General features: G+C 36.0%; 40 protein-coding genes, 1 pseudogene and 1 riboswitch (1 of these 42 running past the window's edge). Of the genes and pseudogenes, 19 read left to right on the forward strand and 22 right to left on the reverse strand.

Going from position 1 to position 57,671, the window contains the following annotated elements; genetic code table 11:
* Nucleotides 1-53: 53 nt before the first annotated feature.
* Nucleotides 54-1,352, forward strand: a complete 1,299-nt coding sequence (gene brnQ / locus ACF3OB_RS05765; RefSeq protein ID WP_095912174.1) for a branched-chain amino acid transport system II carrier protein — start codon at nt 54-56, stop codon at nt 1,350-1,352.
* Nucleotides 1,353-1,427: 75 nt separating this feature from the next.
* Here the strand turns inward: brnQ and ACF3OB_RS05770 are convergent, their stop codons facing one another.
* Nucleotides 1,428-2,927, reverse strand: a complete 1,500-nt coding sequence (locus ACF3OB_RS05770; protein WP_392447010.1) for a GH3 auxin-responsive promoter family protein — start codon at nt 2,925-2,927, stop codon at nt 1,428-1,430.
* 164 nt (nt 2,928-3,091) lie between these two features.
* Nucleotides 3,092-4,483 carry an aspartate ammonia-lyase gene (gene aspA / locus ACF3OB_RS05775; protein WP_095893769.1) on the reverse strand — a complete coding sequence of 464 codons (1,392 nt, stop codon included), beginning with the start codon at nt 4,481-4,483 and terminating at the stop codon, nt 3,092-3,094.
* Between the two features lie 346 nt (nt 4,484-4,829).
* Here aspA and ACF3OB_RS05780 point away from each other — a divergent pair, with 346 nt between their 5' ends.
* Nucleotides 4,830-5,981: a dicarboxylate/amino acid:cation symporter gene (locus tag ACF3OB_RS05780; protein ID WP_392447012.1), complete on the forward strand. Its 1,152-nt coding sequence runs from the start codon at nt 4,830-4,832 to the stop codon at nt 5,979-5,981.
* Between the two features lie 55 nt (nt 5,982-6,036).
* Here the strand turns inward: ACF3OB_RS05780 and ACF3OB_RS05785 are convergent, their stop codons facing one another.
* Nucleotides 6,037-7,491, reverse strand: a complete 1,455-nt coding sequence (locus tag ACF3OB_RS05785) for a sodium:alanine symporter family protein (protein WP_172917526.1) — start codon at nt 7,489-7,491, stop codon at nt 6,037-6,039.
* A gap of 88 nt (nt 7,492-7,579) precedes the next feature.
* Nucleotides 7,580-8,143: a hypothetical protein gene (locus tag ACF3OB_RS05790; RefSeq protein WP_095893767.1), complete on the reverse strand. Its 564-nt coding sequence runs from the start codon at nt 8,141-8,143 to the stop codon at nt 7,580-7,582.
* Nucleotides 8,144-8,324: 181 nt separating this feature from the next.
* Between ACF3OB_RS05790 and ACF3OB_RS05795 the strand changes: the two genes are divergently transcribed.
* The 6 genes from ACF3OB_RS05795 (at nt 8,325) to ACF3OB_RS05820 (ending at nt 18,003) form a co-directional block, all read left to right on the forward strand.
* Nucleotides 8,325-8,792 (forward strand): GbsR/MarR family transcriptional regulator, encoded by a 468-nt coding sequence (locus ACF3OB_RS05795; RefSeq protein ID WP_052458098.1) that lies wholly within the window; start codon nt 8,325-8,327, stop codon nt 8,790-8,792.
* Nucleotides 8,789-9,886: an efflux RND transporter periplasmic adaptor subunit gene (locus ACF3OB_RS05800; RefSeq protein WP_052461578.1), complete on the forward strand. Its 1,098-nt coding sequence runs from the start codon at nt 8,789-8,791 to the stop codon at nt 9,884-9,886. Before ACF3OB_RS05795 ends, ACF3OB_RS05800 begins: the two co-directional genes overlap by 4 nt.
* A 505-nt stretch (nt 9,887-10,391) precedes the next feature.
* Nucleotides 10,392-13,541 (forward strand): efflux RND transporter permease subunit, encoded by a 3,150-nt coding sequence (locus ACF3OB_RS05805; RefSeq protein ID WP_392447014.1) that lies wholly within the window; start codon nt 10,392-10,394, stop codon nt 13,539-13,541.
* Between the two features lie 331 nt (nt 13,542-13,872).
* On the forward strand, nt 13,873-14,619 hold the full coding sequence (locus ACF3OB_RS05810) for a DUF6261 family protein (RefSeq protein WP_013997040.1): 747 nt from the start codon (nt 13,873-13,875) through the stop codon (nt 14,617-14,619).
* A gap of 486 nt (nt 14,620-15,105) precedes the next feature.
* Nucleotides 15,106-16,509, forward strand: coding sequence for an efflux transporter outer membrane subunit (locus ACF3OB_RS05815; protein WP_392447016.1), 1,404 nt, complete (start codon nt 15,106-15,108; stop codon nt 16,507-16,509).
* A 120-nt stretch (nt 16,510-16,629) separates the two neighbouring features.
* Nucleotides 16,630-18,003, forward strand: a complete 1,374-nt coding sequence (locus ACF3OB_RS05820) for a TlpA disulfide reductase family protein (RefSeq protein WP_042005852.1) — start codon at nt 16,630-16,632, stop codon at nt 18,001-18,003.
* Nucleotides 18,004-18,184: 181 nt separating this feature from the next.
* On the opposite strand, the gene ACF3OB_RS05825 is transcribed toward ACF3OB_RS05820, so the two are convergent.
* Together ACF3OB_RS05825 and ACF3OB_RS05830 are read right to left on the reverse strand one after the other, a co-directional pair.
* The gene (locus ACF3OB_RS05825; RefSeq protein ID WP_392447019.1) at nt 18,185-21,043 is read right to left on the reverse strand and encodes an Ig-like domain-containing protein; all 2,859 of its coding nucleotides are present in this window, start codon (nt 21,041-21,043) and stop codon (nt 18,185-18,187) included.
* 438 nt (nt 21,044-21,481) lie between these two features.
* Nucleotides 21,482-21,937, reverse strand: a complete 456-nt coding sequence (locus ACF3OB_RS05830; RefSeq protein ID WP_042005854.1) for a GAF domain-containing protein — start codon at nt 21,935-21,937, stop codon at nt 21,482-21,484.
* A gap of 228 nt (nt 21,938-22,165) precedes the next feature.
* Here ACF3OB_RS05830 and ACF3OB_RS05835 point away from each other — a divergent pair, with 228 nt between their 5' ends.
* From ACF3OB_RS05835 to ACF3OB_RS05845, 3 genes are all read left to right on the forward strand, one after another.
* Nucleotides 22,166-22,846 carry a TIGR02117 family protein gene (locus ACF3OB_RS05835; RefSeq protein ID WP_392447020.1) on the forward strand — a complete coding sequence of 227 codons (681 nt, stop codon included), beginning with the start codon at nt 22,166-22,168 and terminating at the stop codon, nt 22,844-22,846.
* Between the two features lie 109 nt (nt 22,847-22,955).
* Nucleotides 22,956-25,550 carry a DNA gyrase/topoisomerase IV subunit A gene (locus ACF3OB_RS05840; protein WP_042344656.1) on the forward strand — a complete coding sequence of 865 codons (2,595 nt, stop codon included), beginning with the start codon at nt 22,956-22,958 and terminating at the stop codon, nt 25,548-25,550.
* A gap of 234 nt (nt 25,551-25,784) precedes the next feature.
* Complete coding sequence (locus ACF3OB_RS05845) at nt 25,785-27,215, forward strand: arylsulfatase (protein WP_392419794.1); 1,431 nt, start codon at nt 25,785-25,787, stop codon at nt 27,213-27,215.
* 24 nt (nt 27,216-27,239) lie between these two features.
* Here ACF3OB_RS05845 and ACF3OB_RS05850 read toward each other — a convergent pair whose 3' ends face one another.
* Both ACF3OB_RS05850 and ACF3OB_RS05855 read right to left on the reverse strand, forming a co-directional pair.
* Entirely contained in the window at nt 27,240-28,034 is a 795-nt protein-coding gene (locus ACF3OB_RS05850; RefSeq protein ID WP_042344655.1) for a hypothetical protein, read from the reverse strand.
* Between the two features lie 24 nt (nt 28,035-28,058).
* A complete protein-coding gene (locus ACF3OB_RS05855; RefSeq protein ID WP_172913958.1) occupies nt 28,059-28,553 on the reverse strand; it encodes an RNA polymerase sigma factor in 495 nt (164 codons plus the stop codon).
* A gap of 179 nt (nt 28,554-28,732) precedes the next feature.
* A riboswitch (TPP riboswitch) is annotated at nt 28,733-28,825 on the forward strand.
* Between the two features lie 97 nt (nt 28,826-28,922).
* Here ACF3OB_RS05855 and ACF3OB_RS05860 point away from each other — a divergent pair.
* Nucleotides 28,923-31,094 (forward strand): TonB-dependent receptor, encoded by a 2,172-nt coding sequence (locus ACF3OB_RS05860; protein ID WP_172913957.1) that lies wholly within the window; start codon nt 28,923-28,925, stop codon nt 31,092-31,094.
* Between the two features lie 161 nt (nt 31,095-31,255).
* The gene (locus ACF3OB_RS05865; protein WP_172919282.1) at nt 31,256-32,569 is read left to right on the forward strand and encodes a serine hydrolase; all 1,314 of its coding nucleotides are present in this window, start codon (nt 31,256-31,258) and stop codon (nt 32,567-32,569) included.
* Nucleotides 32,570-32,637: 68 nt separating this feature from the next.
* Here the strand turns inward: ACF3OB_RS05865 and ACF3OB_RS05870 are convergent, their stop codons facing one another.
* Nucleotides 32,638-33,069, reverse strand: coding sequence for a hypothetical protein (locus tag ACF3OB_RS05870; RefSeq protein ID WP_042005449.1), 432 nt, complete (start codon nt 33,067-33,069; stop codon nt 32,638-32,640).
* Between the two features lie 361 nt (nt 33,070-33,430).
* Between ACF3OB_RS05870 and ACF3OB_RS05875 the strand changes: the two genes are divergently transcribed.
* Nucleotides 33,431-34,690 carry a restriction endonuclease subunit S gene (locus ACF3OB_RS05875; protein WP_392448759.1) on the forward strand — a complete coding sequence of 420 codons (1,260 nt, stop codon included), beginning with the start codon at nt 33,431-33,433 and terminating at the stop codon, nt 34,688-34,690.
* Between the two features lie 72 nt (nt 34,691-34,762).
* A complete protein-coding gene (locus tag ACF3OB_RS05880) occupies nt 34,763-35,566 on the forward strand; it encodes a tyrosine-type recombinase/integrase (protein ID WP_042348350.1) in 804 nt (267 codons plus the stop codon).
* Nucleotides 35,567-35,615: 49 nt separating this feature from the next.
* On the opposite strand, the gene ACF3OB_RS05885 is transcribed toward ACF3OB_RS05880, so the two are convergent.
* The 12 genes and pseudogenes from ACF3OB_RS05885 to ACF3OB_RS05940 all read right to left on the reverse strand — a co-directional run bounded on the left by ACF3OB_RS05885 (nt 35,616) and on the right by ACF3OB_RS05940 (nt 53,474).
* Entirely contained in the window at nt 35,616-37,136 is a 1,521-nt protein-coding gene (locus ACF3OB_RS05885; protein WP_392447022.1) for a restriction endonuclease subunit S, read from the reverse strand.
* Nucleotides 37,137-37,281: 145 nt separating this feature from the next.
* Nucleotides 37,282-37,965, reverse strand: a pseudogene (rhuM, locus tag ACF3OB_RS05890) (RhuM family protein); the annotation flags it as partial.
* Nucleotides 37,966-37,992: 27 nt separating this feature from the next.
* Nucleotides 37,993-39,003, reverse strand: a complete 1,011-nt coding sequence (locus ACF3OB_RS05895) for a YhcG family protein (RefSeq protein WP_392447023.1) — start codon at nt 39,001-39,003, stop codon at nt 37,993-37,995.
* A gap of 32 nt (nt 39,004-39,035) precedes the next feature.
* The gene (locus ACF3OB_RS05900; protein WP_172919284.1) at nt 39,036-40,034 is read right to left on the reverse strand and encodes a virulence RhuM family protein; all 999 of its coding nucleotides are present in this window, start codon (nt 40,032-40,034) and stop codon (nt 39,036-39,038) included.
* 36 nt (nt 40,035-40,070) lie between these two features.
* A complete protein-coding gene (locus tag ACF3OB_RS05905; protein WP_392447026.1) occupies nt 40,071-41,486 on the reverse strand; it encodes an N-6 DNA methylase in 1,416 nt (471 codons plus the stop codon).
* 90 nt (nt 41,487-41,576) lie between these two features.
* On the reverse strand, nt 41,577-42,065 hold the full coding sequence (locus ACF3OB_RS05910; protein ID WP_392447028.1) for a Mov34/MPN/PAD-1 family protein: 489 nt from the start codon (nt 42,063-42,065) through the stop codon (nt 41,577-41,579).
* A complete protein-coding gene (locus ACF3OB_RS05915) occupies nt 42,055-43,746 on the reverse strand; it encodes a ThiF family adenylyltransferase (RefSeq protein ID WP_392447030.1) in 1,692 nt (563 codons plus the stop codon). The genes ACF3OB_RS05910 and ACF3OB_RS05915 overlap by 11 nt, the downstream gene beginning before the upstream one ends.
* A gap of 3 nt (nt 43,747-43,749) precedes the next feature.
* A complete protein-coding gene (locus ACF3OB_RS05920; protein ID WP_392447032.1) occupies nt 43,750-44,763 on the reverse strand; it encodes a CBASS cGAMP synthase in 1,014 nt (337 codons plus the stop codon).
* Nucleotides 44,756-45,784 carry a CBASS cGAMP-activated phospholipase gene (locus tag ACF3OB_RS05925; RefSeq protein WP_392447034.1) on the reverse strand — a complete coding sequence of 343 codons (1,029 nt, stop codon included), beginning with the start codon at nt 45,782-45,784 and terminating at the stop codon, nt 44,756-44,758. The genes ACF3OB_RS05920 and ACF3OB_RS05925 overlap by 8 nt, the downstream gene beginning before the upstream one ends.
* A 104-nt stretch (nt 45,785-45,888) precedes the next feature.
* Complete coding sequence (hsdR, locus tag ACF3OB_RS05930; RefSeq protein ID WP_392447035.1) at nt 45,889-49,146, reverse strand: type I restriction-modification system endonuclease; 3,258 nt, start codon at nt 49,144-49,146, stop codon at nt 45,889-45,891.
* A 360-nt stretch (nt 49,147-49,506) separates the two neighbouring features.
* The gene (locus ACF3OB_RS05935; protein WP_095893746.1) at nt 49,507-50,682 is read right to left on the reverse strand and encodes a hypothetical protein; all 1,176 of its coding nucleotides are present in this window, start codon (nt 50,680-50,682) and stop codon (nt 49,507-49,509) included.
* Nucleotides 50,683-50,789: 107 nt separating this feature from the next.
* Nucleotides 50,790-53,474, reverse strand: a complete 2,685-nt coding sequence (locus ACF3OB_RS05940) for a TonB-dependent receptor domain-containing protein (RefSeq protein ID WP_392447037.1) — start codon at nt 53,472-53,474, stop codon at nt 50,790-50,792.
* A gap of 380 nt (nt 53,475-53,854) precedes the next feature.
* Between ACF3OB_RS05940 and ACF3OB_RS05945 the strand changes: the two genes are divergently transcribed.
* Both ACF3OB_RS05945 and ACF3OB_RS05950 read left to right on the forward strand, forming a co-directional pair.
* Entirely contained in the window at nt 53,855-54,226 is a 372-nt protein-coding gene (locus ACF3OB_RS05945) for a hypothetical protein (RefSeq protein WP_392447038.1), read from the forward strand.
* 156 nt (nt 54,227-54,382) lie between these two features.
* On the forward strand, nt 54,383-55,069 hold the full coding sequence (locus tag ACF3OB_RS05950) for a transporter (RefSeq protein WP_392447039.1): 687 nt from the start codon (nt 54,383-54,385) through the stop codon (nt 55,067-55,069).
* Between the two features lie 105 nt (nt 55,070-55,174).
* Here the strand turns inward: ACF3OB_RS05950 and ACF3OB_RS05955 are convergent, their stop codons facing one another.
* Nucleotides 55,175-56,659 (reverse strand): cellulose synthase family protein, encoded by a 1,485-nt coding sequence (locus ACF3OB_RS05955; protein ID WP_392447041.1) that lies wholly within the window; start codon nt 56,657-56,659, stop codon nt 55,175-55,177.
* 188 nt (nt 56,660-56,847) lie between these two features.
* Here ACF3OB_RS05955 and ACF3OB_RS05960 point away from each other — a divergent pair, with 188 nt between their 5' ends.
* The gene (locus ACF3OB_RS05960) at nt 56,848-57,321 is read left to right on the forward strand and encodes a lipocalin family protein (RefSeq protein WP_042005743.1); all 474 of its coding nucleotides are present in this window, start codon (nt 56,848-56,850) and stop codon (nt 57,319-57,321) included.
* A 29-nt stretch (nt 57,322-57,350) separates the two neighbouring features.
* Nucleotides 57,351-57,671 carry the start of an OmpA family protein gene (locus ACF3OB_RS05965; protein ID WP_212895746.1) on the forward strand. The gene runs 360 nt beyond the window's last position, so only the first 321 of its 681 coding nucleotides appear in the window; the start codon lies at nt 57,351-57,353; its stop codon lies off the right edge, out of view.

Raw genomic sequence — 57,671 nt, forward strand, 5'->3', positions numbered from 1 at the left:
CCCTTTTTATTTTTACTTTTGCAGAAACATAAGTACCTTTTATACCTTAAAGAATGAAAACACACAAAAATAAAACTCTTACTATAACCACTGTTGGATTTGCCTTATTTGCTATGTTTTTTGGAGCTGGAAACTTGATTTTACCTCCTTTCATAGGACTTCAATCAGGTGATGAATGGCTAATGGCATTGGTAGGATTTTTCCTAACAGCCATTTTAGCTCCTTTTCTTGGTGTACTTGTTATTTCAAAATCAGGACTTTCGTTTACGGATTTGGGATATAGAACTCATCCAAAGTTAATCAATGTGTTGGCAATACTAATCATCTTGTGTATCGGGCCGTTAGTAGCAATCCCACGCACAGGAGCCACTGTATTTGAAATTGGAGTGCAACCGTCTTTTCCTTCATTTAGCAATGTTGTTTTCGCTATTCTATTTTTTGGAACAGTATTTCTATTATCAATTTCAAAAACCAAAACAGTGGATATTATCGGTAAGTTTCTGACCCCTTTTTTATTACTATCGTTGGTAGTGTTAGTAGTTCTGGGAGTCATAAACCCTCCTGATGTCATTACTGAAAGCACAATGACCGCAACCGAGGTTTTTTCTTTCGGATTTGTTGAAGGTTACCAAACATTAGATGTACTAGCATCGGTAATTTTTGCAGGAGTCATAATTGAAGCTGTTATTGACAAAGGGTTCTCTTCTGAGAATGAACGAAGTAGGATAACACTTGCCGCAGGACTGGTGTCTACTATTTCATTGCTTCTCATCTATGGAGGATTAATTTACTTGGGAGCTACAACCGATTTTCCAATGCAAGATAACAGTACCCGTACGCAATTGCTATTGCACATTTCCTCCTCCATCTTGGGAGAAAAAGGAACTTTCGTAGTAGCTATTGCTATTGCTTTCGCGTGTTTAACCACGGCAATTGCATTGACTACGGCCACTGGAAGCATTTTTGAAAAAATATCACACGGGAAAATACCTTATCGTTTGAGCGTTATTCTTTGCACACTGATTTCGGTAGTCTTATCCATTAACGGAGTAGATGCTATTATAAAATATGCTGTGAACATATTATTGTTCATCTACCCGATTGTCTTTGCATTAATACTATATTTATTACTTTTTGGTCGATACGTAAAAATACGACAACCCTACGTAGCAAGTATCATTACTACCGCTATCGTTTCTTTAATTTCCGTAGGAATCAATTTGGATATGCAAAAAGAGTTGTTAAGCACTCTAAAATCCTATTTACCATTACAGGAATATAGCTTAGAATGGTTATTACCATCCTTAATAGCTTTTGTCTTTGGAACTGCTTTGGATCGAAATCAAAATTAAAAAAGTAGATAGAAAAATGCTTTTTCGTGCTTTATAGAAATTTTATGACAAACCGTAGGACTCCTGTCAAAGTTTTTATTTTAAATTTTCAAGCTCTAGTTGCTCAACAATCTTTCGGTCATTAGCCAAACGTTGTACTTTGTTTTGTCCTCCAAATTTACCACTTTGTTTCATATAACGTACGAATCCATCTTTGGCAACTTTAGTTATTTTCAAAGGTTGTAGTACCTTTCCTTGAATCAAATCGAAGTAATATGAATTCTTTTGCTGTAGGAAATTGTCTAATTTCGAGGCGAAATCTGCCATATTATCAGGTTCTTTTTCAAATTCGACAAACCATTCGTGATAAGGCAACTGATTTTCGGAAGGATTTACCTGTGGAGCTACCGTAAATTCGGACACCCGCACCTCCGTACCTTGAATAGATTGAATCATAGCTTCTTCAATTTCACTAGCGATGACATGTTCTCCAAAAGCCGAAATAAAATGTTTTATACGTCCCGAAACAATTATTCGATACGGATTTAAACTTGTAAACTGCACAGTATCACCAATATTATATGCCCAAAGCCCAGCATTGGTGGAAATAATCATCACATAATTTACATTCAGTTCTACCTCAGCTAAGGTCAGACGTTTTGGGTTTTCTGAAAAAAAATCGTCAGACTTGATAAATTCATAAAATATACCTGAATTGAGCAACAAAAGCATTCCTCTCTCAGTTTGCGTATCTTGAAAAGCAAAAAAGCCTTCGCTGGCAGGAAAAAGCTCAATACTATCGACCTTTCTTCCGATAAGATGTTCAAACTTTTTGCGATACGGCTCGTAATTAACCCCTCCATATACAAAAAGTGAAAAATTCTTAAACAAATCACCTATATTTTTACCTGATTTTGCTTTAAGTCGCTCGAAATACATCTGTACCCAAGGAGGAATACCGCTAATGAGGGTCATATTTTCGCTAATAGTTTCCTCAACAATAGCATCTACTTTGGTTTCCCAATCTTCGATACAGTTGGTCTCCCATGATGGAACACGGTTCTTTTGTAGATATTGAGGCACATAATGTGCCGAAATCCCTGATAGCCTACCTATTTTGATACCATTTTTTTCCTCTAAAACAGGACTTCCTTGTAAGAAAATCATTTTACCGTTAACGAAATTAGCTTTTTTGGTTTCGTGAATATAACACAAAAAAGCATCTCGTGCAGCTTGTACTTGATAGGGCATAGATTCTTTTGTGATTGGAATATACTTAGTTCCGCTGGTTGTACCCGAAGTTTTAGCAAAATAAAGTGGTTTTCCTCTCCAAAGCACATCTCTCTCGCCCGATATCAAACGCTGAATATAAGGTTTTAAGTCTTCATAATCTCGAACAGGCACCTTTTTAACGAAATCGGCATGGTTTTTTATATTTTCAAAATCATGATCTTTGCCAAAAGCAGTATGTTTTGCCCTACGAATAAGTTCCTCAAAGACGTTTTGCTGCGTTTCAATAGGCCTTTTTGCCCATTTGTCTATTTTTCTCTTAACAATAGACGCAAATAGTTTGGCTCCAAACGATTTTAGTGACATCCTACGTATTTATTTTATATTGGCAAAGATACGTATTTTTTTTTACCTATTAACACCTCACAGAAACAATTGATAGACAAGCAAATAGAAAAAATCTACCGTAAAAGTTAAAATATTCATTTTAACTTTTACGGTAGATCCAAAATATCATTGCTTAGAAAAGTTTATATTCCCAACATATTTTTAGGATCTAAGATTGTATCCAACTGCTCTTGCGAAAGCAATCCTTTTTCTAAAACCAAATCATAGACTGATTTACCTGTTTCTAAGGCTTCTTTGGCAATTTTCGTGCTGTTTTTGTAACCTATATGTGGATTCAACGCAGTAACGATACCGATACTATTTTTTACCATATTTAAACATACTTCACGATTGGCTGTAATGCCATCAATGCACTTGGTTCTGAGGGTCTCTATAGCTCGTTGCACAAAAACAATAGATTCTATAATCGATTGACATATAACAGGTTCCATTACATTCAATTGCAATTGACCAGCTTCAGCGGCAAAAGTAACCGTAAGGTCATTTCCGATAATCTTGTAACACACTTGGTTAACGACCTCGGGGATAACAGGATTTACTTTCCCTGGCATAATAGATGAACCAGGTTGCATCGGGGGTAAGTTAATTTCGTTTAATCCAGCACGTGGACCAGAAGAAAGTAAACGCAAATCGTTACATATTTTAGATAATTTAACTGCCATACGCTTCAATGCAGATGAGTAGATTACGTACGATCCAGTATCGGGAGTGGCTTCAACTAAATTCGACGCAGCTACGAATGCTTCTCCTGTCAAATCTGCTAATTTTTTAGCACATACAGCAGGAAATTCTTTGGGTGCATTGATACCCGTACCGATGGCAGTTCCTCCCATATTAATTTCTAAAAACAAATTAGCATTGTATTGCAAACGAGTGATTTCCTCCTCCAACGTTGCGGCAAAAGCTTCAAACTCTTGTCCTAAAGTCATCGGCACAGCATCTTGCAACTGGGTTCGTCCCATTTTGATCACATCGGCAAATTCTACTCCCTTTTTACGGAATGAAGCTATCAATAATCTCAAATGCTCAATCAAGGTTTGATTCATTCGGATAATTGCCAATTTTATGGTAGTTGGGTAGGCATCGTTGGTTGATTGTGATAAATTTATATGGTCATTAGGAGAGCAATGCTGATAGTCTCCCAACCCATGTCCCATAATCTGTAAAGCTCGGTTTGCTATTACTTCATTCGCATTCATATTCACAGATGTACCAGCCCCTCCTTGAATCATATCCACAGGGAACTGATCGTGCATCTTGCCTTCGATTAATTCATTACACGCTTGAGAAATGACGTTCAACAACGAGTCACTTAACAATCCTAACTCGTGATTGGTTTGTGCAGCTGCCAGTTTCACATAAGCAATGGCACGGACAAACTCCGGAAAATCACTCATTTTACTTCCTGAAATATGGAAATTGTCAATAGCTCGTTGAGTTTGTACCCCATAATAGGCATCAAAAGGCACTTGTAAATCACCTAACAAATCAGATTCAGTTCTAAATTTTGACATATTTTCTTATTTTTTTATTAATCTATTTTTTTGAAATTTCATGTATCTATAACTTCGAGTGCTTCACTTTTATTTTATGCAATCATCTATTCTACCAATGGTTGCAAATAATCTTAAATATTTTGTTGTTAAAAAATCTTTTCCTAAAAAGATTGATTATCAAAAAGAAATAAGCGTACCGATTTGCTTTTGTACCTAAGAAAAACGATTAACATTAGAAATGATTAAACCTTATTTCGTGTAAAGATACTAAATATATTTGAATTAAATTGAAAATTATTTTGTCTTTTTTGAAAGGATCTACTATTTTTGTAGCAGATGTATTTCTCACATAAACCGAAATCAAATGAAACTATTTAATAATCTTCTATTTAGAGTGTTTATTGCCATTATCATTGGTATTCTTGTAGGCTCATATGCCCCTGAATGGTATAATCGTTTGTTTGTGACATTCAACAAGCTATTCGGAAGTTTCTTAGGATTTTCTATTCCTCTTATTATCATGGGATTGGTAATGCCTGCTATTGCTGAATTGGGTAAAAATGCAGGACGACTGCTCTTTATGACAGTAATCATAGCCTACTCATTTACTTTATTTTCAGGATTTTCTACTTTTTTTGTAGGGAAAATAGTCTTTCCAAAACTATCAGGAGAAAGTCCAACCGTAAATACAGAAGTTGTTGAGCGTACATTAACTCCTTTTTTCACGCTCGACATTCCGCCAATTCTGGATGTGATGAGTGCTTTGGTACTGGCTTTTATGATCGGAATTGGGTTATCACTAAAAAGTAACTCAACGTTAGGGGGTGTACTTAAAGATTTTAAAGACATCATTGTACTGGTAATTGAAAAAGTGATTATTCCATTATTACCGATCTATATCATGAGTATATTTTCTGAAATAGCCTACAGCGAGAAGGTTGCTTCTGTAATGGGGCTATTTTTTAAAATCATCGGAATCATTTTTGTGATGCACATTGCTTTGTTGCTACTTCAATTTTTACTAGCGGGAATTATCTCTAAAAAAAATCCATTGAAGGCTTTATTGACCATGATGCCTGCATATGCCACAGCATTAGGAACACAATCATCAGCAGCAACCATTCCTGTAACTTTACAACAAGTAATCAAATTGGGGGTTTCGGAACGAATAGCTGGTTTTGTTGTGCCTTTGTGTGCCGCTATTCACCTTTCGGGAAGCACCATGAAAATCACAGCCTGTGCCATGGCATTAATGTTGATGAATGGACAAACGGTTAGTATTGATCTATTCGCGGGATTCATTATGATGTTGGGAGTTATTATGGTTGCCGCCCCTGGCGTTCCAGGCGGTGCTATTATGGCTGCTTTAGCTATACTACAATCAATACTTGGTTTCGATGCTCAGCAACAAGCACTGATGATCGCCCTGTACATTGCTATGGATAGTTTCGGGACTGCTTGTAACGTTACTGGTGACGGGGCAGTATCCTTAATAGTCAATAAATTAAGTAGCTGACAAGTCGGTGAATAACCGACATTTACCAACTCACACCATTCTAAATATTTCTAATCTACGGATTCCAGAAATCACTGTTCTTTATATTAGATTTTTTAGGATCAAAAATTGGATTTTTTATGCCTTTTTTCCTTTGAGAAACATAATCTTTCCAAACGCGGATAACCACACCGCTGAGTAGCAAAATAGCAACTACATTGACCCATGCCATGAGCCCTACACCAATATCCCCAACAGTCCATGCCAATTTAGCTTCTTTAATTGCTCCCATATACACTCCATAGAGGAAACCGATACGCAAAATCCAAATATAAAGTTGAGCATTTCGTTTCCCTTTGAAAATGTAAGCGATATTAGTTTCAGCATAGTAATAGTATGCCAAAATAGTAGTAAAAGCAAAAAAGAAGAGTGCAAGTGCCACAAAATGACTTCCGATAACTGGAAAATGAATATTCAACGCCTCTTGCGTAAAAAAACTATATTCCACAGAAGGAATCTTTTCGACGATGGCTATTTCTGTTTTTTCATTAATTACGTTGTACTTTCCTGTGAAAAGTATCATAAAAGCAGTTGCAGTACAAATGAAAAGCGTATCAACGTAAACGGAAAATGCCTGTACCAATCCTTGTTCCACAGGGTGTTTTACTTCGGATGCAGCTGCGGCGTGTGGTGCTGTTCCCTGTCCTGCTTCATTAGAATAAATACCACGCTTTACACCCCATGCTATTGCCGAACCTGTTATACCTGCGTAAATAGACTCGCTACTGAATGCAGCATCAATTATTAACATAAAAACATCGGGAATTTGTGAGAAATGCATACCTATAATGATCAAAACCATCACAATGTAACTAACCGCCATAAAAGGGACTATGATTTGCGTTACTTTACCCAAACGTTTCACACCTCCAAAGATAATAATCGAAACCAGAATAATGATTGCCACGCCTACTGTATGAACTTCATATCCAGCTATGTTTACATTTGGAATCTGTACAGATTGATTCAGCGAGGTTACAATACTATTACTTTGAATACCTGGTAACAAAAAACCACAACTGAGAATTGCCACCAAAGCAAAAAACACAGCATACCACTTGATTCCCAATCCTTTTTCGATATAGTAAGCAGGGCCTCCACGGTATTGTCCTTTGATTTCTTGTTTGTAAACCTGACCAAGCGTAGCCTCTGCAAATGCTGAAGTAGCACCCAAAAGAGCAATCACCCACATCCAAAAAACTGCCCCTGGCCCACCAAAAGAGATTGCCGATGCAACTCCGATAATATTCCCCGTACCTACACGTCCTGAAATGGCCAACGAAAACGCTTGAAATGGCGATATACCTTGTGCCGAATTACCTCCGCTAAAAAGCAAACGAACCATACTTTTTAGATAACGAAACTGCAAAAAACCTGTGCGAATGGTGAAATACACTCCCGAAAAGATACATAAACCAATTAAGGCATACGACCAAACATATCCATTGATAATTTCAAAATATTTTTCCATAGACTTTTCTTTAAGTTCGGAGCCTTTAAACTCGACATTTGTTGTTAAGGAAATTCAACTCTATCGGATACGCATTTTACAACGAAAACTAACGTTTAAAGAAATCGTAACCAATTTTAAAACTAATCCAAAAAGTACCTCCTTTGCTATTAGGTGTTCTTCCAAGTGTGGTCGAATAACCGTAACCAACATTAAATTCGTAATTAAAATTTCGGCTAAAGCTACGGCGAATCCCAAAAACAGGTATAACACTAATCGCATTATAGTCGTTGCTTACATTACTATCATTAGAGATTACAAACCAATTAGGAGAAAATTCTGTCCTAAGTGAAAAATAATTTCCTGAATTATTGCTAATATTTTTTCCTTTTTTTACACGGCGGTTCAATCCATAGTACCACTTTGGCTCTATGGAAATAGCAGGAGCAAGTAAAAAGCCCGTTTTGTCATAAATAGCTCCTGTCCAAAAACCTCCATGTAAACTTGCATCAGAACGCAAAGTTATAGCATCGGAAAGCCGGTGTTCATTGTAAATATTTACCCCCAATAATCCTGCTTGAAAGCCTACAAGATCTTTCTCTACACTTACATGTTGTGCATAAACTGCATTCAGTCCTAATACCATAAACATGGTAGCAATGATTTTTTTCATGAAAATAAGTTTTAATTAAAGCGAAGCAAACATATAAAAAAAAATTAAAATACAAACCCATGAACATCTTTAATCGTCTTTTTCACACCTCTAACAGTTAAAAACATCTAAAAAGTTCAATACACATTGAACTAATTAAACTTTTTTTCTACTTTTGCCCCGAAATGATTTTTTCACAAAAATGATAAAAAACACAGACCATACTTTACTACAAGATTTGATTACCTTGTACACCAACCATTTTGGGCTAAGCCCTATTATGGCAAAAATTTGTGCTTATCTGAAATTGGACTTCGAAGGAAATGGTGCTACCTTCGACCAACTTCAACAAGCCTTGGGGGTAAGTAAGGGTTCCATCTCGATGAACCTACGTAAACTCATCGATAAAGGGATTATTTTAGAAATTAACAAGTTCAACGAGAGAAAAACCTACTTCGTTTACAATCAAGACTATATTATACTATGGTTAAAACAATCCATCGAGCGGATGGAATACACCCTTAGCGTAGTACAACGTGTTAATAACCTATCGAAAAAGCACCCCAATACTCCTAAGACCTTACTAAAACGCAAACAAATCCATCAAGAATTTTTACAACAAGGTATAGAAGCATTTAAAGAAACCCTTTTTAAAATAGAAAACGTATGAGAATATTCTTCATTTTGGCAGGTTTGAGCCTAATGACAGCCTGTAACAACACCCCAAAACAAGTTCAACAAGGTGTAAAAACGCTTCCGGTAATCACGGTGGGGGAACAAAGCAGTACGTATCACCTTTCTTATCCGGTGAACATTGAAGGAAAAGTGAATAGCCCTGTACAAGCGCGAATATCGGGATATATTACACAAGTGTTGGTTGATGAAGGTCAGCAAGTAACCAAAGGTCAACCTCTTTTTAGATTGGAAACTCAAGCGCTTAACCAAAGCTCTCAAGCCGCCAAATCGGCAGTAGATGCAGCGCAGGTGGAAGTCAACCGCCTTGAACCTCTTGTCGCCAAAAATATTATCAGTTCCGTACAGTTAGAAACTGCCAAAGCCAACTTAGCTCGGATAAAGGCAAGTTACGCCGAAGTGAATGCCAACATCGATTATGCCATAGTCAGAGCCCCTGTAACGGGTGTAGTGGGTAGCATTCCCTTACGTGAAGGTGCTTTGGTTAGTGCCAATAACACGGTTTTGACTACCGTTTCAGATGTGAAAGAGGTATATGCTTACTTTTCTATGAATGAGAAAGACTATATTACCTTCTTAGAGGTTGCCAAAGGCAAGTCCTTGAATGAAAAAATCAGTAATTTACCTAAGATTACATTAGTTTTAGCCAATGGCGAACGCTATCCGCACCAAGGAACCATCAGTACCGTAACGGGTCAAGTTGATAAAAACACCGGAAGCATTCGGTTTCGAGCTACATTCCCCAATGCGGAAGGACTGCTTACTAATGGTAACAGCGGTACCATACTTATTCCGGAGGTACACGCAAATAGTTTAGTAATTCCGGAGGTAGCCACCTTTGAGCAACAAGGCTTGGTTTTCGCCTATAAAGTAGAGCAAGACACTGTAAAACAAGTCATCATTACCCTTAAAAACCGAAATAATAACTTAGCCGTAGTATCTGACGGACTGCAAAAAGGCGATATTTTGGTCGTGCAAGGACTTAATGGTATCCGAACAGGTATGAAAATCCAAACGAAACCCGTTTCTATGGATAGTTTAGTACAAGCCATCAAACCTGCTTTCAGATAATTTTTATATAAAAAGGATAAAAGCAATCTATTTTTTAAGTTTATCAATAATTAAAAATGCTATATCCGAAAATTATATCGGTTTTTTACAAGTGAAAAACGCCATATCTGAAAAATATAGTCGTTTTCAAAAGTGAAAAAGCGATTTCTTCGAAAATTATAGTAGTTCTTTACAATTGAGAAACGTCATATCTGAAAAATATAATCATTTTCAGAAGTGAAAAAGCTATTTCTTGGAAAATTATAGAAGTTTTTTACAAGTGAAAAACGACATATCTGAAAAATATAGTCGTTTTCAGAAGTGAAAAAGCTATTTCTTGGAAAATTATATCAGTTTTTAAAAGTATAAAACTAGGTAAGTCCGTTATAAAGATAGGTTACAACGAATAACAAACAATAATCATTTATAGAAAAATAAGTTTTATAAATCAGATAAACTCATTCAATTCATCGTATTTATATGTTTATCCGTATATAAAACCATAAAAAATCAAAATAAAACAAATATGGTAAAACTATTTATCGACAGACCTGTAATGTCAACAGTGATTTCCATACTCATTGTAATACTCGGTATATTGGGTATTGTAGGCTTACCCATTTCGCAATACCCTGATATTGCTCCGGTGACGGTTCAAGTATCGGCAAATTATACCGGCGCTAATGCGGAAACCGTTTTGAAATCGGTAGTAATTCCGTTAGAGGAGCAAATCAATGGGGTAGAAAATATGGATTATATCACCTCTACTGCTACGAACAATGGTTCGGCATCGATAAACGTTTATTTTAAGCAAGGAACTAATCCTGATATTGCTGTAGTTAACGTACAGAATCGTGTGGCTCGTGCCAACTCCATTTTACCTGCCGAAGTTACTCGCGCAGGGGTGGTTACTCAAAAGCAAAACACAGGGGCTTTGATGTTTATGACGTTTTACTCCACCAATGATAAGATTAACGACATCTTTATACAGAATTACTTAAACATCAATATCATTCCTGCCATAAAGCGTATCAATGGTGTGGGTGATGCTAATGTATTCGGTGGGAAGGATTACGCTATGCGAATTTGGTTACGTCCTGAAAAGTTAGCCGCTTATGGTTTAAACCCTGCTGAAGTTACCGCCGCCATTACCGACCAAAGTCGTGAGGCTGCAGCAGGTACACTCGGTCAGAACAGCGGTAGCTCTTACGAATACGTAATCAAGTATAAAGGAAAATATAATGAGGTTCAAGAATATGAGAACATTGTGATAAAGGCAATGAACAACGGTCAGATACTCCGATTGAAAGACGTAGCTGATATTGAATTGGGGGCTTTGTCTTACACAGGATTTGCACGTAATAACGGAAACCCTGCCGTTTCAATGGGAGTCTATCAAACGCCGGGCTCTAACGCACGTGATATTATCAACGATGTAAAAAAATACCTCAAAGAAGCCGAGTTAGCCCTTCCTGAAGGTATCGGATACACCATAAATATGGACTCTAATGAGTTCTTAGACGCTTCCATTTCCAAAGTTTTAACCACTTTACTCGAAGCCTTTCTACTTGTTTTCTTAGTAGTTTACTTATTCCTACAAGATTTCCGCTCCACACTAATTCCTGCCATAGCAGTTCCGGTATCAATAGTAGGTACATTCTTCTTCTTGAACCTATTCGGATACTCTATAAATATGCTTACGCTATTCGCTTTGGTACTTGCCATTGGTATTGTAGTGGACGATGCTATTATTGTAGTGGAAGCTGTACACGCCAAAATGGAGCAAACTCGCGACAAAGCCAAGGCTTCTACCCTATCGGCTATGCACGAGATAACAGGTGCAATTATTTCGGTAACCTTAGTAATGGCTGCGGTATTCATTCCGGTAACGTTCATTGGCGGAACTACAGGCGTATTTTACAAACAATTCGGGATTACACTTATCATTGCTATTGCTATTTCGGCAGTAAATGCCCTTACGCTTAGCCCCGTACTATGTGCTTTACTACTGAAACCTCATCCGGATAAAGCCTATCAAGATAAATCATTTATGGGCAAGTTTTTCCACAAGTTTAACCTTGCTTTCGAGGCAGCCACCAAGCGGTACGGAAAAACCTTTACCTTCTTTTTACGCCACAAATGGGTAACGCTTATCCTCTTTGTAGTGGCAGGAGGTGTGCTTTATTACAGTAACGAGAAAATGAAAACAGGATTCGTTCCTACGGAAGATAACGGTATGCTGATGATGAACGTAGAGCTTATCCCCGGTGCTTCGATGGAGCGTACGGCAAACGTACTGCAAGAGGTACAGGAGCGAGTTCGTAAAATACCCGGAGTGCATTCGGTAACAGGAATTTCAGGTAGAAGTTTTATCTCAGGTGCCGGAAGCAACTACGGAATGGGTTTTTTACGATTGAAACCCTTCGCCGAGCGACAAGCTGACCCAAGGCAAAGCATACAAGCTATCGTAGGTCAGGCTTTTGGGGCAGTTTCAGGTATTGCCGATGCCAAAGTCATTTTCTTTCAGCCACCTGCCGTACCCGGTTTCGGTATGAGTTCAGGGTTTTCAATGGTTTTGTTGGACAAAACAGGGGGCGAAATCAGCGAACTTAACAACACCACACAGCAATTCCTTCAAGCCCTTAACCAACGCCCTGAAATTCAGTATGTGCAAACCTCTTTCAACGTAAATTATCCGCAGTATCAGTTGGAAATAAACGTAGAACGTGCTGCACAATCGGGCATTAGCGTTACGCATATCCTTTCGGTGCTACAAAATTACATCGGTGGACTCTATGCAACAGACTTTACCAAGTACGGAAAACAATTCCGAGTGATGGTACAAGCACTTCCTGATGACCGAAAAAGCATTCAAAGCCTTGACGGACTTACCGTACGTACCTCCAACGGGCAGATGGCACCTATTTCGCAATTCGTTACGCTCAAACGTACCTTTGGTCCGCAGAGTGTGAACCGCTATAATCTGTTTACTTCGGTAGCCTTAACCGGAGCTAATGCTGAAGGATACAGTACCGGCGATGCCTTAAATGCAGTAAAGGAGGTGGCATCGGAAACTTTAAATAGTAATTATGGTATTGACTATACGGGGCTTACTCGCGAAGAGCAACGTGCAGGTACGCAAACCCTTGTCATTTTTGCACTTTCGCTGATTTTCACCTATTTCATTCTATCGGCTCAGTATGAAAGTTATCTGTTACCCTTGGCGGTAATCTGCTCACTTCCGTTCGGAATTATGGGGGCTTATTTGGGGCAATGGGCAATGGGCTTGGAAAACAATATTTACTTTCAGATATCGCTCATTATGTTGGTCGGTTTGTTGGCTAAGAATGCCATCTTAATCGTAGAATTTGCCGTACAACGTAGGCATCACGGCGAGAGCCTATCCAAATCGGCAATCAATGCCGCTATGGCAAGGCTCAGACCCATTTTGATGACCTCATTTGCCTTTATCGTGGGCTTACTACCTTTAGTATTTGCCGGTGGCGTGGGGGCAGCAGGTAACCGCTCGGTAGCCACAGGTGCGGTAACAGGGCTTTTGTTAGGTACATTCATCGGGCTGATTGTCATTCCGGTACTTTTCGTGGTTTTCCAACACCTACAAGAAAAAATAGTAGGGATTAAATCCGTAGAAAAACAACACGAAAGCCAAGCATAAAACAGATTTATATCGGTACGAACTACCATACAGACACAAAACAACACCTCATACGTTCTTTAAAATACTGTTTATTGGGCTTATTGGGCAGATTTTAAAAACATAAAAACAGCCTTAGTTAGCACTTATAAAAGAATAGTTCAAGCAAAAACCATAGTTACTTAAACAGAAGCTAAATCATTTTATAACAAAACGTTAAAAATGAGTAGCTACTCAAAATTTAACTTTTCGTTAATGCTAAGCAATCGTTTTTTTAGCTAAATTTGTAACACCTTCCAACTCAAATACACGGAAGGCAAAGTATATTTAACTATTTTAAAAACACATAACTATGGAAATGATTTTAAAAATTAAGGAGGTAAACCTTGGAAAATTCAACAACGCAGAGTACACTCAGTTTTTAAGTTTTACTAAGGAATTGATTGAAAAGGCAGGTTTGGAACAGCTTGGCATAGCCGACACCGCTTTTGAGCAATTTAAAAGCAACATCGAACTGCTTACCGATGCCGCTCATCAGAGTCGCATCAGTAGTGAAACCAAAGAGCTTTCAGAGATTGATAAGCAACGTAATGAAATCCTCGCATTTTTGCTAATGAATTTCCGTTCGGAACTGAAAAACCCCATTGAAAAACGGCGTAAAGCAGGTACCGAACTCTACAATGCTACCAAACCTTACAGCAAAATTAAGAGTTTGCCTATCCGACAGAAGACACAAAACATTGAGGGCTTAATTACAGACCTTACCAAAGAGGCAAACTTACCTCACTTGAATACTTTAGGGATTAAAGAAGCCGTTGAAAAACTAAACGCTCTGAATGTCAAGTACAAAAAACTACTTGCCAATCGGGCTGATAGTCAAATTTCAGTTCCTCAAATCCGTATTGGGCAATTGCGTAAGGAAACCAATCAGATTTATGATTACCTCATCACCAAGGCTTTTGTCAGTTCGGTAGCTTCGCCATCGGAAGAAAACAAAACGTTTGTGCATTCCATAAACAAACTCATTACCGATACCACCATCGCCTACAAGCTACGGCAAGGACAAAAGGTGCGTAAAGACGGAATGAATACCAATTAAAAGCCACTGAAAATTCAGAAAAATGACAAAGTGATGCTTTTTTCAATACGTTTGCTTTTACTTATGTAGCGAATTTTTATGCTTCATCTTCCAATATGCTGTAATGGACTTACAGCATATTTTGTTTTTGTGATTTTAAACCCTAAATGGAGTTAAAAATAATTTCTATTATTTACCCCACTATCCTACCCTAAGCCCTAAAAAACAATATTTTAGAAATGTTAGAAACCATTTGCTTTTATAAAAGTTTCGATGTCACTCAGCTTGAGAACGCCTTTATCGCGCTGAGCGAAGTCAAAGCCTTATAAAACCTATTGAATAATTTTGAATTACAAGGGTTAAAAACATCCTCCGTCCTACGGACACCTCCTTCAAAGGAGGATTTAAGAAAGTGAGAAATCACAAAATTCCCACTTTTAAGAGAGTTAGAAAGATGTAAAACCCATAAATATTAAAAAAACATCGTATTTAATACTATTTAGCCTTATGAAACAACAGATAAAAAAGGGGATAATTGCCTTAGGAGGGCTTCTCATTTTGGCATCGTGTGCCGGTAGAAAACCCTACATACGTACCGAATTGCCTACAGAAAACCTTTATCGTACCGACCAACTACCCACCGATAGCATCAGTACCGGTAGCGTATCGTGGCGAACTATCTTCACCGATGACAAACTGCAAGGCTACATTGAACAAGCCCTTGAACATAATTTGGACATACGCATAGCGTGGCAAAATATGGAGAAATCAAAAGCACAATTGCTACAAAGTAAATATGTTTTTCTGCCTACTTTAAGTCTGAACCCAAGTTACACCTATACAAGTCCTTCTTTAAACACCCCCTCAGGAAACTTTTCAGGGGAAAGAACCCACCTGCGTCAATGGGATTTGACAGCTACCACAGCGTGGGAAGCCGATGTTTGGGGAAAAATCAATGCCCAAAAAAAAGTCAATTACGCAGGAGCATTATCAAGTATTGCTTCGCACCAAGCCATACAATCGGAAGTGGTAGCTACATTGGCTACAGCTTACTATCAGCTGCTGATGTTGGACAAACAACAACAGATTTTGGAAGCCACCATCAGCCTTCGCCTTAAAAGTTTGGAAACTACACAAGCCCTAAAACAAGCCGGAAGCACCACCGAAGTGGCTGTACAACAAACCCAAGCCCTTTACTACAATGCACAAGCACAGCTTGTTGGTATTGAAAACAACATTCACGCTTTAGAAAATAGCATTTGTATCCTTTTAGGTATTCCCTCGCAACCCATAGCACGTAATTCATTAGAAGGACAATCCTTCCCCACGGATTTTAATCAAGGATATGCAGTGAGTTTATTAGAAAATCGCCCTGATGTACGCAAAGCGGAACTCGATTTAATCCAAGCCTTTGAACTGACTAACGTAGCTCGGGCAGCTTTCTACCCTACATTTACCATTACAGCACGTGGAGGATTCAGCAGTCAAACCTTTGAAAATTGGTTGGATACCAAATCCATATTTGCTAATTTCATGGGCGGATTGGTACAACCTCTGCTCAACAAACGGCAAATTCGTTCGCAGTACGAAATTAGCCAAGCTAACCGCGAAACAGCACTGCTCAAATTCAAAAAAACAATGCTTACCGCAGGTAAAGAAGTATCAGACGCTTTGCAAAATTATCATTCGCAACACGAGTATATCCTGCTAAAAACCAAAGAAATGGAGGCTTACCAAAAAGCTACCGAATATTCGCAAGAACTTTTCAATAGTGGTATGGCAAGTTATTTGGAGGTGATTTCAGCAGAGGTAAATCGACTTAATGCCGAACTAAGCGTAGCCAATGCCGAGTTTAATAAGATGCAGTACGGAATTATGCTCTACAAAGCCCTCGGAGGAGGTTGGCAATAACTCAACTTTTCAATGGGCTGAAAGAAGAGAACTTTCCCCTTTATTGAATTTTATGCTCTAAAAATTAGGACATTTCAATTTTTATTTTACTTTTGTAACACTAACAAATTTTATTATTTTATGAAAAGATTTATTATCCCCGTTTTAGGATGTGCAGTATTGGCGTCCTGTACAGACAAAGCCCCCGAGTACACCGTGCTATCGGGTAAGGTAAGTAACTATGATTTTGAGAAAATCATATTAGTTGGAGATGGTTTTGAAAAGGAAATTATGCTCAACGCCGACAAATCATTTATCGATACGTTGATGTTAGCCCACGACGGAGGCTATACCCTTGCTCGTACTGATATCTACTTGCAAAAAGGCAAAGATTTGAACGTTGATATGGATTTTAAAAATCCGCAGGAAAACAAATTTTCGGGCAGTTTAGCTCCTGAAAACAACTATCTTTTGAGTAAAGTAAAACTCTCACAAGAGGTATTAGGTAAAGATAAAACAGACTTTTATAAATTAGAAGAGGCTGATTTTATTGCAAAAGTAAATGAATATAGTACAAAACAAAAAGAATTACTCAATAAAACCAATTTCAACGTGAAAGGATTTAAAGCTTTGGAAGAAAAAACCATCGCTTATGAAGCTGATTTCCTATTAAATCGATATGAAAATTATCATTCTTACTTTGCACAAAAGGAAGGGTTTAAAGTTTCTGAAAATTTCCCTAAACTAAATACTACTGACCTTGATAACGCTGAAGATTTTCGCTTTTCAAGAACCTACCGAAGTTTGGTAAATGAATTATTCCAAAAAAATAACGATAATGCATACAATGAACAATTCGGACAGGAATATGATAAAGAAAAATACTTAGGTGTTATTTTGACTAATTTCAAAAAGATAAAAAGTGACAACGTTCGTAATGCCATCGCAAAAAGATTCTTAGAACACTACATTTCACCGGAAAGTCCTCTAACAGAAAAGGTTTATCAAGAGCTTATGGCTAACGTAACTGATGAAACTCTGAAAGGGAAATTCACCGAAAGCTATAACAAAGTTAAGGCTTTGGCAAAAGGAAACCCCTCACCTACCTTCAATTTTGAGAATCATAAAGGTGGAAAAACTGCTTTGGCTGACCTAAAAGGCAAATTGGTATATATTGATGTTTGGGCAACTTGGTGCGGACCTTGTTTGCAAGAAATTCCACATCTAAAAGAAGTAGAGAAAAAATACCACGGAAAGAATATTGAATTCGTGAGCATTTCAGTAGATGATAAAAGAGATTACGATAAATGGAAAAACTTCGTAACAGAAAGAGAATTGGTAGGCACACAACTCTTTGCTGACAATGCGTGGGAGACTCCATTCGTTAAAGATTATGTAATCACCGGAATTCCGCATTTTATATTGCTTGATACACAAGGAAACATCATCAGTGCAGATGCTCCTCGTCCATCAGACCCTAAACTCATTGAGCTACTCACCGAAAACGGTATTTAATAAACTACAAAGGACTGTCGCTAATGGCAGTCCTTTTTTTATTAGAGTTATTATCAGTTTGAGTATTTTGTAGGTTTGCTTTGTTTCAGCCTTAAAAAAACTCCGACTTCACTTAGTTTAACGGATATTTAATCCGACGCAAGTGAAGCCGAAGCTGAGTTTTAAAGGATATAGTATTGCTTTAATTTACAACCATCCCTACTCTTACATCTATTGATGCTGTCTTTTTCGTTTTTTTATCTCTAATAGTTATAACACCCTCTTTAGTTTCATTTCTTGTAGATTCTATTCGGATACTATTCTGCACAATTTTAACGGTAATCAGATCTCCTAATTCATTTTTAATTATTTCGTAATCACCACTTCCTGAAGTAATTGAAATCCACGCAACAGTATCTTCATTGACATAGTTCGAACCTACTGTACCCCATATAAACAGTTGATTGTGGGACAGCTCAAAAGGAACATCAACCACAGGTTCTGTTACGTTTACTCGTACCACTTTGGTTTGTTTTGTCACTGTGTCCTCAACAGTTACAAAAGATTCTCCCGCAGCATATGTTTTGAGATTCAATGTACTACCTATAAGGGCTGCTGAAACAATCCTTCCATTTGATTCAGTAACTCGATATGAACCAGAACCACTAATTATCAAAACATTAGCCGATTTAGGATATTCAATAGAAATAATTCCTGTTGACAAAACCAAATCAGGTGCTCCATCAACAATAACATTCAAAACATCCGTTTTTCCAGTTTGGGCATCGGTAACTGTAATAGTTGCTCTTCCTGAATTGGCAGCATAGATGTAAAGAACTCCTCGGGAGCGGAAACTATAAGCCACTTTTGAATCACTGGTTCCAAAACTGTAGGCACCACTACCAGAGTGTACGGAAACCGAAGAATTTGTTTCACCCTTTTTCAATCGAAGCTCTCTGGCTGAGAATTTAACATCCCCTATTTGATTGAGTACTGTTACTTTTATTTCTGCTTTTATGTGAGTTCGACGATCTGTAACAGTAATTGTAGTATTTCCTCTCTGACTTCCTTTGATAGTGAGTAGATTACCATTAATTTCTGCACTGGCATATGCGTGTTGAATGCTAAATGAATAATCTCCACTTCCTGAGGTAATGACTACCGCTACTTCCTGTCCTTTTAGCACTGTAACTTCTGTTTTATCCAATGCCAATCGCTCTCCATCGGAAACAATCACACGTAGCGTATCTGTTTTTCCTGTTCGCGTGTCGGTAACTGTTAGGACTGCTTCCCCTTCTCTGTAAGACGAATGGATGTAAAGCACTCCTCTTGATTGTGAAGCACGAGCAATGTCAGGATTACTTGAAGCTATACTGTAGAATCCACTTCCTGAAACAATTTGAACGGTAGATTCTGTTTTCCCTTTTTTAATATTAAATTCTCTGACTGAGAATTTAACATCGGGAATCACTTCAATAACGCTGACAGCAATTGCAAACTCGTGCTTAGTTTCATTATCCACAACTTTGATGGTTGTATTTCCTTTAGCATTTCCAGTAACGACAACCTTCTGTCCTGAAATATTCGCTGTTGCTACTGATGGATTTACGGATGAAACACTATAGGAATCATTCCCTGACAAGATGATCGCTTCTTCAGTTTTTCCTTTATGAACACTTATGCTTGAAGGCTCAAGAATCAGAGGTTTTAATGCCTTTATTACATCAATTTCCAATGTTTTTTTCTCGTTTGTTTTGAGGTCTGTGACGGTAAGTGTTGCTTTTCCGACAGCATTGGTTTCAATTTGAATAAAATCTTCCTCAACAGAAGCCGAAACAATAGAAGGGTTGGTTGATTCTACAGCATAGTTTCCATTCCCTGATATTATGCGAATGAATGAAAGATATCCTTCCTGAATTTGAATTTTATCTGTTTCTAACTGCAATTTTTTATCCATATTAACAACCTCTATTCCGATTTCAATTTTCAAACACGGATTGGCTTTATCAATCATTACGATATTTACCTGTCCCAAATCTTTTGTTGTAAACTTCATTCCATTATTGTCATTTGAAACCTCAGCAACGGTAGAGTTCGATGTAGAAATTTCATAATTTCCACTTCCTTTAAGGACTTTAATCGGATAATCATATCCTTTTGCTACTTTGTATGTAACCTTACTCCACGTTTTTATTTCTGTCTTATCCGTTCCTATATTGACAACAAAATCTTCTAACGATTTTATTTTGATGGATTTTTCAAAATTAGTTTCTAAGTCTCGAACCGTAAGTTTACCTTCAGTTTTGCCTTTTGCATTAAAGATTATTTTTGTACCTATTTCGTCAACAGCAAGTGAAGCATCAATATTAGGGTTGTCCATCATGAGTTCATATTCTCCCGAACCAAAGATTTGGAATGACGATTCAGAACAATTCGGAGCGAACTCAAACACTTCTTCTTTAATACTAAATTCCAATTTAAGAAGTTGAACAACTACTTTAACCTCTACCACCTCTTGTGATGTTTTATCTTTTATTTTTACAGTTGTAGATCCTTCCTCTTTTCCCTTGAAAACAATTGCTGTAGTTGTGGATGTGGTTGAAGAAAAGGTTGTTGCAACAATCTTCTCATCGCCACCGACCACCTCGTAAGAACCGTTTCCGGATGTGATAGCTATTGATTTGGAAGCTCCTACATGCAAGGTAGTTTCCGTAGTAGCTACAGAAAATGGAAGATTGACTACCACTTTAATTTTTAACTCTTCCCCACTAACTTTATCTTTTATTGAAATACGGGTTTCTCCCGATGAGTTAAATCTGATGGAAATGACATTCTTAACAACACGTGCTGTGGCAATTTTTTCATTTTCTGAAGTAATTTCATATTGACCATTCCCTGTGGCAATCTCAATAGTCTCGTTGAAGTCCTTAGAAGCATCCCCCGTGAAAGTAGCTACAAGCTCTTGCTTATTGAGGGTTAGTTTTTCTATTTTCTCTTCTGGAATACATGCCGTAGCCATTACAAAAAGTAACGTAACTACATAAATACCAATTTTTTTCATAACATTTTCCTTTTTATTTTCAGGACAAAGGTAAAATGTTACGTTCTAAAAACACTTGTAGAAACGTAAGAAAGAATTGTAAAAACTCTGCATTAACATTCCTTTGATTTGTAAAAATCAAGCATAAGATTTCGCTATGTTTTTCACTGAGTGCAATTTACGAATACAAATAACAAACGAGTAACAAATATTTTTCTTAAAATTATTAATAACCCGACACTATTACAAGAAGCATATGAGATAAGAAACTTAAAATCAGGCAAAAATATACTCTTGGCAGAGACTTAAAGATAATTCGAAACAGACGTTCGGCTCACTCTCCGACAATGCTCAGCTGAACAATTAACGTGTCAGCTGAGCCATCGAAGATTTATTACAATGTTTTTTCAAATACAAATAGTTCGTATTCGTGAAATACTAATTTAAAAGAAACTTATTTTAGTCAAATAGCTTGGCTACCTGCGTATTTACGAATTCTAAAAAACGAACATCCTCTTGCGAAAAAGGATTCAATTGATGAGAATCTATATCAATTTGTCCGATATTTACGCCATTGACAAACAGAGGAATAACGATTTCAGACTTCACAGTAAGACTACAAGCTATGTAGTTGTCCTGTGCTTTGACATCGGGAACTACAAAGTTTTGATTGGAGACTGCTACTTGTCCACAAATTCCTTTCCCGAACGGAATTTCAGTGTGATCGGTAGGTTCTCCTGCAAAAGCTCCTAAATGCAAAGTTCTCGTTTGGTGATTGGCAAAGTAAAATCCTACCCAATCGTAATGCTCTACTCTGGATTGCAACAAGTCACAAATGGTTTGCATTTTCTCATCACGAGATGCATCTTCTTGATTACAAATAGCTGTAATACTTAAACTTAACTCTTCAAACATATTTTTATTCTATTTTTTATTCTATTCAAAGGTAGAAAAATCAGCAGTGTTGTAGCTATAAGCCTAACTCAGACCATGCAAAAATATAAACTATTTTTCTACGCTCAAAATAGGTAACAATCCATTTTTTATTGTATTTTTGCTGAAATTTTATTGATTATTAAATGGTTGTGTACAAACAAAAACATTAACTTTATTGATAATTTAAAGATTTAATATCATAATCAGATGAAAAAATTTTTTATTTTACTTTTAAAAACTATTGGGACTATTATAGGATTTATCGTTTTATACATTCTTTTAGGTGTTGTACTTCCCTTTGTTCAAATTGCAGAAAAGGAAGTTTCTGAACCAAAAAACATGCCTATATACATCTATACCAACGGAATGCACACTGATTTGGTAGTTCCTATCAAAACAGAAATCATAGATTGGAGTCAAAAAATTCTATTCGAGAACAGTCTATCGAAAAAAACTGATTATCAATATGTTGGAATCGGTTGGGGAGACAAAGGATTTTATCTAGAAACCCCCACTTGGGCAGACCTAAAAATTTCTACTGCTCTAAAAGCTGCTTTCTGGCTGAGTGAGTCTGCTATGCATTGTACTTTTTACGACAAAATTATAGAAAACGAAGATTGTAAAAAAATAATGCTCACCGAACAACAATATCAGGATTTGGTGAACTTTATCCAAAATCAGTTCGACCAAGACGAAAAAGGCAATTTTATTTTTATTAAAACTGATGCGGTCTATGGAGAAAATGATGCCTTTTACGATGCTAAGGGAAAGTATAACCTCACTCGAACTTGTAACACTTGGGTAAATGATGGACTAAAAGTAGCGGGACAAAAAGCAGCCCTATGGACTCCAACGGATACAGGTATTTTTAGGCATTATAAAGAATAAAAAAAGCCTCACAAAAGAAACTACAAAAATCACTCGTTGAGACTTTCGACTGAAAAATATTTTCTATATTTGCGGACATTGAATTTCTATTCATAACTCTATTTATCGTATGGAAGAGAACACACCACAAGAGCAACCCTCAGGCGAGAGTATCATTAAAGTTACAGGAATGTACCAAAACTGGTTTTTGGACTATGCCTCGTACGTTATTCTGGAACGTGCCGTCCCTGTTATTGAAGATGGATTCAAACCTGTTCAACGACGTATTATGCACTCTCTCAAAGAATTGGAAGACGGAAGATACAACAAAGTTGCTAACGTTGTGGGACATACGATGCAGTATCATCCGCATGGAGACGCGAGTATTTCCGATGCCATTGTACAAATTGGACAAAAAGATTTACTCATCGATATGCAAGGTAACTGGGGAAACATTCTTACGGGTGACCGTGCAGCAGCCTCCCGTTATATTGAGGCTCGACTCTCGAAATTCGCTTTAGATGTGGTGTTTAGCCCCAAGGTAACGCAGTGGCAAATGAGCTATGACGGACGCAAGAAAGAACCCGTACACCTACCCGTAAAATTTCCGCTACTCTTGGCTCAAGGCACAGAAGGGATTGCAGTGGGATTATCAACCAAAATATTACCTCATAACTTCGTGGAATTGCTCGACGCATCAATCGCTCATCTGAAAGGAAAACCTTTTGAGTTATACCCTGATTTTCCTACGGCAGGAGTAATGGATGCAAGTAACTACAACGATGGACAACGTGGCGGACGCATTCGTGTACGAGCTAAAATATCGCAAGTGGATAAAAGTACGCTCCGCATTACCGAAATCCCGTTTTCAACTACCACCGATTCACTTATCGAATCCATACTGAAAGCCAATGAAAAAGGAAAAATAAAAATCAAAAAAGTAGAAGATAATACCGCTGAAAATGTAGATATTATAATACATTTACCTTCAGGAATATCGCCCGATAAAACCATTGATGCTCTCTACGCTTTTACGGCTTGTGAAACTTCAATTGCTCCACTGGCGTGTATCATTGAGAACAATACGCCTCTTTTTCTGACCGTATCGGAAATACTAAGGCGATCTACAGATAACACGGTACAGCTGCTCAAAAGTGAATTGGAATACGACTTGGCCGAATTAGAAGAAAAACAACACTTCTCTACTTTGGAAAAGATATTTATTCGCGAAGAAATGTATATTGACTTTAAATTGTACTCGGAAAGAGAAACTCTTTACCAATACTTACGCGATCGCTTTGAGCCTTTCAAAGAACAACTTATCAAAGAAATTACGGACGAACATCTGCAGCGCTTAACGCAAATCCCGATGATTCGTATCACCAAGTTCGACACTTTCAAGGCAGATGAAAATTTGCTCAAAATTGAAGCCGATATCGAAGAGATAAAAAATCACTTAGCAAACCTAATTGATTATGCCATAAATCATTTCAAACGCTTGAAAGAGACCTACGGAAAAGGCAAAGAACGCAAAACTGAAATACGTCCGTTTGACAATATCGAGGCTACAAAAGTGGTAGTGAGGAACATCAAATTATATGTCAATAAAGGAGAAGGTTTTGTGGGTACATCACTCAAAAAAGATGAATATATCGGCGATTGTAGTGATATTGACGATGTGATCGTCTTCACCGAGAGTGGAATGATGAAAGTGGTAAAAGTCAGCGAGAAAACGTATATCGAGAAAAACATCATCCATGCAGCTGTTTTTAAAAAAGATGACAAACGTACCATCTACAACGTTATCTATAAGGACGGACATACCGGTTTTTCTTACATCAAACGCTTTAACGTCACGGGAATTATCCGCGACAAAGAATACGAACTGATACCGAAACATAAAGACTCAAAAATACTGTATTTCACCCCTAATCCAAATGGAGAAGCCGAAGTAGTAACCATTAATTTACGCCAAGTAGGAAGCATTCGTAAATTAAAATGGGACGTGGATTTTGCCGATACCATTATAAAAGGACGCGGAGTCAAAGGTAATTTAGTGTCGAAATTTGCTATTAAGCGCATTGAACTTAAAGAAAAAGGCGTTTCGACTCTCAAACCTCGAAAAATTTGGTTTGACGATATCGTAAAACGCTTAAATACAGACGAAAGAGGAAATCTACTCGGTGCATTCAAAGGCGACGATCGATTGTTATTGATCACGAAAGACGGTAGCGTAAAAACTGTAATTCCAGACTTAAATTTACACTTCGAGAACAATATTTTAATCATGGAAAAGTGGATTCCTCAAAAGCCTATTTCTGTGATATATTATGACGGCGAGAAAGAACGTTATTACGTAAAACGTTTTGTCATTGAGAACGAAAACAAAGAAGAACTTGTGATTACAGAACATCCAAAGTCACAGCTATTGTTCGTTTCATCGGATTGGAGACCAATGGCAGAAGTAGTTTTTGCCAAAGAAAAAGGAAAATCCGAGAAGGAAAATCTAATAGTAAATCTGGAAGAATTCATATCTATAAAAGGCATAAAAGCCCTTGGTAATCAGCTTTCTACTGAAAAAGTAAAAGAAATAATAACCATAGAATCGCTCCCTCCACACCAGGAGAACGAAATGGAAGAAAACTTGGAAGAGGAACTTGGCGATGACGAAATCACTGACTCATCCGATGAATCGGATGGGCTACAAACCGAATTGGAATTCTAATAAACTTAATTGATATGCTGACTTTTCCTCTTGAAATGTTCTTCATAAAGTCGTACCTTCGTGGTTTGAACTTAACTTAAGAGTTATGACATCCGTAAGAATATATAGATATCAAATATCGGTTAGAAATGCCAAGAACACAACTTTTCGAAACATGTAGTTGATAATTTTGTGATTTCTAAATTGTCTTCTGAGTTAAAAATCCGTATGAATGAAATTTTAATAATTAATTTTATGAAACAAATTTTTAGTTTTTTACTGCTTCTGTGTGCTATTCCAGCAGTGGCACAAATGGAGAAGAAACCAAACATTATCTTCATTTTGGCAGATGATTTGGGCTATGGCGACACCGAGCCTTACGGACAGCAAATCATCAAAACGCCACATCTGAACAAATTGGCGGAGGAAGGTATGAAGTTCACGCAATTCTATGCTGGTGCATCTGTGTGCGCTCCCTCCAGAGCATCAATTATTACTGGCGAAACTACAGGGGTAACACATATTCGTGGAAACAAAGAAGTTTCAGAACCCATTGATGGTCAAGCTCCTATTCCCGAAAACTCACGCTCCATAGGCAAAATACTAAAATCAGCAGGTTACAACACGGCTATTTTCGGAAAATGGGGATTAGGTACGGTAGCCTCAACAGGAAACCCACTCTTACATGGTTTTGATACTTTTTTCGGATATAATTCCCAGCTTCGAGCCCATCGCCGATTCCCTCCTTTTTTGTGGCAGGACAACGAACGTTATTACCTTACTGAAAATGGAAATTACGAACATCAAATCGTTTATTCTGAAGATGTTATACATGAAAAGGCACTAGACTACTTAGAAAAACAATCCTCTGAGAAACCTTTCTTTGCAATGCTTGCCTACACCTTGCCACATGCCGAACTCGTAGTGCCACAGGACAGCATCTTAGAGTCTTACTCACATCTTCCTGAAAAGCCATACAAAGGAATTGATTACAACGGTGAGAAAACAATTATTGGAGGATATATGAGCCAACCTAAAGCTCATGCTACACATGCCGCTATGGTCTCTCGTTTGGATAAGTATCTGGGAGATGTTCGTAAACTACTGAAACGTAAAAACTTAGATGATAACACCATAATCATTTTTGCCAGTGACAATGGAGCTCATTTTGAAGGTGGTGCCGACCCTGATTTTTTCAAATCATCAGGTATTTTACGAGGTTTAAAACGTGATCTATATGAAGGTGGCATACGCACTCCATTTATTGTTTATTGGAAAGGGAAAGTTAAACAACAGACTACGAGCAACTTTGTGGGAGCTTTTTGGGATTTGATGCCTACCTTTGCGGATATTGCGGGGGTTCCATATACTAAAACTGGAAGTGAAGTTTCGATTTTGCCAACCTTATTAGGAAAGGATAAAAAACAAAAGCAACATAAATATCTCTACTGGGAATTTCACGAACTTGGTGGGCGACAAGCTGTTCGTTATGGAAAATGGAAAGGCGTCCGTTTGAATGTGAATAAAGACAAGAATGGTTCTATTGAACTGTACGATCTTGAAAAAGACCCTTCAGAGGAAAATAACATTGCTAAGAATCATCCAAGGATAGTAAAAAAAATAGCTAAAATGATGGAACAAGCTCACCAACGCTCAGCATTGTTCCCATTTGCTTGGGAAAAATAATTATATGAGAGATGCTTGGTGGGACTATCCTTCCCACCAGGCTACTGCAAAACCAATAATAAAACCTACGCAAAAGCTCGCGATAAATAAGGCTAACAAGATTAGCGATACCCAAAGGATACCATTAATTATTTTCCCCGCCTTACCAAATTTTTTTTCGAAATACCCCCTGCTCAATGTGTACCAAATATAACTTATTTCGGAATTCAATGAGTCTCTACCGAATTGAAATTCATCATTTTCATCGCTCATTGAGGTTACTAAATCTGAAATTTCAACAATGTATTTTCCGTACATTTCCTTGAGCCACATTTTTCCAATAATATACAATGCTATAACAAAAACAACCATACAACAAGCTACCAACATCAGATGAGGGATATTACCATTTAAAAATGTAGGACTCATTGCCCAATAAAAACAGAAAGCTATCGGGATGGAGGAAATGTAGTACGATTTGTACAATTCCGTGTTTAAAACCAATTCATATCTGAGGTTCAATAAATTGTGATACGTACTGAAGCTCTGAGTGTTGATTCTTTTGTAAAGCGAATAAAACTTACGGAAATAGTAGGCTGTAATTAATATTAAAATAAGATACAATCCGCCAAAAACGAACAATTGTTCTGAGGTTTCACAGAGGAAGAGTAATCCTGCAACTACGGCTAATGTGAATACGGAAAACCAAAATTCTTTTTCCATATTAGCCCGGATTTTCTCCAAAGGTGTACGCAATTGTTGTTGTTTTTCAATAGAAATTTCAGGAGTTTGACTTACTTTTTCTTCGCTCCAAAGGTTTTTAATGTTTTCAATATTCATTTTTAAAAGGTATTAGATATTTAATTAAGATTTATTGACCAATTCGGTAAGTTTAGCCTTAGCTCGGTTGAGTTTCACACGGACATTTCCTTCAGAAATCCCCAGTTGCATTGCTATTTCTCTGCCAGAATAATCTTCTAAGTAATAGAAAATAAGAGCTTTATCAATTGGATTTAGTTTTTGTATAGCTTCATACAATTGTTTTATTTGTTGTTCTTTTTCAGAGGAATCTTCCTCAACAATTTTGATTTGTTCCCAATTTTCGTTATTGGAAATAAATCCTCGTTTTTTTTCTGATTTCAAAAATACGATGGCAGTATTCAAAGCCACGCGATACATCCACGTGGAAAAAGAACTCTTTTCTTGGAAAGTTGGGTAGGATTTCCAGAGCTGATACGTAATTTCTTGGAACAGATCTTTTTGGTCGTCAGGGTCATTCATATACATCTTGGCAATTTTGAAAAGTACACTCTTGTGCTTCTGCACCCGTTCCAAAAATTCTTTTTCTAATGCCTTCATCTTTTTTTGATTTCTGTTTGGTTAGTATTTGGTAAATCAAATTTGTTACAAAGAAAATGTTTTTTTTAATTGGAAGAAAGCAATTAGAATTAACTACTATACGCCAATCACTGATGCTGTTGACCAAACGCTAATCACAACCTCTGTTGTATATATTAACTTTTTTTTATACTTTTGCGACCGTCTCAAAGGGGTGCTGCGTTTGCGGCTGAGATTATACCCATAGAACTTGGGCTGGTAATGCAGTCTAAGGAAACGAAGTCAATAATAAGTGGCTTGTTTTTGCTTTTTGGGTAGCAGAAACAAGCTTTTTTTATTCATTCCATAAAATAATTACCTCTTTTATTTTGTAAAAATTTCATTTTACTGATGAAAAAATTATTTTTTATGGGAGCGATGAGCCTTATTACTTCGGCTTATGCTCAAACAATTGAGTCTGAAAAAGATTCTATCAATCAGGATGTAATCCAATTGGATGAGGTTTTAGTTTCTGCTGTCCGGGCTGACAGAAAAACGCCTATTGCATTTTCTTCTATCAACAAAAAAGAGTTAGCTAAACGCAATTTAGGACAAGACATTCCTATTTTACTTAATTTTATGCCTTCGGTAGTAACTACCAGTGATGCAGGTAATGGCGTAGGGTACACTGGAATACGAGTTAGAGGAAGTGACGCTACACGTGTGAACGTAACTATCAACGGCATACCCTACAACGACTCGGAGTCACACGGCACGTTTTGGGTGAATATGCCAGATTTTGCATCCAGCGTAGAAAACATTCAATTACAACGTGGAGTTGGCACGTCCACCAACGGTTCAGGAGCGTTTGGAGCAAGTTTGAACATGCTTACAGACGCATCTTCTTATGAATCAAATGCTTTACTATCAACTTCTTACGGAAGCTACAACACTCAAAAGCACACAGCGAAATTCTCTACAGGGTTGATGAATAACACCTTTGAACTTTCAGGACGTTTGTCAAAATTATATTCTGATGGATATATTGATCGTGCTTCCTCAAAATTAAATTCTTACTTCTTACAAGGAGCCTTTGTTGATAAAGGAACTCTTATCAAAGGATTGGTATTTGGTGGAAACGAAAAAACCTATCAGGCGTGGAATGGCGTTGATGAAGAGGAAATGAAAAAATACGGTCGCCGTTACAATCCTTCAGGGAAACATAAGGACAACAACGGAAACACTGTTTTCTATGATAACGAAACCGACAACTACAAACAGGATCACGCTCAGCTACATTGGAATCAACGTTGGAGTAATATGTGGAACACTAATTTTGCGTTGCACTACACCAAAGGTTTCGGATATTATGAAAACTATAAAAAAGACCAAAAACTATCCAAACATGGCATCAAGCCAATTGAGTCAGGAGGCGTAACATCTTCAAAATCAGATTTAATTCGCAGAAAATATTTGGATAACGATTTTTACGGAGCAGTGTTTTCATTGAACTACAAAAATAAAAATTTAGATTTTACCTTCGGAAGTAGTGCCAATCGTTACGTGGGCGATCACTTTGGAGAGATTCTATGGGTTAGAAAACCTGCAAAATATAATTTCAAGCAGGAATACTACCGCGATGATGCTATTAAAACAGAGGCAAACAATTTTTTAAAAGCGACTTACTCTATTGGCAAATGGATTTTCTTTGGAGATTTGCAACTTAGAAACGTAAATTACAAAGCTAACAGTGAGGATACAGGTTTGGTAAATGACTCGTTTGATTTTTTCAATCCGAAGGCAGGCGTAACATATTCATTAAACACTCAAAATCAACTATACATTTCGTATGCGAAAGCTCAACGCGAACCGAATCGTGACGACTACGAAAACGGCAATCCACGCCCAGAAAAACTAAACGATTTTGAAGGAGGATGGCGATTCAAATCTGAAAATATAGCATTGAATATCAATGGATACTACATGCAATATCAAGACCAATTGGTACTAACAGGAGCTTTGAACGATGTAGGAGCTCCAGTGCGTGAAAATAGTGGAAAAAGCTATCGATTGGGCGTAGAAATTGACGCGGTTGTAAAACTCGGAAAATGGCAAATTCAACCGTCAGTAACGCTTAGCCAAAACAAAAATATTGATTTTTACACCAACTTTGACGGAAAGTTAGTGAATTTGGGAAATACGAATATTTCATATTCGCCAAACATAGTGGCTGGAAATGGATTAACATTCAACCCTTTGGAAGGACTACAATTAAGCTTATTCAGCAAATACGTTGGAGAACAATTTATGAGTAACACGGATGCTGATAAATCAAAATTAAATTCTTATTTGATCAATGACCTCAGCATAAATTACCAAATTCCAATGAAAAAATGGGCAAAATCTGTAACCTTTAGCTTATTGGTTAATAATATCCTCAATGAGGAATATATTTCTAATGGATATTATTACACTTACGATGATGATTGGACTACGGTTGGAGTTATCAAAACCATTGAAGCCACAGGTTTTTATCCACAAGCCGAAAGAAATTTCTTGGCTGGAGTAACGGTTTCATTCTAAATATATTTGTATTTTTATAATAATTTTCGGCTTTGTTTCAAAAATGAAACAGAGCCGAATTTTTAGTAAAACATTAGTTGTAAATAAATTACATTCATAATCATCCAATTTTTGTAACAAATTTCATATTTAAATACTAACGGAATAAAATTCAAAAGGAAATGAAAACACCATTAAAGATTTTTCTGCTATTTGTTTGCCAAATCACAGTAGCACAGCAATTCAACAAACAAAAGTTGGATACTTACCTAACAACTTTGGAGCAACATAACAAGGCAATGGGAAGTTTTGCTATTTCTAAAAATAGTAAAATTATTTACGAAAGATCCATAGGTCTTGCTAATGTCAACACACAACAGAAAGCAACGAACTATACGCGTTATCGAGTTGGATCTATCACTAAAACATTCACTTCCGTATTAGTTCTTAAAGCTATTGAAAATAAGAAATTAGCTATAGAGCAACGTTTGTCTGACTTCTTTCCGAACATACCTAACGCAAATATCATAACCATCCGACAATTACTTTCACATCAAAGCGGTATTTTCAATTTCACATCGGCTGAAGATTATTTCAATTGGCATACCACACAACAGACAAAAGAGCATATGTTAGAAAGAATTGCTTTGTTTGAACCTGCTTTTACACCAGGCAGTAGAACGGAATATAGCAACTCTAACTACGTATTATTGAGTTATATTTTAGAAGAGATCTACAAAAAACCATTGGCATTAATCATTGAGTCTGAAATTGTAAAACCATTGAAGTTGAAAAACACATACTTGGGCGGCGAAGCTAAAACTAATGACGGTGAAGCTACGTCGTATCAATTCGTAAAAGAATGGGTTAAAGAACCTGAAACACACCTATCATTTGTTTCAGGAGCAGGAGCTTTGATTTCTACTCCCACTGATTTGATAACATTTGCCGAATCTCTATTTGACGGAAAATTACTCTCAAAAGAAAGCCTGAAACAGATGCAAACTATAGAAAGAGGCTTTGGATTAGGACTATTTACCTATCCGTTTTATGAGCATACAGGATATGGACATTCGGGAGGTATCGATAAATTCGTGTCTGTTATGATATATTTCCCCGAAACGAAGATAGCTTATGCGAGAGTTTTAAACGGAATAACTATGACTGCTAATGACATTGATATAGCGGCACTTAGTGCTGTTTTCGGCAAAGATTTTAAAATTCCCGATTTCACAAAAAAAATATCAGACAAAAACATAGAAGTAGGCTATGAAGGAGTTTATACCTCTGCCGAGACACCTCTGAAAATAACCATATTCAAGAAAGACGGACAGTTAATGGCTCAAGCTACAGGACAATTAGCTTTTCCGCTAACTGAAAAAACAAAAGATATATTTACTTTTCAACCTGCCAATATCGAAATAGAATTCGTCCCCAACGAATATCAATTTATAATAAAACAAAGAGGCACGACAACCGTTTTCCATAAGGAATAAAGAAAAACTATCTGAAAAACCACTCTTTTTCGGATAGTTTTTTCTTAATCTTTCGTAAATTATTTATACTAAGCTAACCACTTACTCCAAGGAATTCTTGACAAAAAGCAGACAAGCCCTAACGCATAGAAAAGAGCTATTTTACCAAAAGCTCGATTGCTTGTTTTCTGTTTTTTGTGTAATGACCACCCAATGGTAATGAACACAACTCCAATGATAACCATCATCGGGTGCTCCAATAATAGTTGGCGTATGTACGAATTTTTCATAACACCACCAGCTTTCCAATTTTCGATTAAGGGAGTTACTACGTACAGAATTAATCCTAAAAGCAACTGGAGATGTGAAAAAATCAACGCAAAAAGCCCTATTCTCAAATCTTTAGAGCCATACTCACGTTTAACAAAAAAACCTATTGCTGCATTGATAGTTGCTATCAAAACTGTTGCTAAAACAACATACGCAAAAAGGGAATGAACCTGAAGGAACGTTGAATACATATTGATGAATATTTAGTTTGAGCAAAGATAGGAATTAATTGTGAATTGATGTTTTTTTCAAGTAAGAATTAAATCAAAAAAGTAAACATAAAAATATAATTTACTCATAATAAGACATTTACTTTATCTTTTAAAAAATATTAAAAATTAATATGTAACGTAATATGGCAGATACAAACAAAGTTAGTTTACTAAATCGTGACCTAACTACTTTTAAAACTGTAAATAAAAGACTATGATTGAAAACTTTAAATTTTCATAATACATCAGAATCTCTTAGGATATATCCCCTTATCGGAAGTACACCGAACACTTCGCTGATGGCACTACCAAAGACATTACCGAAGAAATACCTTTCAGTATCCCTGAAAATTGGGCGTGGTGTAGATTGGGGGAAATTTCTTCTAAAATAACAGATGGTTCTCATAATCCTCCTCCAAATCGATATAGTGGAATTCCTATGCTAAGTGCAACCAATATTTTTGATGATAAAATTAATTATGATACAAGTTCTCGTTGGGTTTTAGAAGAAGAATGGGAATTTGAAAACAAAAGAACAGAAATTGAAATAGATGATGTTTTATTAACTATTGTAGGAACGATAGGAAGAACAGCCGTTGTTAAATCCGATAAAAAATTTGCTTTACAGAGAAGTGTTGCTGTAATTAAACCAGTTATGGTAAATTCTGAATATATTCATTATATGTTGCAGACAGATTTTTTATATAACACAATGATTAATAATAGTAAAGGAACTGCTCAAAAAGGAATATATTTAGCTTCACTAAAAGGATTATTCTTCCCCCTCCCACCCCTTGCTGAACAAAAAAGAATCGTTGCCAAAGTAGAAGAATTGCTAGTTTTGGTAGAGGAGTTGGAAACCAACAAAACCGACCTAAGAAGCACCATTCAAAAAGCCAAAGCCAAGGTGTTGGATATGGCAATTCGTGGGCAACTCGTGCCACAAAACCCTGACGATGAGCCCGCTTCGGTGCTTTTAGAACGCGTCAAAAATGAACAACAATCTGCAAAATCTAAAAAAAGAAACACGGCACATAATACACACTATGAGGAGGAAGCTCCTTTTGAAATCCCTGAAAATTGGGTATGGTGTAGGTTGGGAGAAATTGGGGAAGTTATAAGTGGAGGGACTCCTCAAACATCGAATGAAAATTATTGGAATGGTGACGTTTCTTGGATAACTCCCGCTGATTTAAGCAATTACAAAGAAAAATACATTAGTCGTGGAAAAAGAAATATTTCGATGGAAGGTTTAGAAAATTCTTCAGCAAAAATAATTCGTAGAGGAAGTGTTTTGTTTTCGAGTAGGGCTCCAATAGGTTATGTTGCTATTTCTGAAAAGGAAGTTTCAACAAATCAAGGATTTAAATCTATTTCTCCATATATTGAGAATTCAGAACATTATATTTATTATTTTTTATTAGCAGAAAAAGAGAATATTTCTCTGAAAGCATCAGGGACAACTTTTAAAGAGTTATCAGGGACAGAATTTGGAAAAATTCTCTTTCCCCTCCCACCATTAGCAGAACAACGGCGAATTGTGGAAAAAATCGAGCATATATTTTCGGTTTTAGATGAATTGGAAGAAATTTTAAGTTAATTGTAAATGATTATGTATAATTGATAATCAAGAATTGTTTATGTTTTCTATTCATTTTAAAATAATAGAAATATGCAAAAACAATTTGAAGCCTTTTTGGCAAAGCAGGAGCTATCTCCTAATACGATGAGCTCGTATGTTTGGACAGTTGAGTATTTCCAAAGGAATTATCAAACGCTGAATAAGGAAAATTTACAAGCGTACAAAGGGTATCTCATAGAGCATTTCAAACCTCAAACGGTCAATCTTCGTCTGCAAGCCATCAACAAATTTTTAGAGTTTAAGAAGAAAGACCGCCTGAAAATGAAATTTGTAAGGGTTCAGCAGAAAAACTTTTTGGAAAATGTTATCAGCAATGCTGATTATCTTTTCCTGAAAGAACAACTGAAAAAAGACGGCTACCAAGATTGGTATTTTGTGGTGTGGTTCTTAGGAGCTACGGGGGCAAGGGTGAGCGAACTCACACAAATCAAAGCGGAGCATATTGCACTAGGATATTTGGATTTATACACCAAAGGAGGCAAAATCAGAAGGCTTTATATTCCAAAAAAACTCAGAAACGAGGCTCAAAAATGGCTCAAAGAAAAAGACATCTCTTCGGGATACATCTTCCTAAATAAGTTCGGAAACAAAATTACTACCCGAGGTATTGCGGGGCAACTGAAATATTTTGCCGAAAAATATGAACTGAACCCTAAAGTGATTTATCCGCATTCGTTTCGGCATCGTTTTGCTAAGAATTTCTTGGACAAGTTCAACGATATTGCCTTTCTTGCCGACCTTATGGGGCACGAAAGCATAGAAACTACCCGAATTTATCTCCGCAGAACTTCCACAGAACAGCAACAAATTGTAGATAAAATCGTAACTTGGTAGAAATCAATGGTTAATTATTGATGATGAATTGATAATTAACCATTCATCATTAAGTTAGATTTTCCTCAATATTATCTAATTCTGTGAAAATTTCCTCTATTTTCTGAACAATTCTTTTCTGCTCGGAAAGGGGCGGGAGAGGAACGATTTCATTTTTTATCACATCCATTGATATAGAGGAAAATGTAGAACCTGTAGCTTTTTGAATAAACTTTCGTTTTAGTGTTTTAGTCCAATAATATATAAATTTTTCACTCATTCTCTGTAATGGAACTATACAGCATAGACCTCTACCTATACATAACCTTCTATTAGTAATATTTACTTCGCCTACCGGAGCTCTCACACAAATTAAAACACTATTTGCAGGTGCAACTTTTGTTATTTCATTTGTATAAAAGTTTGAAGGTTTAATATACTTGGAAGTAAAAAATATTTTTCCTTGATGAAACTCTAAATTTCCTTTTCCTGAAATATTTTCACTTTTAGGTGATTGTCCCATAATAACTTCCCCAATCTCCCCCAACCTACACCACGCCCAATTTTCAGGGATTTCAAAGGGTAATTCATCATTAACCACTAACAATTTATCATTGTCATAGTGTGTATTATGTACCGTATTTTTCTTTTTAGATTTTGCAGATTGTTGCTCGTTTCTGATGCGTTCTAAAAGTACCGAAGCAGGTTCATCGTCAGGATTTTGTGGTACAAGCTCTCCACGAATTGCCATATCCAATACTTTGGCTTTGGTTTGTTGAATGGTGCTTTTTAGGTCGGTTTTGTTGGTTTCCAAATCCTCTACCAAGGCTAACAATTCTTCTACTTTGGCAACGATTCTTTTTTGTTCGGAAAGGGGAGGAAGGGGAATGAGGACTTTTCTAATTTGCTCCAAATGTAAATTTGGCACACCTATTCCTTTTAACCCTTTATCAAATTGACTTTTAGTAGTGCTACTATTTATAATATGCAGTAAATATTTAGAATTTATGTATTTATTAAAAGGTCTCAAAATCGCTAAACTTACATATATATCAAAAATAATATCTCTATCTACTATCGCTGCTATTCCTGTTGTCCCGTTTTTAGCCAAAAGAATATCATCCAATTTAGGAGCTATTCTTTTATATAAAATGTTATGTAATTCTTCTCCCACATATTTTACATCCTCCCAATTGATTTTTCCTGTCGTAACATTTTTTGAAGAAAGAAATATGTATCCAGATTCTGAATATTTTGGGGTTTGATGGGTTCCGTCCGTTATAAATTCACAAATTTGTTCAAGATTGCACCACGCCCAATTTTCGGGAATATCAAAAGGAATTTCTTCGGTAATGTCTTTGGTAGTGCCATCAGCGAAGTGTTCGGTGTACTTCCGATAAGGGGATTTTTCAGAAGTTATATAAGATGATTTTTTATCTTTTTTTATTTTTTTCTGTTCGATGAGTTGTTGTTTTTCTGCACGGATTTTTTCCAATAATACCGATGCTAGTTCATCTTTTCCGTCTTGCGGTACAAGTTGCCCACGAATGGCAAGGTCAAGTATTTTTTGTCTGAGCTGCTGGGTGTTCACTTTTCTAAATTGCTAATTATTAATTGTAAATAGTTAATTCATCATTTATAATTAACCATTAATAAATTATTTGTTGTTTTTTACTTGTTTTTCCAATAGTTCTATTTGTTTGAGGTCTTCCAAATCGGCTTGCTCAGCATCGACTGTTTTTCGCCGTGAAAATATCTCCTTTTCGCACGATACTTCCTTTCCAAGAGGTAAGCCCCATATTGGGTTTTTCGGTATTGGCTCGGCTTACCACAATTTCGGCTGTGGTTTGGTGTGTTACGGCATAAAGGAGCTTGTTTTGGGTTTCGGCAAAAAACATTTGCGTAGATTTATCGGTTTTATCATAATCGTTGCTCAATTTAAACAAATCACGCACTTTTTGGTAAAATCGTTTTTCAGAGGCACGAATATCGCGAATACGAGCCAATAATTCATCAAAATAATCGGGGCGTTCATCAGGATTTTTCAGTCGGTCATCATCCATCACAAAACCTTTTATTAAATATTCTTTGAGGTTTCGGTTTGCCCATTGTCGGAACTGCGTACCGCGTTTGCTTCGCACTCGAAAGCCGATAGCTAAAATCATATCTAAACTATAAAAAGTTACCTCATAATTTTTTCCGTCAGAAGCAGTTGTCAAATAATTTTTGACAACTGAATTTTCATTTAATTCATTTTCTTCCAATATGTTAAGTATATGATAACTTATTGTTTGCTTAGAGGTGTCAAAAAGTTCTGCAATTTGACTTTGATTCATCCACACCGAACCATCTCGGGCATAAAGTGCTAATTTAGCCTTACCGTCTTGGGTCTTGTAAATGATGATATTTTGTTGTTCCATAACCTTTTTTAATTGTTCATTTAATCATTAACCATTATTTTTCATTTCATTCATTACCAAATGTTGTAAGTCTTCTTTTGGCAATAAAAATTGATAGTCCGAAACGCCTATGGGCTTGGTAATGTCTTGCAAGGCTATTTCCACATCCAGATGGTCTTTATCTGCACAAAGGATAATGCCAATGGAAGGATTTTCGTTTTCGCCTTTTTCTAATCTATCTAAAAGAGAAAGATAAAAATTCATTTTCCCTACATATTCGGGTCTGAAACTTCCTATTTTTAGCTCTATCGCTACCAAAGATTGCAATCCTCTATGGAAAAAAAGCATATCTACAAAATATTCCTTTTGGTTGTATTCCAATCGATATTGATTGCCTATAAACGAAAACCCTTTGCCTAATTCTAATATAAAAGAACGAATTTTTTCGGTCAATCTTTTTTCTAATTCTTGCTCTTTTATGGGTTCGGTAATTCCTAAAAATGCTAAATTGTAGGAGCTTTTAAATACTTCATTGGCATATTCGGCACTTATTTTAGGAAGTGTGGTAGCAAAATTGTTGGTAGGCAATTGTTTTGTTGTATGTGTATAGGTGTCCATTTTTATAGCATTGAGCAACAAATCTCTCGACCATCCTTTTGTAATCACTTCATTAGCGTAAAATGCCACAGCTTCTAAGGATTCTACCTTACTTAAAAGCAGTAAATTATGTCCCCAAGGCAAAACTGCGACAGAGCGTCGCAGTTTTTCATCTGCCTGATAATAACGCTCATAGAAGCGTTTCATATCCCATAAGTTTCGTGGCGAAAATCCCATATCAGGAAATTCGTTTTTTAAATCAACTGAGAGTTGTTTCACCACGGCACTGCCATAGCCTTCTGCCAATTGCCTTTCCGATAAGATTTTTCCCAAATTCCAATACACCGAATTGGCAGCACTATTTACCTGCTGAGCAATAATGGTGCGTGTGGTGTGAATTTGGCTAATGGCTTGGCTCAGTATCTCGCGATATTCCGTAGTATTTGTCAGTTCTTTACTCATAACATCTATTATAAATCATTAACAATGAACCATTACTCCAAAATATGTTTATCAAAATCCGATAAATAATTTTGATCTTGTTTAATGCGGAATTTTTCAAATTCTTGTTCTGCAAACGCTTTGGCTATGGCATTGGTCACTTTTCCTGTGTCTTGCAAAATTTCTTTTTGATTGAATTGCAGAAAAACATTGAGTTTTTCTGACCAATCTTGCATTGTCATCGGAATATTTTGTTCTGCTTGAGTTTCTGCATAGTCTAAATACATTGTAACAAAACGCTCTAATTGCTTTAATTCTTTTTCTGTGAGATAATTTTTAGCAATTGAAACATCTGTTTTGATGATTTTCCCATCAGGAGCATTTTTCCACGAAGTAAGTCCCATATTTTCTTTTTCATTATTGGCTCTTTCTACAATAACCTCAGCGGCTGTATGTCCGTGAATGGCAAAATGCAATTTGTTTTGAACCGAGGCAAAAAATGTTTTAGTAAATTCAGAATCTACCGAATAATCTATGGCAGTGGCATAGATATCAGTAATTTTTTGATAAAAACGCCTTTCACTTGCCCGTATTTCTCTTATTTCGGCAATTAAATTATCAAAATAATCTTGATTTAAAAATGATCCATTTTTCAGTCGTTCTTTATCTAATACATAGCCACGCACAGCAAAATCTCTTAGTACAGCGGTAGCCCACTGCCTAAACTGTGTAGCTTTTGTAGAATTGACACGATAACCTACAGAAATTACAGCATCAAGATTGTAGTGTTTGGTTTTATAATTTTTCCCATCAGAGGCAGTTGTCGAGAAATCCTCGGTAACTGATTTTTCTTCCAATTCTCCTGATTTGAAGATATTTTTAAGATGAAGAGATATATTATCTGTACTACAATCAAACAAAATAGCCATCAATTTTTGAGAAAGCCATATTGTTTCTTTTTCAAATCTCACTTCAATACCATCTTTTTGATATTGTGATGTGAATATTAAAAATTCTGCCGTACTATTTCGTATTTGTAATTTTTTATTCATTTTTTTTGATGAATGTTTTTAATTTTCAATTAACAATTAACCATTAATCATTAATTTCAGTTTTTCCACGGCGTTCATAATTTTATTAGCTTTTTCTTCGATGTTTTCGAGCAGTTCATCAAGGGGAATGTCTTCGGTTTCTTCGCCTTGTTTGAGCCAAGAGATGTCCAAGCTAGTTTTATCGCGTGCCATAATTTCTTCGATGGTGTATTTTCGCCATCGTCCTTTTGGATTTTCAGCCGAATAGGTTTCTTTTCGCTTGCTGAAATCGTCTTCGCAATAGCATTCGATAAACTCCTGAAAATGTTCGTATTTCAAAGGATTGGTTTTCCCAAAATTTGGCATATTGCTTCGCAGGTCGTAAAGCCAAACTTCTTTGGTATTGTTTTTTTCGATTTTACCTTTGGTGAAAAATAGTACATTGGTTTTCACGCCTTGAGCATAGAAAATCCCTGTCGGAAGACGCAAAATGGTGTGCAAATTGCACTTGTCCATCAAGTCTTTACGGATTTTTTCGCCGTCGTTGTCCACAAACAAAACATTATCAGGCAATACCACCCCCGCACGACCATTTACATTCAAACTTCGGTAGATGTGTTGCAAGAAATTGAGCTGTTTGTTGGAAGTCGGAAAGGTTAAATCGTCTCGCGTGGCTCTTTCGCCTCCTTTTTTTGTACCAAACGGCGGATTGGTCAGCACCACATCAAAACCTGTCATTTTTTTTCCTTCGGAAGAGAGCGTATCGCCCAGTTTTATATCGCCCTTGATGTCGTGGAGCATTGCATTCATCAGTGCCAAACGGTGCGTTTCGTGTACGAGTTCGCCCCCTGTAAACGCCTCGTTTTCTTGGAAAAGTTGCTCCTCTTCCGATAAATCAAAAAGGTCATCGGTTTGCTTTTTGATGTGTCGGTCGGCAGCAATCATAAAACCGAAAGTTCCGCAGGCAGGGTCGTTGCAGCGTTCGCCCGCTTTGGGATTAATCAACTCCGTAATGACATCAATCAGCACACGCGGGGTGAAATATTGCCCTGCTCCCGATTTCTTTTCGTTGGCATTTTTCTCCAAAAGTCCTTCGTACAAGTTGCCCAATCCTTCTTCCTTAGCCGAATACCAATCCAATTCATCAATGGTTTTGATGATTTTTTCAAGGTTTTTCGGTTCTTCGATGTTGGATTTTGCCCCTGCATAAATTTCGCGTACGCGTCCTGTGCATTCCTCGCCCAGATGCTCCAAGAGTTCTTTGTAAAACTTTTTCAGATTGATTCCGTCCTGTTTTACGAGTTTGTCCCAACGATACTGCTCGGGAATTTCCTTTTCTGTGTTGGTTTCCTTTGCCATTTTTAGGAACAGAATGTAAGTCAGTTCCGTTACATACTGATGATAGGTAATGCCATCATCTCTTAATACATTACATAAAGCCCACAGCTTCGATACGATTTCTTGGTTGTTCACGGGGGTAATTGTTAATTATTAATGGTTAATTGTATTTATTGTATTTAAGGTTTGATGTGTTTGTTAAATTTTTGGATAAATAGATATTTATTAGAAATTTACTTTCATATAGACTATCTCATTACTAATACTCAAATTATCTACTTGTTTTTTATCAACATATACCCCAATATAGATTGATGTGATACCTACAATTATCATAAAATGAGTATTAGAATTTAATATATTATTTTTTAGTGATTTCTCAAAATTTTTCAAATCAGGCATAGAAGGCTTCGGATTATTTTCGGGATGGGTGTGCCATTCTCCCAAATATATTTCTTTTCCTTGAGAACTTTTAAATTTCATATCTATAAACTCTTGTGCTGATTTGAATGATCTATTAAAATCATATCTTGATCTCTTATCGAATTTCGTGGGTTCTGAACAATCCAAAATTTCAATATGGTTATCATAAACTTTACCTACTAATACTCCACCTGATTCTTCTTTTTTATTATCATCTTGTATATACTTTTTAAAGATTTTAAAAACAGAATTATCAATTTTAAACTGTGTTTCATTTACTTCAAATTCCATTTTCTATAATTTTAAAACTATCTTTCAATGTATATTCACGAACTAACTCTAAATTAATATTTTTGATGTAATCAATATCCCCTATCCAAGTAAAAATAGTCGATTTATTAACTTCATCTTTCAATATGATTTTATGCAAAATACTGTTTATCGCACTTAAAAACATATTTAAATACAAATCGGAATATGGCATATATCCCGTTTGGCAAGAGCCTTCTCTCATAGATAAATCTTCCCCACTCTTCAATATATGATAAGGATAATTTTTCAACAAATCTTTCCCTTTTTCAAAATCTTCTGGTTGCAGAAAAACAAATTGACCACTAGCAAGATATGGTTCCACCCAAATCAAAATTATTGGTTTAGTAGATTCTATATCCACCAGATGATTAAGTATATATTCTTCAATCCTTGAAACACCAACAATAATAAATCGATAATCAAATTGTTCTAAAACCGCAGGATTACTTTTGAAGACATCAATAACATCTCTGTTAAAACTCAATACATTTGTAAAAGGATTTTTAGATAAAATTTCATATTTAGCAATATTTACCTTAGGATTATTTATATAATTGAATCCAAATTTGTTTCTGAAAACATTCTCAACCTTCAATATATCAGGATCTATAAGACAAAAATCGGAAATAGGATATTTAAGCAAATAAAATAATAAATTAGAACCTACACTACCTAATCCTACAATTCCTATTTTTATACTTCTTTCAACTTCCTTTCCACTCGTTCTAAAATCTAATCTTTTAGGAGAAATATTTGAAAAAGATATCCGTTCAACATTATTATTTTGAGCTAACTCAGAATGTAGATATTGCCAATTTGTTTTTATTCTATATCCATTTGTTATTTTGTTTATGAAAGGATATCTCCAACCAAAAAGCTCATTGTAGTTGTTTTTAAAAACAACAATAAAATCATTATATGATAGCTTGTTAATTCTTTTTCTAAACTCTTCATTTTTTGTTAATAAATCTACTGAATGCTTTAATGAAAAATCGAAAGGAGGTATAACATTTTTATAATCTATCTGAAAGACTTCGATTTCAACATACTTTATTTGTTTTATTTTTAAATACTTATCAAATAATTGAAACTTATCTTCGTCGTTATAAACTAAAAAATCATAGGCACTAAACTTATCAATAAATCGAATTCCTTTTAAGTTATTAAATCCTTCTACATTGATTAAACTTAATCCTAATACTTTCGTTTTGTCTCTCTTAGAGTATGCAATATCCCAATAGGCTTGGAACTCTCTTTCAAACTCTTTATTTATGTATTCAACATCATCAATTCCTCTGATTATCTTTTTCGCATCACCAAGTAATTCTATAATAAACTCCGCATATTTATCTTCTTCAATAAGAAAATTGCTGTTTTCGTCTATAATACATATACTTAAATCTTCATTGATATGGGGAATATATTTTATATCTTCATAAGAATATTCATCTATGTAAATCTTTGGCAAATAAACTGATATCGGTTCTTTGACTACTACATACAACTGAATTATCCTTAATCCATCATTTAAGGATAATTCAGTTTCAACAGAAATCACTTGTTTGTATTTTTTTAGTTTTTCATTCCCTTTTAAATCTTTCGTATATACAATATTAGCTGTTTCTGTTTTAGAAATAATATCACAAACCTTTTGAATCATTTTTTATGCTGATTTATTATCATATTTTATTTGATCAGGACTTGAAAATGTTTTCGCCTCTGAACTAGAATCTTCTTCTTTGATTGCTTTACAAGGAAAACGATCCCCTAAATGTTTTTGCCATTTTGCACAAGCATCTTTCTTATTAGTCAAATTGATAGCTTGTTCACCCGACTTGATAAATGAACCTAATGCATCTAAAAAAGATTTTTTAGTCGTTGGAGCAGAATATTTATCTAATAGATTTTCATCTTCATTGGGGGTTGGACGATAGCAAGCGTAACTAGCTGACCAAGGGAAACGAGTGTCATCTATTTCTTTTTGGATAGCTTTTAGTGTTTCAAGTAGAGAGACATCGTCTCTTTCATCTGTAACAAAATTATTTGACGCTAGAATCGTAAAAATCATACCACTTGGAAATCTTAATGACGAATTATCATTATTTTTTTTATCTGACCAAGCTTTTAAATACCTAACGATTCTTTTTAATTGAGGTTTTCCTTTTGCTTGTCCGTCAAACCATTTTTTAAAAGCATAGGGGTCACTCTCAACCCATCCTTTTGATAAATGTGCTAATTCAGGTATTTCTCCATCTAACGAATATTCGTCATCTGATTTTTCTACCATATAATAGATAGGTAAATCAATATGATAATCTCCTTTGTAAATTACTCTTACACAAGTGTTTTTATCTTTTGGATCAGTTTTAGTTCTATCTTTTACTGCTTCATATATCCAATTATGAGCAGTTTGAGGAGATGGTCTATCTTCCTCTTTTCCAAAAATATAAACACCATCATCCAAATCGTATTCATTTGATATAGGTTGAATAGTTGTATTCATCATAAAAGAACCTTGACCTTTAAAATTTACAGAATGTTTATCTCTATTTTTTTCAAAATAATCTCTTATATCATCTCTAATAGAGTTTCTGGATTTTCTTAGTGATTCTTTTTTGTTCTGTTCTAGTTTGATGATATCATCAAACTCTAAAAATGTGGAATGTAAATTAGCCATTTGTTATATATGTTTTTTTAGTTGTAAAATAATATTTTATTTCTGATTTTTTTTCAAAAATATCAGCCTGTTTATTTGCCATATTTTTCATCAAGTTATAAGCTTTTATATTTGCAACATCTAATTGTATATCAGCTTCTTGTTTTTTAGAAATCTCAATAGACGGAATTCTCAAATAGCCTATTTTAATATCTGAAATTTTCTTTATTTTTGAAAGAAAAAAATGAGTAAAGAAAGATTGTCCATTCATAGAAGTTTCGAATAATTCATCTTTCCAATTGACAAATGCTCTTTCGTTTTTCAATCCCATTGGATTCCCGCCTGTTAAATTTAAACTACTCAAGGATAAGATTTTAACACTATCATATTCTTTTCCATCTCCAACAAAATAATCTAATGCCTCTAATAGCCCAACCATAGTGGGATTATTAGCCCAAACACCTCCATCTATAAATTGCTCATTATTAAAACATTTTAACTCTGCCATAGGCAAAAATGTGGGAGCAGCAGAAGTAGCTAAAGCAACATCTATCATTTTCAATCCATTATCTCTTGATAAATTACCTTCCTTATGATCAAATTTAAAAACCTTAGTTTGTGCTTGAGTCACAGAATAACTTGGAATGCACAGTAAATTATTAGCTTCTCCTATTTTTTTATTTCCAAAAATTTCCTCCAAAGCGGCTTTTAAACCTTTATTAGAATATTTTCCTTTCCAAAATATTTGTTTAATATCCCTCCTACTTTTCATTCCTAAGAGAGAAATTGGGAATTTTTTAGATTGCGGGAAAATTTTCTCTCCTTTTTCTTCGTAAAATTTACAAATATCTTCTGCTGAAATATAGCTTGTTAATGCCAATGCAATCAATCCACCTGTAGATGTTCCACAAATCATATCAAAACAATCAGATGTTTTACAATTAAACTTTTTTTCAAACCTTTCCAATATTTTTGCAGAGTATAGTCCTTTTATACCTCCTCCATCTATACTCAGTATTTTAAAAACTTTTTTATCTTCCATTATACAAATTCTTTTTAACTACCCACAAATTTACAAATCCTTTTTACTCTACGATATTTTCTTTAATCATTAAACATTGAACATTAATCATTAACAATTAACCATTAAACAACAAAAAGATACTCCTTCAACTCATCTACAATTTCATCTAACTGATTTTTAAAAGCTTTGTTGATTTTTTCGTAGCCACCTTCGTTTTTGAATGCTCCCGTGTTAAAACTTTCGTGGTCGATAAATTGTTCTTTGATGAGGTATTTTTCGATGCGATCGAGCCATTTTTCTTCAATTTTCGTGAATTGACGATGGGTTTTGAGTTTTTTGAACGCATTTTCCAAGCGAACGGAATAATCTACCAAAGCACTGCCCAACGCCAAAGTACGAACGATGCCGATAATATCCGTGGTGATGTCCACATTTTTGGCTTTGTTCCAAGCGTGGTTGATTTCCTTGATGGAATAGCCCTCCTGCTCCATTTCCAATCGGAGGCTTTTCAGTTCGTTGCGTGTCAGCTCTTTCGGTCGGGTGCAAAGGATGTTGAGAGCGGCTATTCGGTTTTGATTTTCTGTGATAAAAGTTCTGAAGGCTTCGATATAATCCTCGGGGCGTTGTTCCGTTCCGCCGTATCCTTGGTAGCGTTCGGCAACTTGGTCGGTTTTATCGCTGATGATTTTGTAATGATTTGATTTTGATTTGGAATGAAACAAGAATTCAATGGCTTTTCTATGGTTTTGGATAAAAGTTTTTACCTCATCAATGGGTTGTTCTTTCAGTTCTCGGATAAACTCTTGTGGTGTTATTTTCTGTAAATTAAGGAAATAATCTTCATCTTGTTTTACAATATTTTTTACTCGTCTTTGCAATCGTCCGATGAGCTGATTTACATATTTTTTCACCGAAGAAGTTTCGCCGTTGTGGTTAATTCCATCGATAATATCCTCAAAAGAGGCGGACGGATTGGCAGCTACGGGCGTCATTTTTGTAAAATCTACAATGCTTTCAAAAACGCCTACAGGGTCGTAAATTTCAAAATTTTCTTTGTTGATTTTCGGACAAAGACGCGTGGCTCTCCCTAACATTTGTTCAAACAAAATCCTTGATTTCACACGGCGTAAAAACACCAACGAGGTGATTTCAGGTACATCAATTCCTGCGGTAAGTAAATCCACCGTAATGGCAATGTTCGGATATCTTTCGTTCTTGAATTGCTTGATGGCTTCCGAAACGCGTTTTTTATCGCCAATGCTTCCTGTGATTTTCTTCACCGCATCATTATCAATGCCTTGCTCGGCGTAAATTTCTTTGAGAATTTTTACGATGAGGTCGGCGTGTTGGTCATCTACGGCAAAAATCAGCGTTTTTCCTTGTCCTTCGGGGTCGAGGTCTTGGGCAATTTCGTTGAGTACCACTCGGTTAAAATCTTCTACAATGATTTTTTTATTAAATTGTTCGATGTCAAAATCAAGTTCGTCTTCAATTTCTGAAAAATCGGTAATTTCATTTTTTTCAGGGTCAAAAATTTGAATGGTATCTCCTTTTTGGTAATGAATGCCTTCTTTTCGCAACTGCGTAATGATTTGGTGTGGAAGATTATAATCCACTAAAAATCCGTCCAAAACCGCCTCACGATACGAGTATTCAAACACGGGTTTTCCGAAAATTTCGGTGGTATGGAGGGCAGGAGTGGCAGTAACGGCGATTTTCACGGCATCGAAATAATCAATTACGCTTCGGTATTTGCTGATAAAATCGTCCTGATTGCGGAACTCCAATTCATCGTCTGCCATCTCTTTATCAAGGGTATAGCCTCGATGGGCTTCGTCGATGATAATCAAATCATAATCGGAAACTGACGGGATATATTCGCCTTCGTTGTACAAAATCCGTTTGACCATCGCCTGTACCGTACTCAAATGAATTTTGGTTTCTCGCTCGATGTTTTTGTCTTCCAAGCCTTTGATATTGTAAATGTTATCCAAAGTTTGCAAATCCTCCAATCGCACTTCTTTGAATACATCGTGTGCTTGTTCGCCAAGCGAGGTTCTATCCACCAAAAACAAAATGCGTTTGAAGCGTTGGGTTTTCAAAAAACGATACATCATCGCCAAAATGGTACGCGTTTTCCCTGTGCCTGTCGCCATTGAAAGTAAGATGGATTGTTTGCCTTTAAGTAATTCTCTTTCAGTGGTTTCTACGGCTCTTATTTGGTACTCACGCAAGTTGAGTCCGTCTTTGTCTCTCAATAAATCGTAAGGCGTTTCGGCGAGTTTTTGGTTCGCTTTTTCGATGTCTTTTTCCAAATCTTCCAATAAACCTTGCGGACTTTTCCAACTTTGTAACGCCTTGGGAATATTATCGTTTCTACGCGTGTCCAAAAACCAAATACCCGATTTGGTTTCTAATTGCTTTAAATATTTTCTGCCGTTGGTAGCAAAGACAAAAGGCACTTGATAAGCTCCCCATTGAGAAATAATGTATTCAGAATGTTCTGATTTGATGTGTGTTGCGTAATCCTTACACTGATTGGCGATGATGGCGGAAATATCTTTGTATTCGGGTTTGGCTTCTACAATTCCGACTAATTTCAAACCTGCAAATAGGGCGTAATCGGCGTTGCCTTTATCGGTGGGAAATTCGGCAATGGCAATATTTTTTCCTTTTTCAGGGCGAGTGCCTTGGGAATATTTAAGGTGGATAGAATCGGCTTGCCAACCCGCTTCTTGCAGTTGAGCGTCAATGATTTTTCGCGTTTCCTCTTCAGAAAGATTGAGCTGACTCGCGTATTTTTTCGATTGTTTCACGCGTTCTTTTTGTGCCGACAGAAATTCTTTGGATTGGCTTTCTTCTAAATAATCTTTTTGTTTTTGGAGTTCAAATAATTGCTTTTGAAGGGTCTCAATCTGTTTTTCTTGGGCTTCTTTTTCCGCTTTCAAATCTTCTACGGAAATGGTATTTTTTTCAGGCAATACAAATTCTGAATGCCCTTTGGTACCCTCGCCATACGACAAAGCAAACCAACGAGCCAATTGGTAAGCCATTCTAAGCAAAGTTTCGGCGGCTTCTTGCGAGGCGTACACCGAATGTACAGCATCATTTCCTTTGAGTCGAAGTTGATGAAAAAGATCGGCAATGATAGGCTCTATAATGCCTTCTTTTTTGAGCGTATTGATTTTAGTAGCCTGATTTCCCTCATACGGCAACTGAATATGCTCAATCTGATAAATTTCATTAATCATCACCTCGCTAAACTGCCGAAGTTTGAACATACAAGTATTGGGGTCGGAATAGAGATTTTTTTCAGATAAATAGGCGATATTGTATAGTAAATTATGGTCTTCTCGTAGAAATATAAAGTTAGAGGTCATAGTTTTATTTTTGAGCGGTTAATTCAGAAGAACTTCCCATAATGTAAATTTATCGGAAATAAAGCCACAAAAGTACAAATTATTTGAATAAAATCCTTTTGAGAAATATAATTTTTTGTCGATATGAAAGCTACTTTTCTAACTATAAAAATCTTTCTGAAATACACCCCAAAACAAATAAGTTTAACAAAAACAATCGGGTTATTAATTGCTTTCTATATTTCAAATTTTAAGAGATACGTTTTATAGTAACTCAAAAGCAAACAGTATAACTAACTATCAATTAGAATTATAAAAAGAACAACAATCCGTGTGGGATTGTTGTTCACGCTTATGAAGGAAAATTAACTTGAAGCAACCTTAAAAGTTATATCTTGTCCAACCAAAAATAGATGTTGAACAACCTTTGTTTGAGTCTTTAATTGTGATTTGAGAATTGATGTTATCTGCATCCATATTAGATTCCTTTCCTGAAATAGCTGTTGTTAAAGAGTTTGTCAATGAAACCATAGCAACACCGCCCCCTTTTCCGTCTTTCAAATCAACAAGGTCGATTACCTGCCCTGTTCCTTTAACAAGCACGTTATCAATCGTAGCTTTTGCTCCACGACGTACTTTGATGACATCTTGCATTACTTTAGCTACATCTGTACTTTTAGCGATTTTGAGGTCGATAGTCATGTTTTTAATTGTAAAATCAGACTGATGTGTATGCGTTGGGTTTGCTCCATCCAAATTTCCATCGGCCTCTACGCCACGAGGATCCGACTCTGAACTCGAAAAATCCCCTTGCCACAAACCGTAACAATTCTCTAAAGTTCCATTCCAACCTTGAGTCATGTCAAACATGTCATCATCCGTATTGACACAAAGTAAGTTTTTAACACTCACCGAACCTCCGAAAAATTCTATTCCGTCATCGGCACATTCATAGACATATACATTTTCAACAGTTGTCCCTGAACCTACTCCGTTAAGTGTCAATCCATTATGTTCTACATCAGCGTTTGAACGAGCTCCCGTATATTCCAAAATCAGATACTGAATCGTTCCTGAATTGTCATTATCCATCGTTCCACCGTAAGGAATACTGCTATCAATTTCAGTGCTTCCCTGAGGAACACCTGCAGTCCAATCGCCAGAAAGCCTTGCTTTTCCATTGATTATCAACCCTCCCCAATACCCCGCTTTGGCAGTTCCTTGCGGAGCATTCGCGGTCATTTTCACAGGGTTTTCGGCGGTTCCTTGTATGTTCAATTTTCCACCCTGCAATACTAAGATATATTTATCAAACCCCTTATTTGCTTTGATGACCGTTCCAGCAGGAATATTAAGCACCGCTCCATCTTTAACAATCAGTGATCCATCCAAAATATAAGTTTTGGAAGCATCTAACGTGCGGTTTTGGGTTACTTCGCCTTTTAAATACGTGTTTTCAAGGGGTGTTTCCTCCTCTTTATCACTCTTGTTACACGAAATTAGTGTTAAACCTGTTAAGGCAATTAAAGTTCCAATTTTGAAAGTTTTTGTTTTCATTGTTATGTTTATTAATTATACTATTTTTATGATGTTTAAAATGTTTTTATTTGGCATAAATACCTCGTTTATTATCTGAACAAATTTGGTTCCCCATCAGTATATGGTTAAAATTTGTACGATAACCCAAGATTAAAGTCAACACCGCGTTGGTATGTATTTAGGATGATGTTTCCATCATTATTGGTGGCTTTTCTACTTAGTTCTCTTTTTGAATTGAATATGTTCTTGGTTTTTAATTTCAATGAAAGTCGTTCTGTAAGGTCTAAAGAAGCAACAAAATCCATTGTAGGTACTCCCTTTTCGATAATATCTTTGTACTGTAAGGTTCCAATGGTATAGATTCTATCACTAAAATAATTGAATACCATTGAAGCAGTAAAGTTCTTATTATTCTTCTGCAAACTGTATGTCAGATCAGCATTTGTAATAAAAGGAGCTGCTCCTTCCAATTGAGTTTTACGAGCTTGTGTATTAGCAACATTTATGTTTAACTCGGTGAAAATCAATGAAGCATTCCATCCAAAAGACCATTTTTGGTTAGAGAGTTCGCTTTCAGTTTGAAACAAATTCTTCCTTAGTTCAAGTTCTATTCCTGCGAAAGTAGCGTAGTCACTAATATTTCTATAAGTCAAATAGCCTCCTGAGCCTCCTTCTTCAACCCGAGCAATGGGACTAACAACATATTTATAAAACCCTGATAACGAGAACAATTCATTTCCATTGATATAATAATCCCATTTCAAATCCACATTGTAATTGTCCGAAGGTTTTAAGTCTTTATTTCCTTGACTTTTAAAACTAACATCGATATACACATAGGGGGAGATTTCTTTCGACTGTGGCATCGTGTATGTTTTGCTAACCCCAAAACGTAGTGCATGTTTTGAGTGTATGTCATATTTCAAGTTCAGCGCAGGAAGAATATATAATTTAGTTATTTCAGTATCCCCTTTAGTGCCTCCGCGGTTTACGTTATAACTCACTTTCATATCCACATTTTCTCCTTTCAATCCTGCATTTAGGACAATTTTTGGATCAATCTGATAGGTAAACTCGCTATAAAACGAATGGATAAATTTACTTACATCATATCGGTCAAAATTTCTATCCAATTGGAATAAACCTGCATTTAAGTTCGCTTGATTATATAATTGATCTAATTTATAAGAATTAATGTTTAATAATTGTTGTGATGACAAATCGTACTCAATTGCTTCGAAATCAGTTGCTAAGAATCGTCCATTATATCCAATTTTCCAATTAGAGACCTTTTCTTGTGAATTAAATCTATAAGTATATTCTAACTTTGTATTCAAATCATTTTCTTTCAATTCAATGAAATAACGTTGTTGTCGCCCTGTGCTGCCTGTAAGTTTGTAATGGTTTGAATCAGAAATTTTTGAAAAATTATTTATCCGTCTGTCGGGCTCCAATCCTTTTAGAGAATTATGCGCAATTCCGAGATTAATAACAGATTTTTCATTCAGTTTCCAGTCAGATAGTAATTGATTTGTTATCAACATATTATCATTATTTTGTTGTCGGACTAAATAACCCAAATAGGTATCATCGTACGCATCTTGGTATCGCTCTGAATTTTTGCCTTCATAAATCCCAACATACTGATTATTAGCGTGAACCAACATAAGATTATATCTTAACTGAAGATTATCTATCGTATAATTAGCATTTAAAAGCCCTAATTGATTGATTTTCTTTGAATACTTTTTACCTTTTTGATCAAGGAAAATAGTTCCTTCGGTGGTTGTATTTCGTATGATTTCTTCCGTAAAGGAATAGTCACTGCTGTGTGAAAACACTCCATAAATTGACAGCGGATGGTGTCCAAGCATCATTTTTTTTCCACCTGAAAATCCAATACCTGTATTTATCAGGAATTTAGATTGCGAAGGATCTAAACTATTTGCAAATTCATATACATTCAAGTTTGTAGAAGGTTTTTTTCTGTTAGAAAATCCTAATGAATTGATTCCTTGTTGTTCAAGAAAAGTATCTGACCTCATAACCTGAGTGTTCATCCCAAGGGAAAGATCCATTTTCAATTCGCTGTCATTTACCAATTCTTTTGACGTTATGTTTATGGTAGCCCCTCCTACGTCTGATAAGGTTCCCACTCCAAAAACTTTGTCTATACCAATACTTTGGATAATATCCGCAGTAAAGAAATCCAATGAAATATTCTTATATTCAGGATCTTCCGAAGGAATTGGGAATCCATTTAAAGTGGTCGCGTTGTATCTATCTCCTAAGCCTCTGACAAATACACTTTTTACTCCTTCTTGCTTTGAAATTCCCGATATTTTTGTAACCGCACCTTCCGCATCACTAACTCCCTTTCTGGAAAGTTCTTGAGCTCCAATAGCTTGTTTCATCAAAACAGCATTTTTCTGCTCAACCAAAAGTACGCTTTCCGCCTCTCTATTAACATTCCATTGTACTACGACCTCTTCCAAACCAACTCCTGCAGAGTTTAAACCGACTTCGATTTGTAGTCTCTTTCCTGTCTCTACCTTCACCGGAATTTCTTTTTCTTCATACCCCATAAAACTTACCAATAGCGTATAATCCCCAGCCTCTAAATTCAAATCAAACTTTCCGTGAAGGTCAGTAGTTGTTCCTCTACTTGTACCCTTAACAATCACACTGGCAAATGACAATGGCTCTCCGTCCATTTCTTGATCGGTCACTACTCCTGCCACTCCTGTTTTGGTTTGAGCACTGAGCATAGTAACCAAAAACATGGAAAAAACGCATAAAATTTTGTTCATACTATTATCATTTTTTTCTGTGGCAAAACTACAGTGTAAATGTAAAATGAACGTAATGAGTATATTATAAAAACATCACGAAATTATTACTGACAAGTAATCAAAAGTTTAAGGAAATGTTAAGGAAAAACGTAATTGTTGTCCTTGTTTAAAATAAAGTAGTTTTATCGTTTATTCTATGCGCAAATGATAACAAAAATTAATTTTCACTTTGTTTCTATCTTGTTTTTTGTTTTCTTTGCCAAAAGTAAGGAATGTTTATGAGGTAAAAACTTAAAAACTGATTCAAAAAAATCAGTTACGATTAAGTTTACAATTGAACTGAGAACTTGATAATACTTTATCAACACATTTTTATTACAAAAAAGATTATTAAAAACATGAGATTCTTTTTATTAGCAATCTGTTGTGCCATTTTAGGCTGTAGCAGTAAAGAACAAGATTTACGAATATACGTATCAGGAAAAGTGTCGAACGAATCTGGAGAAGGAATATCAAATGTCAAGATTCAAATTTTACGTGGGAAGATAGGGCATTACGCTGCGACGAGATATTCGAACTATGAGACGATTCGTACCAATCATAAAGGAGAGTTTAACTATACAATCCAAAATGACACCTATGTGTACAAAATCTGTTGTGAATTACCTTCGGGTTATCAATCTGTCACACCTTCATGTAAGGAAATTGATCACAGCATCGTCAACGGAGGTACTATCTTCAACGTAATCAGTTTCAAATTGGTAAAATAATAAGTTTCTGCATAAAGGGTAATAGCATTTAATCAGCACAATAGAATATTTTCACCCCAAAAATTCTGGAATTTTGTTTACTTGATTTTTAAATACTAGCTTTGCCCCCGTTACTACTTTCACTCCACGCCTCAAAATAATAAATTCCATATAAGAATGAAACAATTATTTTTTATTATACTAATTATCAGTAGTATACCTATTTTAGCACAAGATTTGGACGAAATCAATACCGATCGACCAGACCAGAGTGAAGGGGTCTATACACTATCTCACAAGAAATTACAGTTTGAGAACGGATTTACGTTCGCAGAGAATTCTTTTGCGGATAATTTGATGCTACGCTATGGTTTATGGCAAGGAACAGAAGTACGTTTTTCCACGGATATTTCAAAAATAAAGAGTGAAAAGTGGCAAGTTGGCAATCTTTTTGTAAGCGTAAAACAACATCTATTATCTGAAAATGAATGGATTCCATCAATCACCTTGGTTGGATATGGAGGATATGATTTCAGAGACAAAACCTTTAAACCCGATGTATGTTTAGCCTTTGAAAACACCTTATCAGAACAATTTTTACTGGCATACAATATCGGGACAGCAGAAAAGTTTCAGAACCTAACCACCACATTCCAAGTAGGATATGCTCCTTTGAAAGAAGTATATCTTTTTGTAGAATATTTTGCTGTTTTCAATGCAGAAACACTCCCTTCACACAACATTGACACAGGAGTTTTATATATGTTGAACCCTAAATTTCAGATAGATGTTGCTTTTGGACGTGCTTTGTTCAGTTCTTCAGCGGACTTTTTTGTAACCACGGGGTTTTCGTACCTCTTTTGATTGAGGCAACCCTAAAAACTCTGTGTGAAAGAAAACTAAAGACAGATCCTATAAGTCAGAAATCACAAAGTGATTCCGTTCGCAACAACCCTTAGGTAGGATGTATTATGCTTTTGAAGTCAACGACTTGAAAAAAACAAACCCAAATCCTAATGTTAGCATACAATGGAAAGGGAACATCCCGAAATCATTCAATCGAACGGCACTGTACAATCCGAAAATGAAATATATCATCAGCATGAATTCAAAAATCATGTTTGGAGACAGTTTTGTATTGATATATTTGTTGTTTTTCCAACTATCGGAAAGTGAACTGATATTAAACTTAGGAGTTCTCACAAACTCACTTTTTTTACCAGTATGCCCTTCCAAAACAGCAATAGTGTTGTGGAATGAAAATCCTAATGCTACTGAGAAAAATGTAAAAAATAGTGTGACATAACTCAGGAAATCGTCGAAGGTTTTGCCTTGCAGATTTTTATAGGTTACCCAATAGCAAATAAAAAGGATAATGGTACTTAGAATAAAGAAACTGGTTATTTGAAATAGCCAATCCAAATGCCCATAGGTATTTTTGATGTAAAGTACGGGAATACTGAGTATCGAAACGATGAATACCCACAGAAACATTGAGCTATTAAGCAAATGCATCACTCCATGGAATTTGGTTTTCCAACCAATATTTTTTGAAGACAGCACTCGCATCATCGATTTTCTGAAATTTTCAGCTCCTCCTTTGTTCCAACGGAACTGTTGCGAACGAGCTGCTGAAATAACCACAGGCAACTCAGCAGGAGTTTCAACATCTTCTAAATATTTGAATTTCCAATTTTTAAGTTGTGCGCGATAGCTGAGGTCTAAGTCTTCGGTTAGGGTGTCGCCTTCCCAATTTCCCGCATCATAAATACATTCCTTCCTCCAAATACCCGCCGTTCCGTTGAAGTTTATGAAATGTCCTTTTGAGCTTCGACCTACTTGTTCCAATGTAAAATGAACATCTAAGGCCAAGGCTTGAATCCTAGTTAGGATGGAGTAGTTTCGGTTTAAATGCCCCCAACGAGTTTGAACTACGCCTATTTCAGGATCCTTGAAGTAAATGATTGTTTTTTTTAGCCAATCGGGCTGTGGCATAAAATCCGCATCAAAAATAGCAATGAAATCTCCTTTGGCTATAGCCGTTCCTTCTTTCAAAGCTCCTGCTTTAAAGCCTTGGCGATTGGCTCGGCGAATATGCTGAATATCTAACCCTGTTTTTTGAAGATCTTCCACAATAGCTGCTGTTTCAATCACAGACTCATCCGTAGAATCATCCAGCACCTGTATTTCCAATTTATTTTTTGGGTACTCCAATTGGGCGATATTTTCCAACAACCGTTTTACTACATATTTTTCATTGTACAAAGGTAACTGAATCGTTACATACGGTATTTCCTTAGGATCGAGCAGATTGAATTTGGGTGACTCATCATTTTGTTTTCTGTGTTTCAGATAGTTGAATAATAGATTAAGCATTGAGAGGCTATACAAAAAAATCAGTATTAATGCCACTGTGTAAATCGCAACAAGGGTGTAATTGATAATCAACTCCATAGGGTACTCAAATGTTAGTAAGAAATATTTTGCAAAGATATGTATTTTGTCTTACGCTGAGATTTTTTCTGTATTTTTTTGGAAGAAAATGAGAAATTAATTCTCTAATCAGTTAATTTTTCGTTAATTATTCTACGAACTAAAAAACAATGCTTATCTTTGCCTCACTAATATAACACGAAAAAAAGATGAAGAAATTTACATTTCTATTGTTTGCCATGCTTTTGGTTGCTTGTGGAGGGAACAAACCCAAGGAATCAAGAGTCGCAAACAAAACAATTAAAGGGGAGTGGATATTGGAATCCGTAACCTACAACCAAACAGGAAAATATGACATCACTTTGTTGAACGACACTTCCAAAGAATGTTTCGAGGGAAGTAAATGGAAATTCGTTCCGAACAACAATCGTGGAACATATTCGATTGAGAATGGAGATTGTTCAACGGGACAACGTAACTTCGTTTTCACAGTACAAGAAATTGATAAGTCATCAGGCTATTACGATTTTTTACTGAAACCAACCAATGAAAAATATCAGTCGGAAACGAATCAGGGGATTCGTATGCACTTGGCATATCTTTCTGACGATAAAATGACTTGGGAACAGACCTTACGCGTTGATGGTAAGCCTTTTGTTATTTCGATGAACTTTGTAAAATAGCTAAAAAACTTAAATAGACTTTTAAACAGATGAAAAAAATAGGAATCGTGTTGCTTTCTGCAACTATGTTAATGGGGTGTGATGCCTACAATAACTCGAACAAAACACAACGTGCAGCAGTAATAGGAGCAGCCGGAGGAGCTTTATTGGGAGCTATCTTAGGAAATAATGTCAAAGGAGGTAGCAGTGAAATCGGAGCCGTTATCGGAACGGTGGTTGGTGGTGCAGCAGGAGCTGTTATCGGAAACCAGATGGATAAACAAGCTAAAAAGATTGAAGAAGAAATTCCTGGAGCTGAAGTAAAACGTGTTGATGATGGAATCATCGTAACGTTTGATGAAAACAGTGGT

Origin of the sequence: Capnocytophaga canis, from assembly GCF_043187445.1 — a bacterium.
Classification (GTDB): domain Bacteria; phylum Bacteroidota; class Bacteroidia; order Flavobacteriales; family Flavobacteriaceae; genus Capnocytophaga; species Capnocytophaga canis.

Excerpts from the sequence above, each read along its gene's own strand:
- ACF3OB_RS05770 (WP_392447010.1), bottom strand. The coding sequence starts at position 2,927 with ATGTCACTAAAATCGTTTGGAGCCAAACTATTTGCGTCTATTGTTAAG.
- ACF3OB_RS05805 (WP_392447014.1), top strand. The coding sequence starts at position 10,392 with ATGGTAAAACTATTTATCGACAGACCTGTAATGTCAACAGTGATTTCC.
- ACF3OB_RS05955 (WP_392447041.1), bottom strand. The coding sequence starts at position 56,659 with ATGGAGTTGATTATCAATTACACCCTTGTTGCGATTTACACAGTGGCA.
- ACF3OB_RS05855 (WP_172913958.1), bottom strand. The coding sequence starts at position 28,553 with ATGAAGGCATTAGAAAAAGAATTTTTGGAACGGGTGCAGAAGCACAAG.
- ACF3OB_RS05830 (WP_042005854.1), bottom strand. The coding sequence starts at position 21,937 with ATGTTTGAAGAGTTAAGTTTAAGTATTACAGCTATTTGTAATCAAGAA.
- brnQ (WP_095912174.1), top strand. The coding sequence starts at position 54 with ATGAAAACACACAAAAATAAAACTCTTACTATAACCACTGTTGGATTT.
- ACF3OB_RS05845 (WP_392419794.1), top strand. The coding sequence starts at position 25,785 with ATGAAACAAATTTTTAGTTTTTTACTGCTTCTGTGTGCTATTCCAGCA.
- ACF3OB_RS05835 (WP_392447020.1), top strand. The coding sequence starts at position 22,166 with ATGAAAAAATTTTTTATTTTACTTTTAAAAACTATTGGGACTATTATA.
- ACF3OB_RS05820 (WP_042005852.1), top strand. The coding sequence starts at position 16,630 with ATGAAAAGATTTATTATCCCCGTTTTAGGATGTGCAGTATTGGCGTCC.
- ACF3OB_RS05935 (WP_095893746.1), bottom strand. The coding sequence starts at position 50,682 with ATGAAAACAAAAACTTTCAAAATTGGAACTTTAATTGCCTTAACAGGT.
- ACF3OB_RS05790 (WP_095893767.1), bottom strand. The coding sequence starts at position 8,143 with ATGAAAAAAATCATTGCTACCATGTTTATGGTATTAGGACTGAATGCA.
- ACF3OB_RS05780 (WP_392447012.1), top strand. The coding sequence starts at position 4,830 with ATGAAACTATTTAATAATCTTCTATTTAGAGTGTTTATTGCCATTATC.
- ACF3OB_RS05880 (WP_042348350.1), top strand. The coding sequence starts at position 34,763 with ATGCAAAAACAATTTGAAGCCTTTTTGGCAAAGCAGGAGCTATCTCCT.
- ACF3OB_RS05870 (WP_042005449.1), bottom strand. The coding sequence starts at position 33,069 with ATGTATTCAACGTTCCTTCAGGTTCATTCCCTTTTTGCGTATGTTGTT.
- ACF3OB_RS05945 (WP_392447038.1), top strand. The coding sequence starts at position 53,855 with ATGAGATTCTTTTTATTAGCAATCTGTTGTGCCATTTTAGGCTGTAGC.
- ACF3OB_RS05895 (WP_392447023.1), bottom strand. The coding sequence starts at position 39,003 with ATGAGTAAAGAACTGACAAATACTACGGAATATCGCGAGATACTGAGC.
- ACF3OB_RS05785 (WP_172917526.1), bottom strand. The coding sequence starts at position 7,491 with ATGGAAAAATATTTTGAAATTATCAATGGATATGTTTGGTCGTATGCC.
- ACF3OB_RS05960 (WP_042005743.1), top strand. The coding sequence starts at position 56,848 with ATGAAGAAATTTACATTTCTATTGTTTGCCATGCTTTTGGTTGCTTGT.
- ACF3OB_RS05800 (WP_052461578.1), top strand. The coding sequence starts at position 8,789 with ATGAGAATATTCTTCATTTTGGCAGGTTTGAGCCTAATGACAGCCTGT.
- ACF3OB_RS05950 (WP_392447039.1), top strand. The coding sequence starts at position 54,383 with ATGAAACAATTATTTTTTATTATACTAATTATCAGTAGTATACCTATT.
- ACF3OB_RS05900 (WP_172919284.1), bottom strand. The coding sequence starts at position 40,034 with ATGAATAAAAAATTACAAATACGAAATAGTACGGCAGAATTTTTAATA.
- ACF3OB_RS05840 (WP_042344656.1), top strand. The coding sequence starts at position 22,956 with ATGGAAGAGAACACACCACAAGAGCAACCCTCAGGCGAGAGTATCATT.
- ACF3OB_RS05920 (WP_392447032.1), bottom strand. The coding sequence starts at position 44,763 with ATGGCTAATTTACATTCCACATTTTTAGAGTTTGATGATATCATCAAA.
- ACF3OB_RS05810 (WP_013997040.1), top strand. The coding sequence starts at position 13,873 with ATGGAAATGATTTTAAAAATTAAGGAGGTAAACCTTGGAAAATTCAAC.
- ACF3OB_RS05860 (WP_172913957.1), top strand. The coding sequence starts at position 28,923 with ATGAAAAAATTATTTTTTATGGGAGCGATGAGCCTTATTACTTCGGCT.
- aspA (WP_095893769.1), bottom strand. The coding sequence starts at position 4,483 with ATGTCAAAATTTAGAACTGAATCTGATTTGTTAGGTGATTTACAAGTG.
- ACF3OB_RS05915 (WP_392447030.1), bottom strand. The coding sequence starts at position 43,746 with ATGATTCAAAAGGTTTGTGATATTATTTCTAAAACAGAAACAGCTAAT.
- ACF3OB_RS05910 (WP_392447028.1), bottom strand. The coding sequence starts at position 42,065 with ATGGAATTTGAAGTAAATGAAACACAGTTTAAAATTGATAATTCTGTT.
- ACF3OB_RS05815 (WP_392447016.1), top strand. The coding sequence starts at position 15,106 with ATGAAACAACAGATAAAAAAGGGGATAATTGCCTTAGGAGGGCTTCTC.
- ACF3OB_RS05795 (WP_052458098.1), top strand. The coding sequence starts at position 8,325 with ATGATAAAAAACACAGACCATACTTTACTACAAGATTTGATTACCTTG.
- hsdR (WP_392447035.1), bottom strand. The coding sequence starts at position 49,146 with ATGACCTCTAACTTTATATTTCTACGAGAAGACCATAATTTACTATAC.
- ACF3OB_RS05925 (WP_392447034.1), bottom strand. The coding sequence starts at position 45,784 with ATGGAAGATAAAAAAGTTTTTAAAATACTGAGTATAGATGGAGGAGGT.
- ACF3OB_RS05940 (WP_392447037.1), bottom strand. The coding sequence starts at position 53,474 with ATGAACAAAATTTTATGCGTTTTTTCCATGTTTTTGGTTACTATGCTC.
- ACF3OB_RS05825 (WP_392447019.1), bottom strand. The coding sequence starts at position 21,043 with ATGAAAAAAATTGGTATTTATGTAGTTACGTTACTTTTTGTAATGGCT.
- ACF3OB_RS05865 (WP_172919282.1), top strand. The coding sequence starts at position 31,256 with ATGAAAACACCATTAAAGATTTTTCTGCTATTTGTTTGCCAAATCACA.
- ACF3OB_RS05850 (WP_042344655.1), bottom strand. The coding sequence starts at position 28,034 with ATGAATATTGAAAACATTAAAAACCTTTGGAGCGAAGAAAAAGTAAGT.